At 71.0% G+C, this 54462-nt stretch carries 54 protein-coding genes (2 of these 54 cut by a window edge); 17 read left to right on the forward strand and 37 right to left on the reverse strand.

Annotation, left to right across the window (positions count from 1 at the left end; genetic code table 11):
* The 6 genes in view from IEX89_RS16975 to IEX89_RS17000 are tightly spaced (at most 37 nt apart) and all read right to left on the reverse strand, a layout consistent with a single transcriptional unit that may run on beyond the window.
* Window positions 1-1556 carry the 5' end (the start) of an indolepyruvate ferredoxin oxidoreductase family protein gene (locus IEX89_RS16975; protein WP_188914437.1) on the reverse strand. The gene continues 1927 nt to the left of window position 1, outside the view, so 1556 of the gene's 3483 nt are visible here — the first part of the coding sequence; it begins with the start codon at window positions 1554-1556; its stop codon lies off the left edge, out of view.
* The gene (locus tag IEX89_RS16980; protein WP_210317657.1) at window positions 1553-2875 is read right to left on the reverse strand and encodes a TRAP transporter large permease; all 1323 of its coding nucleotides are present in this window, start codon (window positions 2873-2875) and stop codon (window positions 1553-1555) included. Before IEX89_RS16980 ends, IEX89_RS16975 begins: the two co-directional genes overlap by 4 nt.
* Window positions 2872-3402, reverse strand: coding sequence for a TRAP transporter small permease (locus IEX89_RS16985; protein WP_188914438.1), 531 nt, complete (start codon window positions 3400-3402; stop codon window positions 2872-2874). The genes IEX89_RS16980 and IEX89_RS16985 overlap by 4 nt, the downstream gene beginning before the upstream one ends.
* A gap of 37 nt (window positions 3403-3439) precedes the next feature.
* Window positions 3440-4405: a TRAP transporter substrate-binding protein DctP gene (dctP, locus tag IEX89_RS16990; RefSeq protein ID WP_188914439.1), complete on the reverse strand. Its 966-nt coding sequence runs from the start codon at window positions 4403-4405 to the stop codon at window positions 3440-3442.
* A gap of 35 nt (window positions 4406-4440) precedes the next feature.
* Window positions 4441-5961, reverse strand: coding sequence for an AMP-binding protein (locus tag IEX89_RS16995; RefSeq protein WP_188914440.1), 1521 nt, complete (start codon window positions 5959-5961; stop codon window positions 4441-4443).
* A complete protein-coding gene (locus IEX89_RS17000; RefSeq protein WP_188914441.1) occupies window positions 5958-7172 on the reverse strand; it encodes a thiolase family protein in 1215 nt (404 codons plus the stop codon). Before IEX89_RS17000 ends, IEX89_RS16995 begins: the two co-directional genes overlap by 4 nt.
* Window positions 7173-7357: 185 nt before the next feature.
* Between IEX89_RS17000 and IEX89_RS17005 the strand changes: the two genes are divergently transcribed.
* Window positions 7358-8140 carry a crotonase/enoyl-CoA hydratase family protein gene (locus IEX89_RS17005; RefSeq protein WP_188914442.1) on the forward strand — a complete coding sequence of 261 codons (783 nt, stop codon included), beginning with the start codon at window positions 7358-7360 and terminating at the stop codon, window positions 8138-8140.
* Window positions 8141-8144: 4 nt separating this feature from the next.
* On the opposite strand, the gene IEX89_RS17010 is transcribed toward IEX89_RS17005, so the two are convergent.
* The 5 genes from IEX89_RS17010 to ppc form a co-directional block, all read right to left on the reverse strand.
* Complete coding sequence (locus IEX89_RS17010; RefSeq protein WP_188914443.1) at window positions 8145-9473, reverse strand: TRAP transporter large permease; 1329 nt, start codon at window positions 9471-9473, stop codon at window positions 8145-8147.
* 9 nt (window positions 9474-9482) lie between these two features.
* A complete protein-coding gene (locus IEX89_RS17015; protein ID WP_188914444.1) occupies window positions 9483-10073 on the reverse strand; it encodes a TRAP transporter small permease in 591 nt (196 codons plus the stop codon).
* Window positions 10074-10081: 8 nt separating this feature from the next.
* The gene (locus IEX89_RS17020) at window positions 10082-11143 is read right to left on the reverse strand and encodes a TRAP transporter substrate-binding protein (protein ID WP_188914445.1); all 1062 of its coding nucleotides are present in this window, start codon (window positions 11141-11143) and stop codon (window positions 10082-10084) included.
* Between the two features lie 126 nt (window positions 11144-11269).
* A complete protein-coding gene (locus IEX89_RS17025; RefSeq protein WP_188914446.1) occupies window positions 11270-11671 on the reverse strand; it encodes a carboxymuconolactone decarboxylase family protein in 402 nt (133 codons plus the stop codon).
* 64 nt (window positions 11672-11735) lie between these two features.
* Window positions 11736-14519, reverse strand: coding sequence for a phosphoenolpyruvate carboxylase (gene ppc, locus IEX89_RS17030; RefSeq protein ID WP_188914447.1), 2784 nt, complete (start codon window positions 14517-14519; stop codon window positions 11736-11738).
* 287 nt (window positions 14520-14806) lie between these two features.
* Here ppc and IEX89_RS17035 point away from each other — a divergent pair, with 287 nt between their 5' ends.
* A complete protein-coding gene (locus tag IEX89_RS17035; protein WP_188914448.1) occupies window positions 14807-16027 on the forward strand; it encodes a hydroxymethylglutaryl-CoA lyase-like TIM-barrel protein in 1221 nt (406 codons plus the stop codon).
* Window positions 16028-16124: 97 nt separating this feature from the next.
* Window positions 16125-17087 carry an AEC family transporter gene (locus IEX89_RS17040; protein ID WP_188914449.1) on the forward strand — a complete coding sequence of 321 codons (963 nt, stop codon included), beginning with the start codon at window positions 16125-16127 and terminating at the stop codon, window positions 17085-17087.
* Between the two features lie 58 nt (window positions 17088-17145).
* Here IEX89_RS17040 and IEX89_RS17045 read toward each other — a convergent pair whose 3' ends face one another.
* From IEX89_RS17045 to IEX89_RS17060, 4 genes are all read right to left on the reverse strand, one after another.
* On the reverse strand, window positions 17146-17742 hold the full coding sequence (locus tag IEX89_RS17045) for a superoxide dismutase (protein ID WP_188914450.1): 597 nt from the start codon (window positions 17740-17742) through the stop codon (window positions 17146-17148).
* 121 nt (window positions 17743-17863) lie between these two features.
* Window positions 17864-18670 (reverse strand): phosphonate ABC transporter, permease protein PhnE, encoded by an 807-nt coding sequence (gene phnE, locus IEX89_RS17050; RefSeq protein WP_188914451.1) that lies wholly within the window; start codon window positions 18668-18670, stop codon window positions 17864-17866.
* Window positions 18667-19494, reverse strand: coding sequence for a phosphonate ABC transporter ATP-binding protein (locus IEX89_RS17055; protein ID WP_188914452.1), 828 nt, complete (start codon window positions 19492-19494; stop codon window positions 18667-18669). Before IEX89_RS17055 ends, phnE begins: the two co-directional genes overlap by 4 nt.
* Window positions 19494-20375, reverse strand: a complete 882-nt coding sequence (locus IEX89_RS17060) for a PhnD/SsuA/transferrin family substrate-binding protein (RefSeq protein WP_188914453.1) — start codon at window positions 20373-20375, stop codon at window positions 19494-19496. Before IEX89_RS17060 ends, IEX89_RS17055 begins: the two co-directional genes overlap by 1 nt.
* Before the next feature lie 188 nt (window positions 20376-20563).
* On the opposite strand from IEX89_RS17060, the gene IEX89_RS17065 reads away from it, so the two are divergent.
* From IEX89_RS17065 to IEX89_RS17075, 3 genes are all read left to right on the forward strand, one after another.
* Window positions 20564-21715: an alpha-D-ribose 1-methylphosphonate 5-triphosphate diphosphatase gene (locus IEX89_RS17065; protein WP_188914454.1), complete on the forward strand. Its 1152-nt coding sequence runs from the start codon at window positions 20564-20566 to the stop codon at window positions 21713-21715.
* Window positions 21716-22444 carry a phosphonate metabolism transcriptional regulator PhnF gene (phnF, locus tag IEX89_RS17070; RefSeq protein ID WP_188914455.1) on the forward strand — a complete coding sequence of 243 codons (729 nt, stop codon included), beginning with the start codon at window positions 21716-21718 and terminating at the stop codon, window positions 22442-22444. It abuts the gene before it with no gap.
* A gap of 105 nt (window positions 22445-22549) precedes the next feature.
* Window positions 22550-23677 carry a hypothetical protein gene (locus IEX89_RS17075; protein ID WP_188914456.1) on the forward strand — a complete coding sequence of 376 codons (1128 nt, stop codon included), beginning with the start codon at window positions 22550-22552 and terminating at the stop codon, window positions 23675-23677.
* A gap of 262 nt (window positions 23678-23939) precedes the next feature.
* On the opposite strand, the gene IEX89_RS17080 is transcribed toward IEX89_RS17075, so the two are convergent.
* From IEX89_RS17080 to aptA, 3 genes are read right to left on the reverse strand one after another with little or no spacing between them, the layout of a single operon-like run.
* Window positions 23940-24164, reverse strand: coding sequence for a hypothetical protein (locus tag IEX89_RS17080; protein ID WP_188914457.1), 225 nt, complete (start codon window positions 24162-24164; stop codon window positions 23940-23942).
* 57 nt (window positions 24165-24221) lie between these two features.
* Entirely contained in the window at window positions 24222-24776 is a 555-nt protein-coding gene (locus tag IEX89_RS17085; RefSeq protein WP_188914458.1) for an isochorismatase family protein, read from the reverse strand.
* A 13-nt stretch (window positions 24777-24789) separates the two neighbouring features.
* Window positions 24790-26142, reverse strand: a complete 1353-nt coding sequence (gene aptA / locus IEX89_RS17090) for an omega-aminotransferase AptA (protein ID WP_188914459.1) — start codon at window positions 26140-26142, stop codon at window positions 24790-24792.
* Between the two features lie 430 nt (window positions 26143-26572).
* Here aptA and IEX89_RS17095 point away from each other — a divergent pair, with 430 nt between their 5' ends.
* From IEX89_RS17095 to IEX89_RS17105, 3 genes are all read left to right on the forward strand, one after another.
* Window positions 26573-26785, forward strand: a complete 213-nt coding sequence (locus tag IEX89_RS17095; protein ID WP_188914501.1) for a hypothetical protein — start codon at window positions 26573-26575, stop codon at window positions 26783-26785.
* A 137-nt stretch (window positions 26786-26922) separates the two neighbouring features.
* Window positions 26923-27210: a DUF4164 family protein gene (locus IEX89_RS17100; protein WP_188914460.1), complete on the forward strand. Its 288-nt coding sequence runs from the start codon at window positions 26923-26925 to the stop codon at window positions 27208-27210.
* A 14-nt stretch (window positions 27211-27224) separates the two neighbouring features.
* Window positions 27225-27638: a cell division protein ZapA gene (locus tag IEX89_RS17105; RefSeq protein ID WP_188914461.1), complete on the forward strand. Its 414-nt coding sequence runs from the start codon at window positions 27225-27227 to the stop codon at window positions 27636-27638.
* Window positions 27639-27640: 2 nt separating this feature from the next.
* On the opposite strand, the gene IEX89_RS17110 is transcribed toward IEX89_RS17105, so the two are convergent.
* Both IEX89_RS17110 and IEX89_RS17115 read right to left on the reverse strand, forming a co-directional pair.
* A complete protein-coding gene (locus IEX89_RS17110; protein ID WP_188914462.1) occupies window positions 27641-27913 on the reverse strand; it encodes a hypothetical protein in 273 nt (90 codons plus the stop codon).
* Window positions 27910-28143 (reverse strand): hypothetical protein, encoded by a 234-nt coding sequence (locus tag IEX89_RS17115; RefSeq protein WP_188914463.1) that lies wholly within the window; start codon window positions 28141-28143, stop codon window positions 27910-27912. The genes IEX89_RS17110 and IEX89_RS17115 overlap by 4 nt, the downstream gene beginning before the upstream one ends.
* 78 nt (window positions 28144-28221) lie before the next feature.
* On the opposite strand from IEX89_RS17115, the gene IEX89_RS17120 reads away from it, so the two are divergent.
* Window positions 28222-29448 carry a lytic murein transglycosylase gene (locus tag IEX89_RS17120; RefSeq protein WP_210317658.1) on the forward strand — a complete coding sequence of 409 codons (1227 nt, stop codon included), beginning with the start codon at window positions 28222-28224 and terminating at the stop codon, window positions 29446-29448.
* 6 nt (window positions 29449-29454) lie between these two features.
* On the opposite strand, the gene IEX89_RS17125 is transcribed toward IEX89_RS17120, so the two are convergent.
* From IEX89_RS17125 to IEX89_RS17135, 3 genes are all read right to left on the reverse strand, one after another.
* Window positions 29455-30447, reverse strand: a complete 993-nt coding sequence (locus IEX89_RS17125) for an alpha/beta hydrolase (protein WP_188914465.1) — start codon at window positions 30445-30447, stop codon at window positions 29455-29457.
* A 100-nt stretch (window positions 30448-30547) separates the two neighbouring features.
* Window positions 30548-30796: a hypothetical protein gene (locus IEX89_RS17130; protein WP_188914466.1), complete on the reverse strand. Its 249-nt coding sequence runs from the start codon at window positions 30794-30796 to the stop codon at window positions 30548-30550.
* Between the two features lie 3 nt (window positions 30797-30799).
* On the reverse strand, window positions 30800-31123 hold the full coding sequence (locus IEX89_RS17135; protein WP_188914467.1) for a hypothetical protein: 324 nt from the start codon (window positions 31121-31123) through the stop codon (window positions 30800-30802).
* Window positions 31124-31400: 277 nt separating this feature from the next.
* On the opposite strand from IEX89_RS17135, the gene meaB reads away from it, so the two are divergent.
* The 3 genes from meaB (at window position 31401) to IEX89_RS17150 (ending at window position 34312) form a co-directional block, all read left to right on the forward strand.
* A complete protein-coding gene (gene meaB, locus IEX89_RS17140; protein WP_188914468.1) occupies window positions 31401-32381 on the forward strand; it encodes a methylmalonyl Co-A mutase-associated GTPase MeaB in 981 nt (326 codons plus the stop codon).
* 85 nt (window positions 32382-32466) lie between these two features.
* On the forward strand, window positions 32467-33507 hold the full coding sequence (locus IEX89_RS17145; protein ID WP_188914469.1) for a DUF2336 domain-containing protein: 1041 nt from the start codon (window positions 32467-32469) through the stop codon (window positions 33505-33507).
* A 166-nt stretch (window positions 33508-33673) separates the two neighbouring features.
* Window positions 33674-34312, forward strand: coding sequence for a LysE family translocator (locus IEX89_RS17150; protein WP_188914470.1), 639 nt, complete (start codon window positions 33674-33676; stop codon window positions 34310-34312).
* Window positions 34313-34372: 60 nt separating this feature from the next.
* Here IEX89_RS17150 and IEX89_RS17155 read toward each other — a convergent pair whose 3' ends face one another.
* Window positions 34373-35395: a YcjF family protein gene (locus IEX89_RS17155; protein ID WP_188914471.1), complete on the reverse strand. Its 1023-nt coding sequence runs from the start codon at window positions 35393-35395 to the stop codon at window positions 34373-34375.
* Window positions 35396-35422: 27 nt separating this feature from the next.
* On the reverse strand, window positions 35423-36880 hold the full coding sequence (locus tag IEX89_RS17160) for a YcjX family GTP-binding protein (protein ID WP_373290600.1): 1458 nt from the start codon (window positions 36878-36880) through the stop codon (window positions 35423-35425).
* Window positions 36881-37045: 165 nt separating this feature from the next.
* Here IEX89_RS17160 and IEX89_RS17165 point away from each other — a divergent pair, with 165 nt between their 5' ends.
* Window positions 37046-37432 (forward strand): DUF4112 domain-containing protein, encoded by a 387-nt coding sequence (locus tag IEX89_RS17165; protein ID WP_188914473.1) that lies wholly within the window; start codon window positions 37046-37048, stop codon window positions 37430-37432.
* 13 nt (window positions 37433-37445) lie between these two features.
* Here IEX89_RS17165 and IEX89_RS17170 read toward each other — a convergent pair whose 3' ends face one another.
* Complete coding sequence (locus IEX89_RS17170; protein WP_188914474.1) at window positions 37446-37820, reverse strand: response regulator; 375 nt, start codon at window positions 37818-37820, stop codon at window positions 37446-37448.
* Between the two features lie 275 nt (window positions 37821-38095).
* Here IEX89_RS17170 and IEX89_RS17175 point away from each other — a divergent pair, with 275 nt between their 5' ends.
* A complete protein-coding gene (locus IEX89_RS17175; RefSeq protein ID WP_188914475.1) occupies window positions 38096-39031 on the forward strand; it encodes a nucleoside hydrolase in 936 nt (311 codons plus the stop codon).
* 22 nt (window positions 39032-39053) lie between these two features.
* On the opposite strand, the gene IEX89_RS17180 is transcribed toward IEX89_RS17175, so the two are convergent.
* From IEX89_RS17180 to gatB, 6 genes are all read right to left on the reverse strand, one after another.
* The gene (locus IEX89_RS17180) at window positions 39054-39497 is read right to left on the reverse strand and encodes a GNAT family N-acetyltransferase (protein ID WP_188914499.1); all 444 of its coding nucleotides are present in this window, start codon (window positions 39495-39497) and stop codon (window positions 39054-39056) included.
* A gap of 11 nt (window positions 39498-39508) precedes the next feature.
* Window positions 39509-39760, reverse strand: coding sequence for a glutathione binding-like protein (locus IEX89_RS17185; protein ID WP_188914476.1), 252 nt, complete (start codon window positions 39758-39760; stop codon window positions 39509-39511).
* Entirely contained in the window at window positions 39761-40177 is a 417-nt protein-coding gene (locus tag IEX89_RS17190) for a glutathione S-transferase N-terminal domain-containing protein (protein ID WP_188914477.1), read from the reverse strand. It abuts the gene before it with no gap.
* A gap of 78 nt (window positions 40178-40255) precedes the next feature.
* Window positions 40256-40558 carry an XRE family transcriptional regulator gene (locus IEX89_RS17195; protein WP_244645537.1) on the reverse strand — a complete coding sequence of 101 codons (303 nt, stop codon included), beginning with the start codon at window positions 40556-40558 and terminating at the stop codon, window positions 40256-40258.
* A gap of 108 nt (window positions 40559-40666) precedes the next feature.
* The gene (locus IEX89_RS17200; protein WP_188914479.1) at window positions 40667-41635 is read right to left on the reverse strand and encodes a GNAT family N-acetyltransferase; all 969 of its coding nucleotides are present in this window, start codon (window positions 41633-41635) and stop codon (window positions 40667-40669) included.
* Window positions 41632-43104 (reverse strand): Asp-tRNA(Asn)/Glu-tRNA(Gln) amidotransferase subunit GatB, encoded by a 1473-nt coding sequence (gene gatB / locus IEX89_RS17205; protein WP_188914480.1) that lies wholly within the window; start codon window positions 43102-43104, stop codon window positions 41632-41634. The genes IEX89_RS17200 and gatB overlap by 4 nt, the downstream gene beginning before the upstream one ends.
* Before the next feature lie 161 nt (window positions 43105-43265).
* Between gatB and IEX89_RS17210 the strand changes: the two genes are divergently transcribed.
* Window positions 43266-43736, forward strand: coding sequence for a hypothetical protein (locus IEX89_RS17210; RefSeq protein ID WP_188914481.1), 471 nt, complete (start codon window positions 43266-43268; stop codon window positions 43734-43736).
* A 51-nt stretch (window positions 43737-43787) separates the two neighbouring features.
* Here the strand turns inward: IEX89_RS17210 and IEX89_RS17215 are convergent, their stop codons facing one another.
* From IEX89_RS17215 to IEX89_RS17235, 5 genes are all read right to left on the reverse strand, one after another.
* Window positions 43788-45263: a pyruvate kinase gene (locus IEX89_RS17215; protein WP_188914482.1), complete on the reverse strand. Its 1476-nt coding sequence runs from the start codon at window positions 45261-45263 to the stop codon at window positions 43788-43790.
* Window positions 45264-45327: 64 nt separating this feature from the next.
* Window positions 45328-47502 carry a TRAP transporter permease gene (locus IEX89_RS17220; RefSeq protein ID WP_188914483.1) on the reverse strand — a complete coding sequence of 725 codons (2175 nt, stop codon included), beginning with the start codon at window positions 47500-47502 and terminating at the stop codon, window positions 45328-45330.
* Window positions 47503-47657: 155 nt separating this feature from the next.
* A complete protein-coding gene (locus IEX89_RS17225; protein ID WP_210317659.1) occupies window positions 47658-48680 on the reverse strand; it encodes a TAXI family TRAP transporter solute-binding subunit in 1023 nt (340 codons plus the stop codon).
* Between the two features lie 147 nt (window positions 48681-48827).
* Window positions 48828-51749: an AsmA family protein gene (locus IEX89_RS17230; RefSeq protein WP_188914484.1), complete on the reverse strand. Its 2922-nt coding sequence runs from the start codon at window positions 51747-51749 to the stop codon at window positions 48828-48830.
* A gap of 84 nt (window positions 51750-51833) precedes the next feature.
* Window positions 51834-54194: a xanthine dehydrogenase family protein molybdopterin-binding subunit gene (locus tag IEX89_RS17235; RefSeq protein WP_188914485.1), complete on the reverse strand. Its 2361-nt coding sequence runs from the start codon at window positions 54192-54194 to the stop codon at window positions 51834-51836.
* Between the two features lie 249 nt (window positions 54195-54443).
* Between IEX89_RS17235 and IEX89_RS17240 the strand changes: the two genes are divergently transcribed.
* On the forward strand, window positions 54444-54462 hold the 5' portion of the coding sequence (locus IEX89_RS17240) for a hypothetical protein (RefSeq protein ID WP_188914486.1). The gene runs 404 nt beyond the window's last position; 19 of the gene's 423 nt are visible here — the first part of the coding sequence; its start codon is at window positions 54444-54446; its stop codon lies beyond the right edge, outside the window.

Consider the following 54462-nt stretch of genomic DNA (forward strand, 5'->3'; position numbering starts at 1 on the left):
AAGGTGAGCGTCACCCCCGCCGCCACCGCGGCGCGGACGTTCAGCGAGCCGGAATGCGCGTAGGTGCCGTCGCCCATGTTCTGGAAGCGGTGCGCTTCCGTGACGAAGGGCGCCTGGCCGACCCAGTGCATCCCCTCCCCGCCCATATGCGTCATGGAGACGATCGCGCGGTCCGGCACCCAGGTCGCCATGCCGTGGCAGCCGATGCCGGCCATGGCGTTGGACCCCTCCGGCACGCGGGTCGAGACGTTGTGCGGGCAGCCCGCGCAGAAATAGGGCGCGCGCCCCGGCGGCGCGGGCGCGGGCCGGCTCGCCTCGCGGGCGCGCAGCGCGTCGCGGGCCTGCGCGACGGCCGTGTCGCTCGGATCGATGGCGAGGAGCCGCTCGGCGAGGATCGCCGCGAGATGTGCCGGGTCGAGGAGGCCGACGCTCGGCACGAGGGGGCGCCCCGCCTCGTCCGTCTTGCCGAGGAGGCGCGGCGGCGCGTCCGTGCCGATGAGGATGCGCGCGAGCTGGTCCTCGACGACGGGGCGCTTCTCCTCGACGACGAGGAGCGTCTCGAGACCCCGCGAAAAGTTGCGCATGCGCCCCGCGGCGAGCGGCCAGATCAGGCCGGGCTTGAGCAGCGAGAGCCCGCGTGCCGCCGCCTCCGTCTCGTCGAGGCCCAGCAGCGCGAGCGCCGCGCGCACGTCGTGCGCGGCCTTCCCCGAGGCGACGATGCCGAGGCGCGGGCGGGGGCTCTCGATCAGCACCCTGTCGAGCCCTCGATTGGCGTCGGCGAAGGCACGCAGCGCCTCCATCCGCGCGGCGAGGCGTCGCTCCGCCGCGGGGGGATTGTCGGGCCAACGCACGTGCAGGCCGCCGGGCGGCGCCTCGAAACCCTCCGGCAGGTGGATCGCGGGGCGCTCGGGCGCGATCTCGAAGGCGCTCGCGCCCTCCACCACCTCAGTGGTCGCCTTCATGCCGACCCATAGGCCCGTGAAGCGCGACATGGAAAAGCCGAGGAGGCCGTATTCGAGGATCTCGCGCACGCTGCCCGGTGCGAGGATCGGGATCTGCGCGGCGATGAAGGCGTGATCGGACTGGTGCGCTACCGTCGAGGACGAGGCGCCGTGATCGTCGCCCGCCACCGCCACGACACCGCCGAGCGCGCTCGTGCCGGCCATGTTGGCGTGCTTGAGCGCGTCGCCCGAGCGATCGACGCCGGGCCCCTTGCCGTACCAGAGGCCGAAGACGCCATCGACCCGCCGCGTCTGGTTCAACGCCGCGAGCTGCGTGCCCCAGACCGCCGTCGCCGCGAGGTCCTCGTTGAGCCCGGGCTGGGCGAGGACGTCGTGCGCGGCGAGGTGGGCGTGTGCCTCCGCCAGATGCTTGTCGAAGGTGCCGAGCGGCGAGCCGCGATAGCCGGAGACGTATCCCGCCGTGGTGAGCCCGGCCGCACGGTCGCGCCGCGCCTGGTCGATCGGCAGCCGTGCGAGCGCCTGCACGCCGGTGAGGTAGACCCGGCCGTGCGTTCCCCCGTAGCGCGCCTCGTTCAGATCCTCGGGTGTCGTCATCGCAGCAATCCGGGCAGCCAAAGCGCGATCGCGGGGAAGGCGAACAGGAGCACGAGCCCGACGAGCTCGAGCCCGAGATACGGCGCCATGCCCACCACGATGTCGCGCATCCCCACGCCTTTGGGCGCCACCGACTGCATGATGTAGAGGAGGAGCCCGAAGGGCGGCGTGATCAGGCCGATCTCGAGGGCGACGAGCATCATCACGCCGAACCAGATCGGGTCGATGCCCGCCTGGTTCACGAGCGGCATGAAGAAGGGCAGCGTGATCAGCATGATGCTGACCTGGTCCATCAGCGTGCCCAGAAGGAGCGCAAGCAGCAGCATCGCGGCCACCAGCACCAGCGGCTCGAGGCCGATCTCGGTGACGATGCCGATGAGCTGCCGGCTCGCGCCGGAGAACGACAGGATCTGCGAGAAGGTGATCGAGCCCGAGATGATGATCAGGATCAGCGCCGAGGTCTTCGCCGTGCCCAGAAGCGCCGCGCGCAGCGCCGCCCAGTCGAGCGAGCGATAGGCGGCCGCGGCGACGAGCGTCGCGATCGAGCCGAGCGCGGCGCTCTCGGTGGGCGTCGCGATGCCGGCGAGGATCGAGCCGACGACGACGACGACGATTCCCATCAGCGGCAGGACATAGATCAGGAACGGCTTCACCCGGGTGCGGAACGGCAGGCGCTCCACGGGGTCCGGCGGCGCGAGCCCCGGGCGCAGGCGCGAAGCGACGATGATGAAGGCGAAATACAGCGCCGCCAGCATCAGGCCCGGCAGGATGCCGCCCATGAGCAGGCCCGAGATCGAGATCCCCGCGAGCGAGCCGAACAGCACCGCGAGCGCGGAGGGCGGGATCAGCATGGCGATGCCGCCCACGGCCAGCACCGGGCCGATGGAGAGGACCGGGTGATAGCCCATCCGGAGCATGTCCGGCAGGAGCACGCGCCCGAGCACCGCGGTGTTGGCGATGGTCGAGCCCGACAGGGAGGCGAAGACCGCACCGCTCGTCACCGCCACGAGCGAAAGGCGCCCCGGCACGCCGACGATCAGCTTCTCGATCGCCGCGATGGCGCGGGTGGCGAGGCCCGTGTGCAGCAGGAGCTCGCCCATCAGGATGAAGAGCGGGATCGGCACGAGGGCGAACGAGCCCACGGCCTCCGTCGCGTTGAGCGCGAGCAGCTTGAGCCCCGCCTCGCCGCCCAGGATGAACCAGGCGCCGGCGAGGTTGATGGCGAGGAAGGCGAAGGCGACGGGGACGCCGAGCCCCATCAGGAGCACGAGGCCGCCGCCCATGAGCCCGAGCACGATCTCCCAGGACAGACCGCTCACAGCACGGCCTCCCCGAACTCTTCCTCCTGCGCCACCGGCCGCCCGGCGAGGCGGCGGGCGAGTCGCGCGACGAATTCGAGACCGAGCAGGGTCGTCCCCACCGGGAGGATCGCCAGGATCCACCATTGCGGGATGACGAGATACTTGAACAGCAGCGACCCGCGCGCGAACGCCTCGAAGGCCGCGCTCGCGGCGTACCAGGCGAGGACGAAGCACACGAGCGCCGAGAGCGCGTTGGCGAAGAGCAGCATCCAGTGGCGTGCGCGCGGGGAGACCGAGCGCAGCACCACGTCGACGCGGATGTGGTCCGAATGGCGCAGCACCCACGGCGCACCGAGGAAGCCCACGACGAGGAGGCCGTACTCGCTGACCTCGAGCGTCCAGCCGAAGGCCGGCAGCCCGAGCGCGCGCACGACCACCTCGGCGCTGATGGCGAGCGCCATGAAGGCGATGACGATTCCGGACAGGAGCCCGAACGCCTCGATCAGGAGCCCGACCGCGCGGTCGAGCAGGCGCACAGCCGCCATCGTCCCCGTTCCTCGTTACGCTTCGCGCGGGCCGACCTCAGCGATAGGTCAGCTCCTTGATGCGCTCGCCGTATTGCGGCGAGTTCTGGATCACCACGGCCCAGCCGGCGTCGTCCGCGGTCTGCACCATCTTGGCGTTCTCCTCCTCGGAGAAGGTGATCACCTCGATGCCGGCCTCGTCCTGGAGCGCGCGCTGGGCGGCGTCGACCTCGTTGCGGTAGTCGATGAACCAGGCCTCGGTCTCGATCATCGCCTCGGTGAGCGCCGCCTGCTGCTCGGGGGTGAGCCCGTTCCAGCTGTTCTCGTTCATGATCACGCTGATCTCGGCGTTGTAGAAGCCGGGCTCGACGCGATGCTCCGTCACCTCGAGGAGGCCCAGATCGCCGATGCCCCAGAGCGGCCAGGCGTAGCCCTCGATGACGCCGCCCTCCATGGCCGGATAGACCTCGGAGCCCTGCATCTGCACGACGTTGGCGCCCAGAGCCTCGAGGAAGGGCCGGTAGAGCGGCGTGCCGCGCATGTTCCAGCCGGAGAGATCGGTCGATTCGAGGGGCTTGGACGAATAGAGGTGGTACTGGATGCCGTCGCCGAGCTTGCCCAGGAAGACCGCGCCCATGCGCTCGCGATGGATCTCGTCGAGGAGCTCCATGGCGCCGTTCTCGCGCAGCTCCTGGACGGGGATGTTGAAGAGCTTGTTGGCGTCCGATTCCGGCACGAGCGCCGTGTAGAACGCCCCCGAGATGTAGGCCATGTCGACGACGCCGCCCTGCACGGCGTTGCCGAGCTGGAAGGGGCTCACCGAGGACGGGTCGGCCACGAGCTCGAGGGTGAGGCCCACGTCCTTGGCGTTGACCGTCTCGATGAGGTGAGCGAGCGGCCCGTGCCAGACGCCCTGCGGCGCCAGGAAGGTGCCGACCCGCAGGGTCTTGTCCTGCGCGGCGGCGGGGGCGGCTGCGGTCAGCGCCGCCAGCGCGGCCGCGACGAGGAGCGAGCGAGCGTGCATTCTCTGGTCCCTTTCTTCTTTCCACACCCTGGAGATCACGAGGCGCGGCGCGAGGCGGCCGCGGCCTTGAGGGCCGCCTTGTCGATCTTGCCGATGGCGGTCTTCGGAATGGCCGGCACGAGCATCAGCTCGGCCGGGAGCTTGTAGCGCACGAGGCGCTCGGCGAGATGCGCCTCGAGCGAGGCCACGTCCGTCCCCTGCGCGACCACGCAGGCGTGGATCACCTCGCCCTTGCGCGCGTCGGGCACCGCGTAGGCCGCAGCCTCCGCCACCGCGGGATGGGTGAGGAGCGCCTCCTCGATCTCGCGAGGATAGACGTTGAAGCCCGAGACGATCGCCATGTCCTTCTTGCGATCGCGGATCTCGAGCGTGCCGTCGGGCCGAAAGGCGCCGATGTCGCCGGTGTGGAGCCAGCCGTCGCGCAGCGCCTCGGCGGTCTCCTCGGGGCGGTTGCGATAGCCGCGCATGACCTGCGGGCCGCGTGCACGGATCTCGCCCGCCTCGCCCCGGGGCAGAGGCCCCTCCCCCGTCGCGGGATCGACGATCTCGATCTCGGTGAGCGGCAGCGGCACGCCGACCGAGCCCGCGACGTGCGGCCCCGCGCGCGGATTCGCGGCGAGGACCGGACCGGCCTCCGTCTGCCCGTAGCCCTCGCAGAGCGAGGCGCCGGTGAGCTCCATCCAGCGCCGCAACGTCGCCTCCGGCAGCGCGGAGGCGCCGGAGAAGCACAGAGCCAGCGTCGAGAAGTCGGTGCGCGTCACCCGCGGGCAGGCGAGAAGCCCGTGGTAGATCGTCGGACTGCCACCGAAGAACGTGACGCGCTCCGCCTCGATCATGGCGAGCGCGGCCTCCGGCGAATAGCGCGGCAGGAGCACCATGGTGCCGCGCGAATAGAGCGCGAGCATGAGGCCCATCGCCATGGCGTAGGCGTGGTAGAGCGGCGTGATGACGAGCGCGCGCTCCTCGTCCGGCGTCGTCGACACGATCGCCTCGCGCTGCGAAACGTTGATGGCGAGCGCGCGGTGCGTGAGGTCGACGCCCTTGGGTACGCCCGTGGTCCCGCCGGTATATTGCAGGAGGCCGAGCGCGTCGGGATCGGGCATGACGAGCGCCGCAGGGTCGCCCGCGATCTCGACGAGCCGGCGTGCGCCGGGGCCGACGGCGAGCGGCGCGGGCAGGCCGAGCTCGGCGCAGAGCGGCGCGATCCGCTCCGCGACGTCGGGTGCGGCGAGGACGAGGCGCGGCGCGGCGTCGGCGAGCACGGGGCGCAGCTCGTGGACGGTGTAGGCGGGGTTGAGCGGCGCCACCTGCGCCCCCGCCGCGAAGGCGGCGAGGAGGGCGACGGGGAAGTCCACCGAGTTCGGCATCAGGATCGCCACGCGCTCGCCCGCGACGCCCTGCTCGCTCAGCTCGCGGGCGAAGCCCTCCACCGCCGCCGCGTAGCGCGCGTAGGGCACGCGCTCGGAGCCGCAGACCATCGCCTCCCGCTCGGGCGCGGCCGCGAAGGCGGCGGCCAGCATGTGGACGACGGTGTCGTGGACCTGCGGGAGGGTCATGCCCGGCCGTCCTCCACACGCAGCACGAGCGCCATCGCGCTGTCGCCGGCGGCGCACCCCTGGAACAGGCCCATGCCCCCTCCCCGCGCGACGAGCTCCTCGATCAGCTCGATCACGCCGCGCAGCGCCGTGGGCGCCTGGGGATGACCGTAGATCAGGGAGCAGCCGAAATTGTTCATCCGCCGCCAGTCTATGCCGAAAGCCCGCGCGAAGGCGAGATCGTTTATCGCGAACGGGTTGTGCGACTTGACGGCGTCGATCGCCTCGATGCCGATCCCCGCCGCGGCGAGCGCCCGGCGCGTCGCCTCGATGGGCGCGGCGGGCATGTAGCCCTTCTCCTCGCGGGACTGGCCGAAGGCGACGGGCGTGATGGAGATCTCCGGGCGGGCGGACAGGTCGCGCGCCCGCTCGACGCTCGTGACGATCATGCCGGCGTTGCCGTCGGCGGGATGGGTCTGCGCGGCGAGGGTCACCGTGCCGCCCTCGCGCACCGGCGCGAGGCGCGCGAGCTTCTCGGGGCTCGTCGGGTAGATGCCGACATCGCCCTCGATCGTCTCGGCGACGCCGGCGAATCGGCGGTCGGGGACGGGGAAGGGCAGCAGCATGTAGCGGCGCTGAAAGGCGCGGTCCTCGGCGAGGGCAGCCTCGTACTGCGCGGCGCGGGCGAGGACGACCTCGTGCTGCTCCTCGAGCGTCGCGCCGATGCGCCGGGCGACGTTCTCCGCCGTATCGACCATGGCGCAGCCGGCGAAGGGATCGCGCTCGAAATTGTCGAGCACCCAATGCTCGTGGCGCCCGGCGCCGCCGGGCGCGCGCGCATCCGGATAGATCAGGTGCGGGCCGTTCGACACGCGGTCCGCCGCGACCGCGAGGACGCAGCCGGCGCGGCCGCTCGAGACCTCGTCGGCGGCGGAGGCGACGATACGCACGCCCGTGGCGCAGGCCTGGGCGATGGTCGGGCCGGCGACGCGCTCGGCGCCCATCATGCCCGCGAGCCAGGGCATGCCGTAGAAGGCGCCCTGCTGAGGCACGCTGGTGCCCAGCACGCCGTGGTCGATGGCGTCGAGCGGGATGCCGCGCGCGGCGAGCGCCTCGCGGGCGGTGAACGCGGCGAGCCGGATCGCGTGCCTGTCGGCGAGCGCGCCCTGCCATTTCACGAACGGGCTCGACCAATAGCCGCCATACGGGATCGCGACGGGGGATGCTGCCATGCGCGCCTCCGGAACGCCGGAAGGATGGAGGCGGCTCACCACATGCGTCAAGAACCCCTCGCGCCGCACCTCCCGAGAAGGTCCGCCAATCACGCCTGTGCGCTTTGCACAGCCGGCTTTCATTGACATGGCGGCGTGGGTGGCGATTATTTCACAGTGTGTAAAGTTGACGGAGAGTGACCATCATGCCCGTGCGTGCCGCCGCCATCGAGGTGCGAACCGAGGGCGTCGTCGGCATCGTGTCGCTCGCGCGTTCCGCGAAGCGAAACGCGATCGACGGGGCCATGATCAGGCGCATCGGCGCCCTCTTCGAGGATCCGCCCGCGGAATGGCGCGCGGCCGTGCTGCAGGCGCAGGGCGAGCATTTCAGCGCGGGGCTCGACCTCGCGGAGCACCGCGCTCGCAGCCCCGAGGCGGTCATGGCGGTCTCGCGCCTGTGGCATCGCGCGACGCAGGCCGTCCGCGCGGGGCGCATCCCCGTCGTCGCGGCTCTGCAGGGGCACGTCATCGGCGCGGGGCTCGAGCTCGCAGCCGCCGCGCATCTGCGCATCGCCGATCCCGGCGCGCGCTTCAGCCTGCCGGAGGCGCGCCGGGGCATCTTCGTGGGCGGCGGCGCGTCCGTGCGCGTCGGCCGGCTGATCGGCGCGAGCCGCCTCACCGAGATGATGCTCACGGGCCGCGAGGTGGAAGCCGAGGAGGCTTTGCGCATCGGCCTCGTACACCGCCTGAGCGCGCCGGGCGCGAGCCTCGCCGACGCGCGGGCGCTGGCGGAGGACGTCGCCGGCAACGCGCCGCTGTCGAACCAGATGATCATCGGCGCGCTCGAGGAGATCGCCGACATGCCCCAGGCGGCGGGCCTCTTCACGGAGGCGCTGGCGGCCTCCTACGTCCAGACCGACGGCGAGGCGCAGGCGCGCATGGACGCGTTCCTCACCCGCAAGGACAGGAAGCCGCGCGACGCCGGCTGACGGCTCAGCGCACGAGCCAGAGCGTCACGACGGGGAAGGCGATGAGCAGCCCCACGCGCACGATCTCGGCGGCGAGGAAGACGGAAGCGCCCTTGAACGTGTCCCACATGGGAACGTCCTTGGCCAAGCCGTTGATGATGTAGACGTTCAGCCCCACGGGTGGCGTTATCAACCCCAGCTCCACGACGATGAGCACGACGATCCCGAACCAGATCGCCGTCTCCTCGGGCGTGAGCCCGAAATCGAGCGCCATCACGATCGGAAAGAAGATCGGGATCGTCAAAAGGATCATGGAGAGCGAATCCATCATCGCGCCCATGACGAGGTAGAGCCCGACGAGGACGAGGAGCACGACGATGGGCGCGAGCCCAAGCCCGGCGATCCACTCGCCGGCGACGATGGGCATCTGCGTTCGTGCGAGAAAGGCGTTGTAGAAGTCCGCGCCGAGCAGGATGAGGAAGATCATCGCCGTCTGGACCGCCGTGTCCTTCAGGACGACGACGACCTCCGAGACGCGCAGGTGCCCGTAGGTGATCGCGGCGAGGAAGGTGCCGAAGGCGCCCACCGCCGCGCCTTCCGTGGGCGTGAACAGCGCGCGCCCGAAGAGCGCCTCCCCGTTCATGCCCACGAAGACCGCGAGGAAGATGACGACGACCGGCCACACCCGCCCGAGCCGCGCCATGCGCTCGCCCCACGGGATCGGCTCCGAGGCCGGGCCGCTGCCGGGCGAGATCGCGAGGTAGACACGCACCGCGATCATGAAGCCGATGACGGCGAGGAGCGCCGGGATGGCGGCGGCGAGGAACATCTTGGCGATGTTCTGCTGGGTGAGGATCGCGTAGATGACGAGGACGACGGAGGGCGGGATGAGGATGCCGAGCGTGCCGCCGGCCGCGATCGAGCCCGTGGCGAGCGCCCCGGAATAGCCGTAGCGGCGCATCTCGGGCAGCGCGACGCGGCCCATCGTGGCGGCGGTCGCGAGCGAGGAGCCGCAGATCGTGCCGAAGGCGGCGCAGGCGCCCACCGACGACATCGCGAGCCCGCCCTTGTAATGGCCGAGGAAGCCGTTGGCCGCCTTGTAGAGGTTCGCCGAGAGCCCCGAGCGCGCCGCGAAGTTCCCCATCAAGAGGAAGAGCGGGATCACCGACAGCGAGTAGTTGGCGAACACCTCCCAGGGCGTCTGCTTCAAATAGGCGAGGAAGGGCGTGAGGCCCGAGAGATACACGAAGCCCGCCGCCCCCACCGCCGCCATGGCGACGCCGATGGGGATGCGGATCACGAGCAGCCCGAGCAGGACCCCGAAGGAGACGACGCCCAGCGCCACGTTGGACATGTCGGCCCCTCAGTGCTCTGCGACGTCTTGCGGCCCGATCGGCCGGTCGGTGCGGATCTCCTCGGCGGAGCGCCAGACGGTATAGGCGCACACGATCGCGAGGAGCCAGGCGCAGGCGACGCCGAAGGCGAAGGGATAGGCCTCCGGCAGGCGCAGCACCATGGTCGTGTCGTTGTAGGCGATCTTGTCCTGGAGCCCCGCGACGAGGCGCCAGGCGATGAGCCCCGCGAGCGCCGTGAAGATCAGGTTGCCCACGAGATCGAGCCCGGCGCGCACGCGAAGCGGCGCGCCGGACGTGAAGAAGTCGACGAGGACGTTCCCGCGCCTGAGCTGGCAGAACGGCAGGAACGCGAAGACCGCGACGCCCGTGCCGATCTGCACGAGCTCGACGTCGCCGGGAATCGAGGCCGCGCGGAACTCGAGCCCGACGAAGCCCGCGAGCCCCGGCAGAATGGAGCGCCCGAAGATCGAGATCACCGAGACGACGATCATGCCGAGCAGCGCGACGCCGCCGATGACGGCCACGGCGCCGCACACACGCTCGAGCACGGTGCCGATGGCGGCGAGCGCCGCGCTCGGCCGCTTCGCGGTCGCGTCCACGGCCGACCTCAGTTCGCGGCGGATTCGTGCTTGGCGACGAGGTCGCGGGCGGACTGGACCAGCGCCGTTCCGTCGCGACCGGCGGCGTTCTGCTCCTCGATCCAGGCCTGGATCACGGGCTCGCCGGCGGCCTTCCAGGCTTCGAGCGCCTCGCCCTCGATGAGGGTGATCTCGTTGCCGGTCTCCTCGATCGCCGCCTTGCCCACGAGGTCCCACTCGTCCCACTTGGCGCCGGTCTCGCGGGCGAGCTCGAGGCCGGAATTGGCGTCGATCACCGCCTTGTTCTCGTCCGACATGCCCTCGTAGACGCCCTTGTTCATGACGAACAGGAACACCGCCGTGTACAGCGAGCGGTCGCCGGTGAAGGCGCCGACCTTGTCGGTGAGCTCGTTGACCTTGAGCGCGGGCACGACCTCGTAGGGGAAGACCACGCCCTGGACGACGCCGCGCGAGAGCGCCTCCGGCACGCCCGGGGCGGGGATGCCCTGCGGGTTGGCGCCGAGATTGGCGAGCGTCTGGTTGATGACGCGGTTGGGCACACGGATCGTCATGCCCTCGACGTCCTCGGGCCGCTCGATGGTCTTCTCGCGGGTGTAGAAGTTGCCGTGGCCGTGGCCGAAGACGGCGAGGACGTGCACGTCCGACAGCTCGTCGCGCGCGTTCGTCTCGTAGAACTCGTGCGCGGCGGCGCTGGTCACCTCGCCCGTGGCGTGCGGCACGAAGGGCAGCTCCATCGCCTCGAGCGAGGGGAAGCGGCCCGGCGTGTTGCCGGCGAGGGTCCAGACCACGTCGACGATGCCGTCGCGGGCCTGATCGTAGAGCTGCGGCGGGCGCCCGCCGAGCTGCATCGCCGGGAAGATCTCCACCGCGATGCGACCCTCGGAATCGGCCTCGACCTTCTCGGCCCAGGGCTCGAGCCAGTTCTGGTGGGCCTGCGAGGCGGCGGGCAGGAAGTGGTGGACGCGCAGCGTCACCTCCTGCGCGGCGGCGGGCGCGACGAGCATCGTCGACGCGGTGAGCGCCGTCGCGAAGGCGGCGAGCGCGAGATGCGGAGATACGCTCCTGGGCATGTTCAAGACCTCTCCCTCTGGACGGCCCGTTACTCGGGCTTCGGCTTCGGTCGCGCAGGCGATCCCCCCGGATCGTTCGTGCGCATACGACCTCGGCAGCGAGTCAGCATGATATTAGTTGCGCCGTCAACCGTCTCCCGGCCGGCCGAGCGCGTCGGCCTCGTCGCCGAGCACCTCGCGCACCCAGCGGAAGGCGGCGTTGGCGGCGGGCACGCCGGCATAGACGGCGCACTGCATGAGGAGCGCGCGAAGCTCCTCGAGCGTGACGCCGTTCTTCAGCGCGGGCGGTAGGTGGAGCTTGAACTCCTCCTCCCGGTGCATGGCGGTCGTGATCGTGAGCACGATCATCGAGCGCGTCTTCCACGGCAGCGTCTCGTCGTTCCACACGTCGTGCCAGGCGGTGCGGGTCACGAAGTCCTGCCAGGGCGTGGCGAAGGTGCCCGCCTTGGCGAAGGAGCGTTCCACATGCGCCTCGCCGAGCACCGCCTTGCGGTTGGCGAGCCCCTTCTCGAGTCTCTCGTCGCTCACGTCTCGTCTCCTCCTGGCCGCGGCGTCTCTCTCTCGTCGGCCGCGCTGGCGGCAGGAGACGACGTCAGCCGGAATTCCTCAAGCCCGCGGCGACCCCGTTGATGGTCATATGGATTCCCTGTGTCACGCGTGCGTCGGCGTCGCCCGCGCGGTGGCGACGCAGAAGCTCTACCTGCAAATGGTTGAGCGGGTCCAAATACGGGAAGCGATTTCGGATGGAGCGGGCGAGCAGCGGGTTGCGCTCGAGCAACGCCGCCTGACCGGATATGGCCAGCAGCTTGTCGATGGAGCGGCTCCATTCCTCGCGTACCCGCGGGAAGATGCGCTCCGCCAGCTCCCGGTCGGAGACGAGCCCGGCGTAGCGCGAGGCGATGGCGATGTTCGACTTCGCCAGCACCATGTCCATGTTGGACAGCAGCGTCTGGAAGAACGGCCATTCCCGGTGCATCTCGCGCAAAGTCTCGAGCCGCGTGGGATCCTCGGCGAGGAAGCCCTCCACCGCCGTCCCGAAGCCGTACCAGCCCGGCAGCATCAGCCGCGATTGCGACCAGCCGAACACCCAGGGGATGGCGCGCAGATCCTCGATCTTGCGCGAGTTCGTGCGCGAGGCGGGACGCGAGCCGATGTTGAGGTTCGCGATCTCGCCGATGACGGTCGTCTCCCAGAAATAATCCTCGAAGCCGGGCGTCTCGTAGACGAGGGCGCGATAGGCCTGGAAGGCGCGCGCGGAGAGATCCTCCATCACCTTGAGATAGGCGTCGCGCGGGGCGGGATCGTCCCCGTGCAGGAGGCTCGCCTCCATGGTGGCCGACGCGATGATCTCGAGGTTGCGGCGCCCGAGCTCGGGGGTGGCGTATTTCGCGGCGATCACCTCGCCCTGCTCGGTGATGCGGATCGAGCCCTGCACGGCGCCGCCGGGCTGGGCGAGGATCGCCTGGTAGGACGGCCCGCCGCCGCGACCGACCGTGCCGCCGCGGCCGTGGAAGAGCCGCAGCCGCACCCCGGTCTCGCGGAAGACGCGCACGAGGGCGATCTCGGCCTTGTAGAGCTCCCAGTTCGAGGTGAGGAAGCCGCCGTCCTTGTTCGAATCCGAGTAGCCGAGCATGACCTCCTGGGTCTTGCCGCGGGTTTCCAGCAGCGCGCGATACTCGAACACCGAGAACAGCTCCGCCATGATCCGGGCGGACGCCTGCAGGTCGCCGATCGTCTCGAAGAGCGGCACGATGTCCATGTCGAGCACGCCCTCGAGCGGGCGCAGGAGCCCCGCTTCCTTGAGGAGGATCGCGACCTCGAGCACGTCGGAGACGGAATCGGCCTTGGAGATGACGTAGTGGCGCAGAGCCGCCGGGCCGTAGCGCTCCCGCGCGGCCGCGGCCTCGCGCACGATGGCGAGCTCGGAGGCGGTCTTCTCGGAATAGGCGACGTGCGGCGAGAAGAGCGGACGCGGGCTCTTCATCTCCGCCGTGAGCACGGCGATGCGATGCTCCTCGGACATCGCCAGATAGTCGAGCCCGGGCTGGGCGACGGCGAGCAGCTCCGCGATGGTGCGCTCGTGCACGTCCGAGTTCTGCCGCAGGTCGATCGTCGCGAGGTGGAAGCCGAAGACCGACACCGCGCGGCGCAGCCGCCGCAGCCGCCCGCGGGCGAGCGCCCCCGAGCCGTTGGCGACGAGGGAGCGGTGCACCCGGTCGAGATCCTCGCCCAGCGCCTGCGCGGTCGCGTAGGCCTCGATCCCCTCCCCCACCGGTGTGCGGCAGAGATCGGCGTGGCCGAGGTTTAGCGCCGTGGCGCACAGCCGCGCGTGGACGTGCGCCAGCGCCCGGCGATAGGGCTCGTTCTGGCGAAAGACCGAGGTCTCGGGCGAACCCTCCGCCAGCGCCCGCACCTCGTCGGAGACGCCGACGAGCCGCTCGTCGAGGGGCAGCTCGGTGGAGAGCGTCTCGATCTCGGCGAGATGGTGCGCCAGCGCCTTGCGGCTCTGCAGATGCAGCGCCTCGCGCAGCACGGCGGCCGTGACGAAGGGGTTGCCGTCGCGATCCCCGCCGATCCATGAGCCCATGCGCAGGAAGGGCGGCAGCTCCGCTCCCGCCCCGAGCCCCTCGGCCCCGAGCGCGTCCTCGAGCGCGCCGTATAGACGCGGAATCTCCACGAGGAAGGTGTCGTCGTAGTAGGAGAGCGCGTTGACCACCTCGTCGATGACGCGAAGCCGCACGCCGCGCAGGACGGAGGTCTGCCACAGCGCCAGCACGGCGCGGCGCATCTCCTCCTCGTTCTCCGAGACCTCCTCGGGGGTGAGCAGGCCCGTGTCGCGCTCCTTGAGGAGCCGCGCCACCTCCATCTCGCGATCGATGGTGGACTTGCGGCGCACCTCGGTGGGATGCGCCGTCAGGACCGGGGAGATCTCCGAGCCCTCGAAGAAGCGCTCGACATCGGCGCGCGAGAGGCCCGCCTCCTTGCACAGCGCGATGGTGCGCGCGAGCGTCCCGTCCCGCGGCGCCGAGCGCGCCTGCGCGTGCGCCCGCGAGCGCCGATGACGGTGCTGGTCCTCGGCGATGTTGGCGAGGTGCGAGAAATACGAGAAGGCCCGGATGATCTGCAGGCTCGAATCGCGCGAGAGCGCATCCAGGATCGTCTGCAGCTCACTACGAGCGCCGACGTCGTCGTCGCGATGGAAACGCAGGCTCGTCTGGCGGATGCGCTCGACGAGATCGAACGTGGCCTCGCCCTCCTGCGAACGCACCGTGTCCCCGAGGATGCGCCCGAGCAGGCGGATGTCCTCCCACAGCGCCTGATCCTTCTCCTCGGCGCGGTCCGCCGCACCGATCGCGATGCCGTGCTCGACAGCCATGGAGCCCCTCCTCGCGGTTTCGACGGCGCTAGGGTGACGATTTTTGCGCTGCATTCAAGCGGCGGATGGACGGCCGACGCGATTTCCCGGCGCGCAGCGCGCCGGCTTCGCGGGTGAACGGCAGAGACTTGACGTTAGGCAACTCTTAGCACTATGATTGACTCCAGTGCAATTGATGCACGAATGCGCATTTAGCGCCTAAACAACGAGCGAGTGCATTTGTTGACTATCGGTTGCAAGCGTGGCCCTTATTGCGGTGCAGCATCACCCCTCAACGAGGTCGCGCCATGAACCTGTCCTATCCGTCCGGCCACATTCCCCGTTACGACAATTTCGAGCTCGTCGGCCTTCTCGACGAGACGATGCGCGAGGGCGCCGAGCGCTGCCCGTTCTCGATTCCCGCCTCGCGTAAGGCCGCCCTCACCCGCCGCATCGTCGAGACCGGCGTGCGAAACGTCGTCTTCGGCTCCGCGCCGACCGATCCCGATCTGATGGCGGACATCCTCGCGGAGCTCGACCGCGACGGCGCCGCCGAGGGCGTCGAGCTCGCGTTCATCCTGCTCCTGAATTGCTGGGAGCCGCTGCTCGAGCGCTTCAGCCGCTTCCCGGACGCTTACAAGCATCAGGTCTGCATCAGCTTCGGCATGGTGGACCACAAGTCGGAGGAGAAGCTGTTCGAGCGCGCCTGCGAGAAGTTCCGCGCCATCGGCTTCACCAAGTTCCGCGTCAGCCTGCTCAACAACTTCTCCTCCGGCGTCGACGAGAAGGCCTACGCGCACATCACTCGCCAGATCGACCGCTCGCTCGCGCTCGGCATCGACACCGTGCGCATCAACGATTCGCTCGGCGTCTGCTACCCGGAGACCATGGCGGTGCTGGCGGCCAACCTGCGGCACGACTATCAGAACGTGCATTTCTGCGTGCACGCCCACGACGACAAGGGGCTCGGCCTGCAGAACGCGCTCGCCTCGATCTATCACGGCTTCGACCTGATCGAGGGCGGCTTCTCCGGCTTCGGCAACCGCTCGGGCCTGCCGGCGATCGAGGTCCTCATGAAGATCTTCGCGGAGAAGAACATCACCATCCGCGGCCTCGCCCTCGACGACGACGCGGTGCGCGAGACCGGCTACGCGGCCGAGGACACGTTCCTCGTCGTACCCAACGTCTATCGGCCGATCACCGGCAAGATCGTGAACTGGGAGAATCTCGGTGTGGCGAACATCCCGGACTATCTCGGCTCGGAGCGGCGCGCGCGCAAGTTCCTGACGGACGTCGGCACGCACGACCAGACCCTGCGCGACGTGCTGCGCCGGGCCGACCGCCCCGCCCCCGACGAGACCAACGCCCTCGCACCCTTCCGCGACGCGCTGCACGCGGAGATGGACGAGGTCTATCGGGCCAAGCGCAGCGCCTACGAGAGCCTGATCGGCAGTCTCGAGGCGCTCTACGGCGACGGTATCCTGTTCGAGGACGTCGCCGTGGAGCGGGCGAAAGCGCTCGCGATGTGACGTCCACCATTCCATCCAGAACCCGGAACGGCGGGCCCTCGCGTCCGCCGTTCGCACGCACGGGGCGGAGGTTCGTCCCGCACCGGAGACACGCTGCATGCTCGAGATCGTCGCGCCCATCTTCGCCGTCATCCTCGCAGGCTACTTGTTCGCCCTGTGGCGGGGCGTCGACAAGGCGGGCACGCGCCTCCTGAACGAATACGTCCTGTACGGCGCGCTGCCGGCGCTGCTCTTCATCGCCGTGGCGCGGGCCGATCCGGCGGAACTGCAGCAATGGAGCTTCATGGGCGCGACGCTGGCGGGAATCGCCGTCGCCTTCGTGCTCGGCGCGCTCGCGGCGCGCGCCGGCGGCACGCGGATGCCGAACGCGGCGATCCCCGCGATGGCGGCCTCCTACGGCACCACCGGCTACATGGGCGTGCCGATCCTCATCACCGCGCTCGGCGTCGGCGCGGCGGTGCCCGCGGCCATCGCGACGATTCTGCACAACGTCCCCGTCATCATGACGGTGATCCTCATCAACGACCTCCTCGCCCGGCGCGACGGCGCCAAGAGCACGGGCACGGGCACGGGCGCCGCCGTCGCGGGCGCGCTCAAGGCGACGCTGACGAACCCTCTCACGGTGGCCGTCGTCGCCGGCGTGCTGGTGAGCGTCGCGGGCGTCCCGATCCCGCGCTCGGTGTCGCTCTTCGCGGATTTCCTCGGCGCCGCGGCGGGCCCCACCGCCCTCTTCGCGCTCGGGCTCGGCCTCGCCCAGCTCGACGCGTCCGCGCTCCTCGACGCGAAGCGCATCGGGCGCATCCTGCCGCTCATCGGCATCAAGGTCGTGATCCAGCCCCTCGTCACCTTCGTCGTGGCGATCTACGGGCTCGGCATGGACACGAGCGACCCGTGGTTCGTCGCGGCGCTCATCATGGCGGCCCAGCCGATCGGGGCGGGCGTGTTCGTCTTCGCCTCGAAGTACCAGCATCTCGAGGACGAGACCTCGGTGGCGATCATCGCCTCGCTCTTCGTGGCGCTGGTGACGCTGCCCCTCCTGCTCGCGCTCTACGCCACCTGAAACGAGAACGGGGCCCGCGAAGGGCCCCGTCCGGTCGTCGTCGCTGGCGCGGAGGCGCTCAGGCGGCCTCGTTGTAGAGCTTCTCGACGTATTCCCAGTTCACCAGGTGGTCGAGGAAGGCCTTGATGTAGTCCGGGCGACGGTTGCGGTAGTCGATGTAGTAGGAGTGCTCCCACACGTCGCAGCCGAGGATCGGCGTCGCGCCGTGGACGAGCGGGCTCTCGCCGTTGGGGGTCTTCATGATGGCGAGCTTGCCGTCCTTGACGGCGACCCAGCACCAGCCGGAGCCGAACTGGCCCACGCCCGCCGCGACGAAGTCCTCCTTCATCTTCTCGACGCCGCCGAGATCCTCGACGATCTTCTTCTCGAGCGCGCCAGGAATGGAGCCGCCGCCATTGGGCTTCATCCAGTTCCAGAAATGGAGGTGGTTGTAGTGCTGGCCGGCATTGTTGAAGAGCGCCTGGTTCGTGCCGTACGAGCCCTTGACGATCTCCTCCAGCGACTTGCCCGAAAGCTCCGAGCCCTCGAGCAGCTTGTTGCCCGTCGTCACGTAGGCATTGTGATGCTTGTCGTGATGGAATTCGAGCGTCTCGGCCGACATGTACGGCGAGAGCGCGTCGTAGGCGTAAGGCAGGGGGGGAAGCTCGAAGGACATGATACCTCTCCTGGGCCGTTATTCTCGGTGCGCGCGGATGCGCGCGGTGTCCCGCACATAAGGCTCCCGCCGCGTGACGGCAACCGCGGGCGGGATGGGTCGGCGCGCACGGCTCCCCCGTTCAGATGATCCGGCGCCTGAGCACAGCGCCCGCCTGCTCGACGAGAACGACGAGGGCGAAGACGACGAGGATGATCGTCGCCGCCGTGTCGTAGTCGAAGAGGTCGAAGGCGACCTTCAGCTCGACGCCGATGCCGCCGGCGCCGACGAGTCCCAGCACCACGGAGGAGCGCGTCGCCTTCTCCAGGCAGAAGAGCGAGGTGGCGACGAAGCTCGGCATCGCGTCCGGCACGACGGCGGAGAAGATCACTCCCATCCGCCGCGCGCCCATGGCCGAGAGCGCCTCGCGGGGGCCCTTGTCGGTCTCCTCCATCGCCTCCGCGAAGAAGCGCCCGGCGAAGCCGATCGTGTCGACCATGATGGCGAGCACACCCGCCGCCGGGCCGAGCCCCACCGCGATGACGAAGACGAGGGCCCAGACGAGATCGGGCACCGTGCGGAAGAAGGCGATGAGCCCGCGCGCGAGACCGCGCACGACGGGATGCGGCGAGAGCCCGTCGGTAGCGAGGATCGCCAGCGGCAGCGACAGGACGAGGCCGAGCGCGCAGCCGGCGATCGCCATCTGGAAGGTGACGAGCAGGCTCTCGAGGATGCGGTCGATGCGATCGAGCGAGGGCCGGAACATCCGCTCCAGCATCGACCCGAGCGAGGGCAGCCCGCGCACGAGCTTCTCCGCGGAGAGGCCCGAGCCCGAGAAGCCCCACACCACGAAGGCGACGAGCCCGGCATAGAGGAGGAAACGCAGCGCGCCGGGGCGCTCGAAGCGCTCGGGCGGGCGCCGCGTCGTGGGGGAGGTCGCGAGGCTCACGATGCGGCTCCGATGCGCTGAAGGGGAAGCGACGCCGACACCGCGTCGCCCGGGGCAGGCGGAGGCTCGTCGAAGAAGGCGGCGAGGCGATCCGGGTCCGAGGTCGCGGCACGTTCGTCGAGGGCGACGCGCCCTCCGGCGAGCCCCACCACGCGATCGGCGAAGGCGACGGCGTGCGCCATATGGTGCGAGACGAAGACGAGGGTGAGCCCCTTCTCCCGCGACAGACGTGCGAGGAGCCCCATCACCTCCGCGCCGGCGCGCGGATCGAGACTGGCGTCCGGCTCGTCGGCCAGCACGAGCTCGGGGCGCTGCATCAGCATGCGGGCGACGGCGACGCGCTGCGACTGGCCGCCCGAGAGCGAATCGACCCGCTGGCGGGCGAGATCGGCGAGGCCGACCGCGTCGAGGCAGGCCATCGCCTCCTCCCGGTCCTCCCGTCGCGCCAGCGCCTGGTGCCAGGTCCGCGGCCCGGCTCGGCGCGCCTGCACGCCGTGGAGCACGTTCGAGAGCGCCGAGAGCCGCGAGACGAGATTGTGCTTCTGGAACACGAACCCCACACGGGCCCGCGAGGCGGCGAGCGCCCTCCCCTTCAGCCGCGTCACCGGCGCGCCGAGGAGATGGACCTCGCCGTCGTCCGGCGGCACGAGGCCGACGAGCAGGCGCAGCAGCGTCGACTTGCCGGCGCCGTTGGCGCCGATGATCGAGACCGCCTCGCCCCGCGCGACGGCGAGGTCGAGGCCGTCGGCGATGCGCCGGTCGGGCCCGAAGCTCTTGACGAGCTTCGTGACCCGGATGGCGCTCGCGTCGGGCGCGACGATCATCACTCGCCGACGAACTCGAGGAACTCGCGGATGCCGATCGTCTCGTACATCTCGCGCACGTAATCGTAGTCGGTGTCGACGATCTGCGGCAGGAACACGCCGCCGGCGTACTTGCGATTGTCGTCGGTGGTCTCCACGACGGCGCGCATCAGCTCGGCGCCGTGCTCCAAGAAGGTGGCGCGCACCTGCTCGACGACCGCGTCGTCGACCTCCGGGCTCGCCAGCAGGATGTCGTTGGGCAGGTCGCGCCCGCGGGCGACGACGGTGAAGCCCACCTCCGGGAAAGCCTCGCGGATGCGGGTGAGATGGGTGAAGTTCATGCCGATGCCGCCGATGTCGCCGCGCTTGAGCGCCTCGACGGCGACGTTGCGGTTGACGAAGATCGGCTCGTAATCCTCACCATAGGCGAGGCCGAGATCGGCGAGCGCCTGAGCCGGCCCGAGATGCTGGGAGGTGGAGCCGATCTCGCCGAAGGAGACGGTGGTGCCCTTCAGGTCCTCGGGCGTCTTGATCGGGCCGTCGGCGAGGACGACGATCTGCGCGAAATAGTCGGGACGCTGCCAGCCGACCACGGGCTCGGCACCCAGGCGCGCGTTGAAGACGACGTATTCGGCAGGGCCCGTGAGCACGAAGTCGACCTGATCGGCCGCCATGGCCTCCACCGCCGCCGTGCGGCCGGAGACAGGGAAGAACGCGACCGAGAGGCCGGACTTCTCCTCGAAGGCCTCGACGAAGGGGCCGAACTCGCGCTGCAGGTTCTCCAGGCCGTCGACGTCGGTGACGGCGAAGCGGATGGTCTCCTGCGCGCCGGCCGGCGCGAGGGTGGCGAGGCCGGCGATTGCCGCGGCGGCGAGAAGACGGAGGGGCGCTCTCGTATGCATGGTGGCTCTCCCTGATGATGCGTCGGCGGGGCGCGACGCCGGCATCAAGGCAGAGCCGTGCGACAGCGGGATTGCGGCGAGATGAATGTTTGGTGACATAGACGTCTAGTCATCTGGATGTCGTACCATCGTCATCGTCGCCGCCTAACGAGTGGGTCGGCCGGAACGCAATCGAGGAGAGAGAGGGCATGTTGATCACAGGTGGGCGCGCGCTCGTCGCGGATGCGCTGGAGGCGGTCGCTCTGTCGATCGACGGCGTGCGGATCGCACGCATCGGCGATGCCGGCGCGGCCGTGGGACCGGCGCTCGACGCGACCGGGCTCCTCGTCCTGCCGGGCCTCGTCGACATTCACGGCGATGCCTTCGAGCGGCAGGTCATGCCGCGGCCGGGGGTCGGCTTCCCCTTCGACCTCGCCTTCCTGGAGACGGACCGGCAGCTCGCCGCCAACGGCATCACCACCGCCTGCCACGGCGTGACCTGGAGCTGGGAGCCGGGCCTGCGGGACGCGCACAATGCCCGCGCGGCCCTCGCCGCGATCGAGGCGCTCGGCCGGTCGGGCGCGCGGGTCGACCACCGCCTGCACCTGCGCCACGAGACCTTCAACCTCGACGCCGAGGCCGAGATCCTGGACTGGATCGCCACGCGGCGCATCACCTGCCTCGCCTTCAACGATCACATGGAGGGCACGCTCAAGGCACGCCATCGGCCCGACAAGATCGGGCGCATGGTGGAGCGCTCGGGGCTGAGCGAGGCCGACTTCCTCGCGCTCGCCGATCGCGTCCACGCCCGCAAGGCGGAGGTGCCCGCATCCATCGCCCGCCTCGCGAGAGCCGCGCAGGCGGCGGGCGTGCCGACGCTCTCCCACGACGACCGCTCGCCCGAGGAGCGCGCGGGCTTCCGGGCCATGGGAGTCGCCATCGCGGAGTTTCCGATCAATGTCGAGACCGCGGCCGCGGCGCGCGAGGCGGACGACCCCATCGTCTTCGGCGCGCCCAACGTCGTGCGCGGCGGGAGCCACACGGGGTGCCCCTCGGCGAGCGAGATGGTGCGCGACGGGATGTGCGACATCCTCGCCTCGGACTATTATTATCCGGCTATGCTCCAGGCCATCGCCACCCTCGTCCATGCCGGGGACGCTCCCCTCGCTCGCGCGGTCTCGCTCGCGACGTCCGGCCCCGCCGCGGCGCTCGGCTTCGCCGATCGCGGGCGCCTCGCCGAGGGCCTGCGGGCGGACGTGATCCTCGTCGATCTCGGCTCCGGCACCCGCCCGGCCGACGTCGTCGCGACGATCTCGCGTGGGCGCCTCGTGCACCTCTCCGACGGGACCCGGTTGCGCTGAATGGACGAGCTGGTCAATCGCGGCGCGGGCGTCGCCGCCTGGAAGCAGATCGCGGACGCGATCGAGGCCGACATCCGCGACGGGCACGTCCCGCCCGGCGAGCGCCTGGCGCCGGAGCCCGCGCTCGCCGAGCGCTTCGGCGTGAACCGCCACACGGTCCGCCGCGCGGTCGCGGCCTTGGCGGCGCGGGGGCTGGTGCGCGTGGCGCACGGTCGGGGCACATTCGTCGAGGCAGGGCCGATCCCCTACACGATCGGCGCGCGCACGCGCTTCTCCGAGATCGTCTCGCGTACCGGCCACGAGGCCGGCGGCGAGATCGTCTCGTCGGGGATCACGCAGGCGGATGCGACGACGGCCGAGCGCCTGCGCATCCCCGTCGGCGCGCCGGTCCTGGCGGCCCGCTTCCGGCGCTTCGTCGACGGCCTGCCCTTCTCCCACGGACGCACGGCGCTGCCGCTGCCGCGCTTCTCGCGCTTCCTCGACGCGTTTAGCGAGAGCCGCACGATCTCCGCCGCCTTCGCCGCCTGCGGCGTGCCGGAATACCGGCGCGCCTGGACGGAGGTGTCCGCGCGGATCTCCACGGCGGCCGACGAGCCGCAGCTCGAGATCGCGCCCGGGCGCATCCTGTTCGTGGTCGAGAGCGTCAACGTCGACCCCGACGGCGTGCCGATCCAGGCCTCATCGACGCTGTTCCCGGCGGATCGGGCCACGTTGCGGCTCGAAAGCTGAGGATTTGCGCTTGCGGCATGCCGTCGCGTATTTGGCAGGCGCGATCTTTCGTCCTACCGTGAAACACGCGCGTCCGCATCCGCCCGCGAGGTTCGAAGCTTGTCCATGTTCGCAGTCCTGTACGCTCTCGCCTTCGTGATGGTCGCGGGAGGGTTCTATGCGGCCTTCACCGGGTGGGAGCTCCTGCTGCTCGAGCGCGGCTGGTCGATGGTGATCTCCGGCGTCACCTTCGCCACCGGCGGCTTCGTCGTCGCGGGCATCGCCGCTGCCGGGCAGGCGCTGGCGAAGCGGCTCGACGCGGTCGCCGACGCCGTGCGCACGAGCCGGCCCGCCGCGCAGCCGGTCTTCCCGCGGCGACCGGGCGCGACCGAGCCGGATGCCACGGCGCCCGAGATTCACCCTCCTGCACCGTCGGCACCTCCGGTGCCGCGCGAGATCGCGCCGAAGCTGCCGCCCCAGGAGCCCGCCTCCCCCGCCGGCCCCGCGCCGCTGGCGGCGCTCGGCCTGGGCGGCGTCGCCGCGGAGGCGATCGCGCCGGCGATGGAGCCGCGCGGCCACGAGCCGGAGGGCGGGCTGCCGCCTCTCGATCTCGGACCCGTGGAGGAGGAGCGCGCGACGCGAGAGGAGCCGCTCGCCGAGGCGGAGGAGGAGGCGCCTGTCCCGGAGCCTGCGTCTGCGCAAGAGGCGTTGCCAGCTGTCGCCGATCACGAGCCGGCGGTGGCGCACGACGAGCCGGACACGCAGCCGATCGATGGGCCGAGCGCCGGCATCGAGGCGCCGGTCCTGCGCCCACGCGAACCGGACACCGCCGAGGCGGACGTCGAAGCGCTCGATCGCCGGTATACGGAAGAGCCGGGGGTCGCACAGGGTCCGGAGGTGGAGCCTACGCCTGAGGCCGATATCGCCGCCGTCGACGCGGAGAGCGCGCCTTTCGTCGAGCCGGCGGACGCCGAGGCGCAGCCGGCCGACGCGCCGCTCGCGGACGAAGCCCCCGTCGACGAGAGCCCCGCGAGCGAGGAAGCCGAGACGGCGGACCAGACGCCCGGCGAGCCGCCGCGTATCGTCGGCACCCACGTCTCCGGCGCGAACCGCTACGTGATGTATTCCGACGGCTCCATCGAGGCGGAAACCCCCGACGGCCGCCTCCTCTTCGGCTCCATCGAGGAGCTCAAGGGCTACGTCGCCTCCGCCGGCGAGGATCCGAGCGGGACCACGCAGACGGGACCGCGGTGAGCGGAACCGACCCTGGTCGCGTCTTGCCGAGTGCCGTAGCCGAGTGCATCTTGTCGGTCGTGAACAGATCTTTCGGATCGGCAGAGATGGCGGAACGCGAGACACGAAACCTGCCGGACGTGCAGCCCGCCGGTGCATGGGAGGGCAGCGATCGGTTGCCGCGATCGTGGCACCCCGATAGCGTAACCGTCACCTTCTCGCCGGGCTTTGGAGCGACGGCGCAAACGGCAGCGAGCAAGCCGCGGAAGCGTGTCTTCGGCGCCTATCGTGGACGTTTCAGCGTGCCCGACGACTTCTTTCGCCCGATGTCGGACGACGAGATCCGATAGGCGCGTCGCCGAGCCTCGATCATCGCGTTCAAACGCTCGTCCATCTCATCGCCTGAGATGAACTCCCCATCCATACGCTCGCGCATGACGCGTCGTAGATCCTCGCGCGAGCCGATGTCGTGCAGAGGAAAGCGGTCCGGGGTCCTGAACTTCGGCATGGCGTGCTCCCCTTCTCAGCGTAGCACGCGAGCGATCGGCTTCAATGCCGTCGCCCCTCACTTCACCAGCCGCAGCGCCTCCTTGAACGCCGGGTCGTCGCCCCGTTCCGCCCATTCGAACGCCGCCATCTCGCTCGTGACCCGATGGGCGCCCGCGTGGAGGAGGCGGGCGGTGGCGGCGTGGAGGTTCGCCGGCGCGCGGCTCGCCACCGCGTCGGCGACGACGAAGACCGCGTATCCGTGCGCGAGGAGATCGAGCGCCGTCTGCAGGACGCAGACATGCGCTTCCGCCCCGACGAGCACCACCTGATCGCGCCCGCGCGCCCGGTTCGCCGCGCACCAGGCCGCGACGCCCGCGTCGGCGAAGGCCGAGAAGCCGATCTTCTCGAAGACCGGCGCGCCCGGCCCCAGTGCCTCGCGCATCGAGGCCGCGAGCGGGCCGAGCCCTCTGGGATAATGCGCGCAGGCCCCGACGGGAACGCCGAAGGCGCGCGCCGCCCGCACCACGATCTCGGCGCGCGCGAGCGCCGCCTCGCCGCCGTCGAGGGCGGGGAGGAGGCGTTCCTGCAGGTCCACGACGAGGACCTGCGCGCGCTCGCGCCGCATCAGCATGCGCGGCGCTGCCTCACGCGACGGCGCGGATGACGCGCCCGACCTTGTCGACGATCTCGCCGATCTGGTCCTCGGAGATGATCAGCGGCGGGGTCAGCGCGATCGTGTCCGCGGTGATGCGGATGACGACGTCGTGCTCGCGGAAGGCGCGGTCCATCGCCTCGAAGGCGCGCTTGCCGACGCCGTCCTCGCGCGAGGCGAGATCGATGGCGCCGACGAGGCCCACGGTCCGGATGTCGAGCACGTTCGGCAGCTCGCGCAAGGACATCATCGCGTCCGCCCAGATCGGCTCGAGCGTGCGCACGCGCTCGAACAGGTTCTCGTCGCGATAGACGTCGAGGGTCGCGAGCGCGGCGGCGCAGGCGAGCGGATGGCCGGAATAGGTGTAGCCGTGGAAGAGCTCGATGACGTGCTCGGGGCCCTTCATGAAGGCGTCGTGCACGTGGCTGCGCACGATCACGCCGCCCATGGGCACGGTGCCCGAGTTCACCGCCTTGGCGAAGGTGATCATGTCGGGCACCACGCCGTAGCGCTCGGCCGCGAAGGCGAAGCCCAGGCGGCCGAAGCCGGAGATCACCTCGTCGAAGACGAGCAGGATGCCGTGCTTGTCGCAGATCTCGCGCAGGCGCTTCAGATAGCCCTTGGGCGGCGGCAGCACGCCCGTGGAGCCGGCCATCGGCTCCACCACCACTGCGGCGATGGTCGAGGCGTCGTGGAGCGCGACGATGCGCTCGAGGTCGTCCGCGAGATGCGCGCCCCAGTCGGGCTCGCCCTTGGTGAAGGCCTGGTGCTCGCGCGAATAGGTGTGCGGCATGTGGTCGACGCCGGCCAGCAGCGTGCCGAAGAACTTGCGGTTCGAGACGATGCCGCCCACCGAGATGCCGCCGAAGCCCACGCCGTGATAGCCGCGCTCGCGGCCGATGAGGCGCGTCTTCTGGCCCTGGCCGGAGACGTTCCAGTAGGCGAGCGCGATCTTGAGCGCAGTGTCGATGGCTTCCGAGCCGGAATTCGTGAAGAAGACGTGGTCGAGATCGCCCGGCGCCATCTGCGCGATGCGCGCGGCCGCCGCGAAGCCGTGCGGATGCCCGAACTGGAAGGCGGGCGAATAGTCGAGCTCCGCCGCCTGGCGCTGGATCGCCGCGACGATCGGGTCGCGCGCATGGCCCGCGTTGCAGGACCAGAGGCCGGCGATGCCGTCGATCACCTGGCGCCCGTCCGGCGTCGTGTAGTGCATGTCCTTCGCGCCCACGATCATGCGCGGGTTCTGCTTGAAGGCGCGATTGGCGGTGAAGGGCATCCACCAGGATGAGAGGTCGTTGGGCGCCATCACGTCGTTGGCCGCCCGCATCGTCGTCCCGGTATCCATGCCGCCGTCCTTCCCATGTTCTCCGCGCGCCGCATCGGGCCGCGCGCCGCCCACGAGGGCGTCCGTGCGGGCGATGCTAGCAGGCCCCGCGCCGGAAGGGAAAGCGCCCGCGAATTCGGATCCGGAGATCCGTAGGAGTGCGCACCCGACAGACAGGCCTTGCAATTCCCGGCCGGCGCGCCCATCTTCCTCACAGCGCGACGTCGCCAGCGACGCGCGCTCCGTGGCCGGCGTCGGGAGGCGCCGCGCGCCGCCCGGTGTCCCGCAAGGGCAGGAACCGGACCGCGCTCCACGGCGTTCCAGCACCCCAAACTCGGCATCGAGCGGCGCCCCGTCATGCGCCTGTCGTCGGATTCCGGCACGTTAGCGCCACGGATGCGATCGCCGCTCGAGGGACCGAGGCCAACCAACAAGAATGTAGTCGATAATCATGCAGTTCGAAATTCAGCCCAACGTCGATCGTCGTCCCGATGGCGACACCTTCACCGTGGCCCGCCTCTTCGCCGCCGACGGCGCGCGCAGGCGCGACCTCAGCCACCTCATCGATCGCTCCTACCCCTATCAGTCGCTGCGCGAGCTGCGCTGGCACCTCGCCGAGCGCTTCGCCGTGCCGGTGAAGGGCGTCGAGATCCGCGCGGCCTGACATCGCGCCTGAGCGAGCCGGCCTAAGGGTCGGTAATGTCGTAGCGAATTCCAGTGGAAAGCGGCGAGCCTCGGCTTGCCGCTTTTCGATTCCGGCCATAGCCTCGTCTTCCCGGCCGAAGCCAAGGGAGCGTGGGCATGGCCCTTCCCCTCGACGAAGCGCTGTCGAAGCTCGACGCGGCGGTCGCCGCGCTCGAAGCCGCCGTCACGCGTCGGCTCGAAGCCGAACGCAGCCGCTCGGATCTCGAGACCGAGCTGCAGATCATGCAGGACGATCGCGCCCGTCTCGCCGTCGACCTCGAGAGCACCAGCCTGCGGCTGGAGACCCTCGAGGCCACGACGCGCGACGTCGAGGGTCGCGTCGGCCGTGCGCTCGTCGCCGTGCGCGCCGTGCTCGAGGAAGCCGGCGTCGCGCCGCACCTGTGAGGGAGGTCACGGACGTGCCGCAGATCAGCGTGCTCATCGCCGGCAAGACCTACCGCATGGCCTGCGGAGAGGGCGAGGAGGCGCGGCTGGAAGGGCTCGCCGCCATGCTCGACGGCAAGATCACCGAGATGCGCGCCGCCTTCGGCGAGATCGGCGACATGCGCCTGCAGGTGATGGCGGCGATCACCTTCGCCGACCTGCTCGTGGACGCGCAGACCCGGATCTCCGCGCTCGAGGCGGAGAAGGCCGAGCTCGCGACGTTGCTGGCCAATGCCGACGAGCGCCGCCAGACGAGCGAGGACAAGATCGCCGTGGGCGTCGTTCGCGCAGCCGAGCGCGTCGAGCGCCTGGCCAAGAGCCTCGCCATCGGCCAGCAGGGCGCCGCCTCGCCGGGCACGGAGACCGGAGGCGAGCCGGGGACAGGCTGATCTCAGCCCTCGTCCGTACCTCGCGACATCGCGTCCGGGTCCGCACCCGTGCCCGTCTCACGCTTGGATCGCGCGTCCTCGTCGCGTCCGGACCAGCCGGCGGCTGCGCGCTTGACGGCGTCGTCCGCGGAGCCGTCGGGCGCCTCTTCCTCCGGCTTGGCGCCGAAATGCATGCTCCCCTCCTCCGTGGCGGGCCGCTCCAGCGCGCGCGCGACGTCACGGGGATCCTCGGTCTTGCGACCGACGGGATCGTCGCGATCGGGAGAGCGGTTCATCGCTCGCCCTCCGCCGCGTCGGCCTGGCCGAGCTTCGCGCGGCCCTGGAGGCCGGCGCTCCCCGGCGCCGTCGCGTCGTGCGCGCCGGGATCGGCGCGGTTCTGCGGGGTGAGGATCGGGCGGCCCGCGGCGTTGCGGGCGGCCTCGCGTGCCGCCTGGCGGCGGGCTTCGTCGTTCGTCGTCTCGGGCATGTGCGCCTCCATCTCGAGGGAGGAGGCGAACGCGCGCACGCGCTTCGGGTTCGTCCAGCACGTTCTCGACCGCGCGTTTTCCATCTCTTTACCATGAATGGCGACGATGCTCGGGCCATGACCAGACGAATCGCTCCCCAGCGCGCCCGGCGCGCCCTCATCGCCTTCGCCCTCGCCGCCGCGGCGGGTGCGACCGCCCTCCCCGGCCCCGCCGCCGCGCAGGCGCAATACCGCTCCTGCCTGTCGGAGCTGCGCGACCAGGCGTCGCGCAACAACGTCTCCGCCGCGACCTTCGATCGCGCGCTCGCCGGCGTCGAGCCGGACATGAGCCTGCTCGAGCTCCTCGACCGACAGCCGGAATTCCGCACCGCCATCTGGGACTACATCGGCGGGCTCGTCGACGAGGAGCGCGTGGAGGACGGGCGCCGCGCCATGGCGCAATACCCCAACGCCTTGGCCGTCGCCGAGGAGCGGTGGGGCGTCGACCGGCACGTGATCGCCGCCATCTGGGGCGTCGAGTCGAATTACGGGCGCAACATGGGCAAGCGCCCGCTGCTGCAATCGCTCTCGACGCTGGCCTGCTTCGGCCGGCGCCAGAGCTTCTTCCGCGGCGAGCTCTTCGCCACGCTGCAGATCCTGGAGCGCGGCGAGATTCCCGTCGAGCAGCTCACCGGCTCGTGGGCCGGCGCCTTCGGGCAGACGCAGTTCATCCCCTCGACCTACCAGCGCATCGCGGTGGATTTCGACGGCGACGGGCGTCGCGACATCGTTGGCTCGACGGTGGACGCGCTCGGCTCGACGGCGAACTATCTCGCCCGCTCGAACTGGCAGGCCGGCGAGCCCTGGGGTTACGAGGTGCGGCTTCCCGCCGGCTTCTCCGAGAGCCGGACCGGGCGGCGCAACAAGCGCGCGCTCTCCGACTTCGCCTCCATGGGCGTGACGCGCATCGACGGATCGCGGCTGACCGGGCCGAGCCAGGCGGCGATCCTCGCACCCTCGGGCACGAACGGCCCGGCCTGGATCGTCTTCCGGAACTTCGACGCGATCTATTCCTACAATCAGGCGGAATCCTACGCCCTCGCGATCGCGTTGCTCTCGGACCGGCTCGCCGGGCGCCCCGGCATCCAGACGCCCTGGCCCACCAACGATCCTCCGCTCTCGCGGGAGGAGCGCCGCGAGGTGCAGGTGCAGCTCCTGCGCCGGGGCTACGCCATCGGCGAGGTCGACGGCATCATCGGCTCGAAGACCCGCGAGGCGATCCAGGACATGCAGCGGCGCATGGGCCAGGAGCCGACGGGGCGCGCGGGCAAGCTCTTCCTCGACGCGCTGCGCGCCGGCGGCTGAGGCCGATCAGGGCGCGCGCTCGACGGCGCGTGCCACGACGGAGCGGACGTCCGGGTCGCGCAGGAAGAGGTCGTGGTTGAGGACGCCCGATCCGAACTCGGATGCGTCCGCCACCGTGACGCCGAGCCCCGTCAGCCGTTCGCGATCCGCGGCGCCCGCGCGCACCACGCCGCCGGCGAGGCGGCGCGAGAGGGCGAGCGCTCGGTCGTTCTGCGCGGTGATCACGGTGATCTTGCGCGCGTCGACGCCGAGCCGCTCCACACCCTGCGCGAACAGGTCGATGTCGACGTCGGGCGACGCCAGCACCACGGCGCCGATGCGCGCCATGGCCGCGTCGCCGCCGCTGGCGCGCACGAAGCGCAGCGTCTCCAGCGTGAGGAGCGAGCCCATGGAATGGGCGACGACGTGCACGCGCCCGCCGCTCTCGCTCTGGGCGAGCGTGAGAATCAGCTCCTCCAGCGCGTCGCGGGACCACAGCGCGCTCTCGCGATCGTAGCCGTAATCGAAGGTCGCGCCGCCGGACGGCCAGGTGAAGAGGCCCGTCGCCCCACGAAAGCCGATGCCGTCGGCGAGCTCGGCCGCACCGGACGCCGCCGTCTCGAAGGTCTCGCGATAGCCGTGGACGTAGACGAGCACGTCGCGCCCCACCGCCGCGCGGGCGAAGGCCTGCGCCGGCTCGGCCGTGACGACCGGACCGACGCCGACGACCGTCCAGTCGACGTCGAAGGGCGAGAGCGACGTGAAGAGCCCGTCGCCGGGCGGCGCCAGCGTCGCCTGCGCGAAGGCGAGGCCCGCCCCGCGTTCCGTGCCGAAGAAGGGCGAGGCGCCGGGATCGGCGGCGGGCGCGCGGGTCGTCGCGACGAGGAGCGGCCGGGTGACGTCCGCCGACGGCGCGGGGCTGGTGCCGGCGATGTTGCAGGCGCCGAGGGACGTCGCGAGCGCCAGCGAGAGGCCGAGTGCGACGGCGCGCGGGGCGCGGGCGAAGGTCTGGGGAATCATGGAGCACATGCGGCGGGACGGGGGCACGGGGGCGAGACGTGCCCTGCGTGCGCCGCGATCGTGGCGAGGTTGCGACCGTTCGCCGGCGCGCAGCCCGGGATCAGACGAGAGACTGCGCGCGTTGCGGCACGGTCACGGGCTCCGTCGAGACCTCGTGCCACCAGGTCCAGCACTCCGTCTCGATCGCCGGCATGACCGGACGCGCGGACGGGAAGCGGCGATCGGCGTTGAAGGCGTCGCGCAGGAGCGCGAGCCGCGCGTTGGCGGCGTTGCGCTGGTCCTCGTTGCCGACCTCGCGCACGTAGAGGAGGCGGGCGAAGATCTCGCGATTGGGCGGACGGGCGGCCATGGATCACGCCTCCGAAGCGAAGCTGCTGTCGTATTCGAGCTTGATCTGGTCCGCGTTGCGCGCGGCGTAGCCAGCGAAGCCCGCGGCGATGGTCTGCGGGGGCTGCTGCATGCCCATGGGCGTGGTCCCCATCAGCCCGCCGCCGGCGACGAGGGGCTGCTGGCGCTGCGGCTGCTGGCGAGGAGCCTCGCTCCCGCCCGCCTGGGGCTGCTCGAGCGCCTGCTTGAAGTCGGCATCGCCCGACGGCTCGCCGGGGATGCGCGGACCGCCGCCGACGAGACCAGGAACGATGACGCCGAGAGGATTGAACAGCTTATCGTTGCTCATAATTGACCGATGCTCTTCCTGCATCAAGATGCGTTACAAACATAATCCGAGCCGCGGCGATATGCAAGCCGCGACGTAGGCAAAGCCGGCACGTCTCAGATTTTTACCCTTCAGGGTAAGCGAAGCGTATGCCATGACCTGCATTCGATAGCAACGCCCATCGGCCCGCCCGGTTCGATCATGCGCCAGCTGCCCGCAGGCCACGCGCCGCTCGCGCCGCGGCGCGCGACGCGCTAGGTCGGAGCGCACGATCCGCTCCCCAAGGAGGCGCCACGCCATGCCCGCCGTCGACCTGGCCACGCTCGAGGAGAAGCTCGTCGCCGGCGACCGCGCCGCGCTCGCGCGGGCGATCACGCTCGTCGAATCGAAGCGCGCGGACCGCCGCGCGCAGGCGGCGACGCTGCTGGACCGCCTCCTCCCGCGCACGGGGGGCGCCGTGCGCATCGGAATCACCGGCGTGCCCGGCGTGGGCAAGTCGACGCTCATCGATGCGCTGGGCACGCTCCTGACGGCGCGCGGCCACCGCCTCGCTGTGCTCGCCGTCGACCCCAGCTCCTCGCGCACCGGCGGCTCGATCCTCGGCGACAAGACGCGCATGGCGCGCCTCGCGGTCGACGAGAACGCCTATGTCCGCCCCTCCCCCTCGTCCGGCACGCTCGGCGGCGTCGCGGCGCGTACCCGCGAGACGATGCTCTTGTGCGAGGCGGCGGGCTTCGACGTGATCCTGGTGGAGACGGTGGGCGTCGGGCAGTCGGAGACGGCGGTGGCGGACCTCACCGACTTCTTCCTCGTGCTGATGCTGCCCGGCGCCGGCGACGAGCTGCAGGGCATCAAGAAGGGCGTGCTCGAGATCGCGGACATGATCGCGGTCAACAAGGCCGAGGGCGAGAACGCGGCCCGCGCCCGCGCCGCCGCGGCGGAATACAGGACGGCGCTGTCCATCCTCACGCCGGCGTCCAGCCTGTGGACGCCCCCCGTGGTCACGGTCTCGGGCCTGAACGGCGAGGGCCTCGACGCTCTGTGGGAGAAGATCCTCGACCATCGCGCCCGCCACGAGGCCAAGGGGCTGATCGCCGCGCGCCGACGCCGTCAGGACGTGAAGTGGCTCTGGGCGCTCGTCGACGAGCGCATGCGCCTGCGGCTCACCGCCGACCGCGAGACGAAGGACCTCGTGCGTCGCCTGGAGACCGCGGTGGGCGCGGGCGAGACCTCGGCGACGGCGGCGGCGGAAGAGATCGCCCGCCATTTGCGCCTGTAGGCTTCATTTCGGTCGCCGGATTAACCGGAGAACAAAGAAGATCGTCTAGGCAGAGGAACGCGAGGAGAGTGGGGAGTACACGCAAATGCTGGACGAGCTGGCGCGCCTATCAACGGATGCGTCGTCCGAGGGGCGTCGCCGCCTCCTCAATGCCGTCACCGATCTCTTCCTGCACGACGACGAGCCGAGCGAGGAGGCGCAAGAGCACTTCTCCGACATCGCCACGCATTCGCTGGGCAAGATGGAGGCGCCGGACCGCAAGGACTACGCCGACCGCGTCGCCGCCGAGCCGCAGCTTCCGCGCAAGGTCGCCAACACCCTCGCCAACGATCCCGACGCCGAGGTCGCCAAGCTCGTCCTCAAGCTCTCCCCCGTGCTGACGGACGCCGACCTCGCCGCCATCGCCGTCAACCATTCGCAGGCCCACCTCCTCGCCATCGCCGAGCGCGCGACGCTCTCGGAGAACGTGACCGACATCCTCGTCGACCGCGGCGACAAGCAGGTCCTGCGCACCGTCTCCGGCAACGAGGGCGCCGCCTTTTCGGATCGCGGCTTCGAGCGGCTGGTGGAGCGCGGCGCCAACGATGCCGGCGTGCGCAAGAACCTCGAGACGCGGCGCGAGAACCTGCCCGTTTCCCAGGCGCGCCGCGTCCTGCAGATCGCCGCCCACGCGGCGAACAAGGCCGAGCCGGGTCACCAGGTCGAGCTGATCTCGGGCGAGGCGCCCAAGCGCGTCGTGCGCGAGGCGCGCGAGCGCCGGCTCGAACTGAAGCTCCTCATAGCAGACCTGAAGGACGGGCGTCGCACCATCGACGACGTCGTGACGATCCTCGCCCGCGACGACCGCGCCTTCGATCTCGCCCAGGTGATCTCCACCTTCTCCGAGATCCAGAACGCGCAGGCCCTGCGCGCGCTGCTCCAGCCCGAGAGCTCCGGAATCGCCGTCGCGTGCAAGGCGCTCGGCCTCGGCGCGGAGGCCTTCCGCAAGGTGCTGGAGCTGCGCACCAAGCGCCTCGGCCTCCTCGAGGCGAGCATCGACGTGGACGTCACCCACTACCAGGCGCTCCCCGCCGAAACGTCCGAGCGCGCCATGCGCTTCCTGAAGGTGCGCTCGAAGGTGTCGTGAGGCGGCGCCGGGACGCGAGCCGTACGGCACGACGCGTGCGGACCTCTGACCATCGTGGCAGTATGGTGCGGGGCGGATCGCCGAACCCTCCGCGCGAGCGGGCCGAGGCGGCTGGCCGCCCCGGGCGCGTGCATGACGTGCTCCACGCATCAGCCGGAGGTCGTCCATGCAGGAAGCTCTCGTTCTCGTCGCCATCACCGGCGCGCTCTTGATCGGCGCCGTCAGTCCCGGTCCCAGCTTCGTCCTGGTATCGCGTATCGCGGTCACGGGATCCCGCATGGACGGTCTCGCTGCGGCGATCGGTATGGGCCTGGGCGGCGCGATCTTCGCGGTGATCGCGCTGCTGGGGCTGATCACGGTTCTCGAGCAGGTCGGATGGTTGTATGCGGGCCTTCGCCTCGCAGGTGGCATCTACCTCGTCTATCTCGGCATCCGGATCTGGCGCGGGGCCTCGCAGCCGCTGGAGACGCTCGACGCGGCCGCCGCGCGGCCGGCCTCGACGACACGTTCGATGATGCTCGGCTTCGTGACGCAGATCTGCAATCCGAAGACCGCCATCGTCTATGCCGGCATCTTCGCGGCCTTCCTGCCCGCGTCGGCTCCGACATGGCTCTTCGTATCCATTCCGCCCCTCGTCTTTTTGCTGGAGACGGCTTGGTACGCCTTCGTGGCGCTGGCATTTTTGGCGCGCAAGCCGCGATCGATCTACCTTCGCTGGAAGGGCTGGTTCGATCGGGCCGCCGGTGCGGTGATGGGCGGGCTCGGCACGCGGCTCGCCTCCGAGACGCTGCTTTCCCGGTCGTGAACGTCGATCGCACCCCGACGGCCGATCACCCGGAGGGGGCCGGCCCTCCCTCGTGCGCCCTCAATCCTTCACGTCCTCCACCACCTTCCGCGAGATCAGCTCGCCCGCGACATCGCCGATCTTCGGGCGGTCGAGGGCGACGAAGGGGAGCGGGCGGCACACCGCGATGGCGGCGAGGCCGAAACGCGCCGTCATGATGCCGTTGAGCACGCCCTCCCCCAGCCGCGCCGAGACCCGCGCGGCGATGCCGAGCCCCAGGGCCTGCTGCAGCAGCCCGTCGCCGACGGCGACGCCGCCGGTCACCGTGAGGTGCGTGAGCGCCGCGCGCATGAGGCGAAGGAAGCCGAGCGTCCCCGGCCGCGCGCCGTAGATCGCCGAGACGCGACGCAGCACCCGCGCGGCGTTGAACACGACGAAGCCCACGTCGATGGCGGCGCGGGGCGAAAGCGCGGTGACGAGCGAGACCTGCTTCGCCGCGTCCGCCACGGCCCGCGCGGCCCGCGCGTCGAGATCGGCCAGGAGCTCGCGCTCGGCGATGGCCAGGCGGTCCTCGGCCTCCAGGATCTCGTCCTCCAGCTCGGCGATGCGCCCGCGGGCGCGGGCGGTCTCCGGCCGGGCGGCGTAGAGCGCCACGACCTCGCCGACCACCCGCGAGGCCGCCTTGCCGTCGCGCTCGTCGATCGCCGCGAGGGCGCGCTCGCGCAGCGCCTCGATCTTCTTCTCGCGCCACAGGCCCGAGATCTCGCGCGCCACGAGGGCGACGAGCGCCAGGAGGGCGAGGACGAGCGCCGCGAGCCCGACCCAGCCGAGCCAGGGCGCCGCCTCGAACAGGCCGCGAACCAGGCTCTCCGCGGCGAGGCCGAGCGCAAGGAAGACGAGCGCGGACAGCGACGAGAGCAGGATGCCGCCCCAGGGAAAGCGCGTCTTGCGCCCCATGGGGACGGGCGTGCCGTCGGCGGCGTCGACGATCTCCTCGGGCTGGATCTCGACGCGCACGCGCGCGAACCGCTCCGCCTCCTCGCCGGTGCGGGTCTCGGCGATGTCGGGGGCGTCCAGGCGATAGGCGCGGGGCTTGCGGGACATGGTCGTGCGCTCTCGATGTTTGGCTGCTCAGGCCAGCCGATCGCCGATCAGGAACTCGATGGCGCGGTCGAGCCGGATATGCGGCAGGCGCGGCGCGCGCCCGCCGGGATCGAGCTTCTGCTCGGGCGGGCGAAAGCGCGGGAAGCGCAAGGATCCCGGCGTCACGGCGCCGTCCAGGATCGCGGCGGCGCGTTCCGGCAGCTCGCCCGGGAAGATCGCGGCCCGCGCGATGCCGTCGAAGACCTCGCCGTCGACGATCTCCCCCGCCTCCGGCACGCCGGCGACGGCCGCGAGCCGCTGGCCGTCCTCGTGGACGAGCGTCTCCTGCGTCGCGCGCACGGAGGCGAGGGCGACGGTGCCGACCTTCGCGCCCGCCGCTTCGCCGCGCTTCAAGGCGCGATCGACGAGGAGGCGCAGCACGGCTTCGAGCCGCGCATGGCTCGTCTGGTGGACGTGGTCTGCCTTCGTCGCCGCGAAGAGCACGCGCTCCGTGCGCGGCGCGAAGAGCCGCGAGATCAACGTGTTGCGCCCCGAGCGGAAGGCGAGCAGCACCCGGTCGAGCGCGCGCTCCAGCTCCGCCAGCGCGGCCGGGCCGCCGTCGATGGCAGCGAGCACGTCGACGAGGACGATCTGCCGGTCGATGCGCTGGAAATGCTCGCGGAAGAAGGGGCGCACCACGTGGTGGCGATAGGCCTCGAAGCGTCGCTCCATGAGCGCGCCGAGGCTGCCCGGGCGCGGGCTCTTGCCGGGCGCGAGGCGCAACGGCGCGAAGGTGAGCGCGGGCGAGCCCTCGAGGTCGCCGGGCATTAGGAAGCGCCCGGGCGGCGTCGTCGCCACCGCCTCGGGCCCCGCGCGCAAGGCGACGAGGTAATCCTTGAACGCCGCGGAGAGCCCCGCGATCGCGGGCTCGTCCGGCTCCCCCTCCGGGTCGATGGCGGCGAGCGCCGCGAGGAAACGCTCGGCGAGCGGGGCGCGGTCGGCACGTGCCGCGCCGTCCAGCACCTCGCGCGACCAGTCGCGGAAATCCTGATCGAGGAGCGCGAGGTCGAGGAGCCATTCGCCGGGATAGTCGACGATGTCGAGATGCAGGCTCGCCGGCCCCGAGCGCCACGCATCGCGGCCGCGCTCGTAGTCGATGTCGATGCGCAGCTCGCTCACCCGCGAGGTGGAGGCCGGCCACAGCCGATCCTCGGCGAGCATGCGCAGGTTGTCCTCGTAGGCGAAGCGCGGCACCGCGTCGTCTGGCTGCGCGGCGAGGCGCCCGCGGCGGATGCGGCCCTCGTGCGAGGCGCGGAAGGCCGGCAGGGCAGCGTTCTGCACGAGATTGTGCACGAGCGCCGTCGTGAACACGGTCTTTCCCGAGCGTGCGAGCCCCGTCACCCCGATGCGCAGGCCGGGGTCCACGTAGCTCTGGGCGTAGTGACCGAGGCTCGTCAGCGCGTCGAAGGCGCTGGTGGCGAAAGAGGGTGCGGGCACGCGTGGCAAACCGGGGCAGGAGAGGACGTCGCACCCTCACTTAAGAGCGCCGCCGCGATTTCCCAAGCGTTCGGGGCGCAACACGGCGTGCCGCGCCGACTGGACCCCGAGCGCGCCGTCGTGCGTTCGCTCTGCGAGACACTTGATCAGAGACGCGCTCCCAGGAGATGCGACATGAACGATACCGGCTTTCGTACGGGCACCGACCGCAGGGAGAGCACGCGCCGCGCCGCCACGCGGCTCGAGAACCTCGCGCGGCTGCTCGATTCCTCCATCGGCGTGCCGGGCACCCGCTTCAGCTTCGGCCTCGATTCGATCCTCAGCATCGTGCCGGTGGTCGGCTCCTTCATGGGCGCGGGCATCTCGGCCTACGTGATCCTCGAAGCCTACCGGCTCGGCGCGCCGCGGGCGACGCTCGCCAAGATGCTGGCGAATATCGGGCTCGACACCGCGCTCGGCGCGATTCCCGTCGTGGGCTTCGTGTTCGACGCCTTCTACAAGGCCAACAACCGCAATGTCGCGCTCCTGCGCCGCTATCTCGCCGCCGCGAATCGTATCTGAGCCGGCGAAGAATTCAGGCGGCGACGCCTGTGGCGAGCCAGCGCGCGAGGCTGATGGCGTCGAAGGGCTTCTCCCAGCGCGGCACGTGGGAGAGCCCGCTCGGCACGACGTTGGCGGCGTAGCCCGTGGCGAACACGAAGGGGATGTCCCGCGCCTGAAGGGCGCGGGCGACGTCGAAGACGAGCTCGCCGTGCAGGTTGATGTCGAGCACCGCACGATCGATCCGCTCGTTGGCGACGAGATCGAGCGCCTCCCTCGGGTCGCCCACGGGGCCGATGACCTCCGCCCCCTCGGCCGCGAGAGCCTGCGCGAGGTCGTCGGCGATGAAGTACTCGTCCTCGACCACGAGAACGCGCGGCCGCTCGTCTCCGGATTTAACGAATGTCATGTCGTACTCTCCAAGAGATCGAACTGAGAGCTCGAAAGTCGAAAGCGGCACTTGACCTTAGGTTCGTTTCAGCAGGAACGGTATCAAGCACGAATTCTGCTGCCAACTCCGTGTGGCTCCCGATCCCGAGCGGCGACGCTTCGCCGGGCACAGTTTCTGATTGAGGCAAACGGGGCGGCCGCCCACGGCTTCCGTCGGCGGCGCGCACGGTGGTATAGCGGTGAACGGCCGGATGAGAAAGCATTCCCGACCCCGATCCGTTCCCGGAGGCACGCGTGACCCGATCCATCATCATCGACACGGACCCCGGCCAGGACGACGCCATCGCCATCCTCCTCGCGCTGGCCTCCCCCGAGCTCGAAGTGCTCGGCGTCTGCGCCGTCGCGGGGAACGTGCCCCTCCCGCTCACCTCGGTCAACATCCGCAAGGTCCTCGAGCTCGCCGGGCGCACCGACGTGCCCGCCTTCGCGGGCGCCGACCGGCCGCTCCTGCGTCCACTCGTGACCGCCGAATATGTCCATGGGAAGACGGGGCTCGACGGTGCCGATCTCCCCGAGCCGACGATGCCGCTCGATCCTCGGCACGCCGCAGACTTCGTCGTCGAGACGGTGATGAGCCGCCCGCCCAAGAGCGTCACCCTCTGCCCGCTCGCGCCGCTCACCAACATCGCGCTGGCGCTCGCCAAGGAGCCGCGTCTGGCCGAGCGGCTCGCCGGCATCGTGCTCATGGGAGGCGGCGTGTTCGAGGGCGGCAACCGCACGCCGGCGGCGGAGTTCAACATCTACGTCGATCCGGAGGCGGCCGCACGCGTCTTCGCCTCCGGCGCCGACGTCACCTTCATCCCGCTCGACTGCACGCACCAGGCCCTGACGACGGCGGCACGCACCGCCGCCATCCGCGGCCTCGGCACGCCGCTCTCGCGCGCCGTCGCCGGCTGGCTCGACTTCTTCGAGCGCTTCGACGAGGCGAAGTACGGCACCGACGGCGGGCCGCTGCACGATCCCCTCGTGATCGCCTACCTGCTGCGGCCGGACCTGTTCTCGGGCAAGCGCGTGCACGTGGCGGTCGAGACCGCCTCCGAGCTCACGCGCGGCATGACCGTCGTCGACTGGTGGGGCGTCGTCGACGCCGCGCCGAACGCCACCATGCTCCGCCACGTGGACGCGGACGGGTTCTTCGCCTTGCTCACCGAGCGCCTGGCGCGGCTGTGACGGCGCGCCTTTCGGCGGGTCGTCAGAGGCTCTTCTTGAAGCCGAGATGGCTCTGCGCATAGCCCAGGCGCGCGTAGAAGCGGTGCGCGTCCGTGCGGGCGACGTTGGAGGTCAGTTCCACGAAGGCCGCGCCGCGCTCGCGCGCCCAGGCTTCGGCGAACAGGACCATGGCGGCGCCGACACCGCCCGAGCGCCGATCGGCGCGCACCTGAACCGCCTCGAGCCGGGCGCGCGTGGCGCCGCGCGCCGTCAGGCAGGGGACGAGCGAGACCTGGAAGGTACCGATCACGTCCCCGCCTGCTTCGGCGACGAAGAGCATGTGGTCCTCGCTCGTGACGATGCGGGCGAAGGCGGCGGCGTAGGCGGAGGCGGTCTCCTCGTTCCAGCCGTCTCCGTGGCCGCCGAGCGTGTCGGCGGCGTGGAGGCGCACGATGGCTTCGAGATCGCCCGAACGCGCCTCGCGCATATGGACGTCGTTCACGCGGTGAGCCTCGTCTCCCGGGGCACCACGGTCTCCGGCGGACCGAAGCCGGGCAGCGCCTCGACGCGATCCATCCAGGCGCGCAGCGAGGGGTGGTCGGCGAGCTCGAAACCGCCCGCCTCGGCGTAGCAGGCGACGCCGTAGAGATCGACGTCGGCCATGGTCGGCGCCTCTCCGACAACGAAGTCGCGACCCTTCAGGTGCCCGTCCAGGACGGCGAGCGCCTGGCGTCCCTCGGACGCCCACATCTAGAAGACGGGCTCCGGCGCCTGCCGAAAGCCGAGCTTCACCCCGCGGCAGCGATAGATCGGCACGGCGAAGCGGTCGTAGTCCCAGAACATCCACTCGCGGGCGCGGATGCGCTCGTCGAGGGAGGCGCCGCCCATCTTCCCGGTGACGTCGGCGAGGTATTCGAGGATCGACGCGGCCTGGCAGAGCGCGCGCCCGTTGGAGCGATCCTCCAGCAGCGGCACCTGGCCGTAGCGCTGCCGGGCGACATAGGCGGGCGCCTTGTGGGCGCCTTCGCGCAGGTTGACCAGCTCGAAATCGAAGGCCTCGCCGGCGAGCGAGAGGAACAGCGCGACCTTGTAGGTCGGCCCCGACAGCCAGATGCCGTGGAGCAGGAAGCGCGGGGCGGAGAGGGCATCTGCGGCGACGGCGGTCATGGCGCGGGCGAATCCTCGCTGGAGGGGGCGCGAGACGCTAGCGTAAGGGAAGCACGTGTGGAAGCGGCGAACCCGCCGTTATTCCGAAGATGCCGTCTCTTTCGTTGCGAGATCCTCGAAGTTCGTGATCGCGACCTCGGTGTCGTCGAAACGCGCGGTTATCTCCAAGCGTCCTCCCAAGGCTTCGACGTAGCGCCGGAGGTTGCTGACATACATGTCGGCCCGCCGCTCCATCTTCGCGACGGCGGGCTGGCCGACACCGAGGACGGAAGCGAGCTCCGCCTGCGAGCGCTTGCGCGCCTCGCGCAGCTCGTCGAGCGTCATTTCCCGCAGCATGTCGCGCGTGGCGGCCTCGTTGCGTCGGCGCCGCTCGGCGCTCATGCCGTTCCGCAGCTTGTCGATGGCGTTTCGTCCCGTCATGGCAGCAAGCCTTCGCGCCTGAGCTCTTCGAGATGCTCGTGCCCAACCGAGTAGCAGGATCGGCGTACATCACCGCAACTTTTTAGCGTACCCGTACTCCACAGACCCCGACACGTCGTGCAGCGGTCGCTCCTCGCCGAAGCGCGTGAAGCCCAAGCGCTCGTAGAGGCGGTGGGCCTTGGTGAAGCGGGTGTCGGTGAAGAGCTGCAGCCGATGCGCGCCGCGGGCGCGAGCGGTCTCCTCCACGAGCGAGACGAGACCGGCGGCGAGGCCGCGGCGGCGCTGATCGCCGCGGACGTAGAGCTTCGTCAGCTCGGCGACGCCGTCCGCATCAGGCCCCTTGATGCCGCAGAACGCACGCACGCGCCCATTGCGATCCTCCACGACCCACATCGTCGTCCCGGCCGCCGAAAGCAGGCTGCGCGGCCGCACGAGCTCCGGGTAGTCGCCGTGCGGGTCGACGTAGCAGCCGGGATATTCGGCGAAGGCGAGCGTGAGGAGGCCGAGCATGTCCTGCGCGTCCGCGTCCGTGACGAGGCGCGGCACGGGGCGCTCGGGGCGGCGCATGACGACGGCCTCGAGGTCGTCGCGCCCGCCGCAGCCCTTCGCCGGGCGATCCAGGACGAACCCCTCGCGCTCGTAGAAGCGGATCGCGTCCACATTGCGCGGCTCGACCTCGAGCCACACGTCCCGCTCGGCGAGGCGGGCGAGCGTCTCCTCGAGGAGGCGCTTGCCGATGCCCCGGCCTTCCGTGCCGGGAGCGACGTAGAGCCGCCGCAGGCAGGCCTCGCCGGCATCGTCCACCTGGCCGAGGGAGGAGCCGAGCACCGCGCCCCCCTCACCTTCCGCCAGCAGGAAAACGGAGCCCGGCCGGTCGACCTGGCGCGCGAGCGCATCCAGCGCGTGCCAGCGATCGGTGATCTCCGCGACCTTCGCGGCACCATGGAAGCGATCGTAGGTCGCGTGCCAGCTCGCCACCAGCGCCGCCCGCACGGCGGCGAGGTCCTCGCGGGCGACGGGCCGGATCGCGGGCGTCATTCGATACCGAGCTTCTGCTTGACGATGGCGTTGACCGCCTGCGGGTTGGCCTTGCCGCCGGTGGACTTCATCACCTGGCCGACGAACCAGCCGGCGAGCGTCGGCTTGGCCTTGGCCTGCTCGACCTTGTCGGGGTTGGCCGCGATCACCTCGTCCACAGCCGCCTCGATGGCGCCGGTGTCGGTGACCTGCTTCATGCCGCGCTCCTCGACGATCGCCTTGGGCGAGCCACCCTGCGCCCAGACGATCTCGAAAACGTCCTTGGCGATCTTGCCGGAGATCGTCTCGTCGGCGATGAGGTCCACGATCTCGCCCAGCTGCGCGGCGGAGACGGGCGACGCCGTGATCTCCAGGCCCTCCTTGTTGAGGCGACCGAACAGCTCGTTGATCACCCAGTTCGCCGCGGCCTTGCCGTCGCGGCCCTTCGCCACCGCCTCGAAATAGTCCGCCTGCTCGCGATCGGCGACGAGGACGCCGGCATCGTAGGTCGAGAGGCCGTAATCGGAGACGAAGCGCGCCTTCTTCTCGTCGGGCAGCTCCGGCAGGTGGCGGGCGAGCTCGTCGACGAAATCCTGGTCGAGCTCGAGCGGCAGGAGGTCGGGATCGGGGAAATAGCGGTAGTCGTGCGCCTCCTCCTTGGAGCGCATGGAGCGCGTCTCGCCCTTGCCCGGGTCGAACAGCCGCGTCTCCTGGTCGATCTTGCCACCGTCCTCGAGGATGCCGATCTGGCGGCGCGCCTCGTACTCGATGGACTGGCCGATGAAGCGGATCGAGTTGACGTTCTTGATCTCGCAGCGCGTGCCGAGCCCCTCGCCGGGGCGGCGCACGGAGACGTTCACGTCCGCGCGCAGGTTGCCCTTCTCCATGTCGCCGTCGCAGGTGCCGAGATAGCGCAGAATGGTGCGCAGCTTCGACACGTAGGCCTTCGCCTCCTCGGAGGAGCGCATGTCGGGCTTGGAGACGATCTCCATGAGCGCGACGCCCGAGCGGTTGAGGTCGACATAGGACATCGTGGGGTGCAGGTCGTGGATCGACTTGCCGGCGTCCTGCTCGAGGTGCAGGCGCTCGATGCCCACCGTGAAGGACGGCCCGTCGAGCATGTCCACCACGACCTCGCCTTCGCCCACGATGGGGTGCTTGTACTGCGAGATCTGGTAGCCCTGCGGCAGGTCGGGGTAGAAATAGTTCTTGCGGTCGAAGATCGAGCGCAGGTTGATCTGCGCCTTGAGCCCCAGCCCCGTGCGCACCGCCTGGCGGACGCATTCGAGATTGATCACCGGCAGCATTCCGGGCATCGCCGCGTCGACGAGGGACACGTGCGAGTTCGGCGCCGCGCCGAAGCCGGTGGACGCGCCGGAGAACAGCTTGGCCTGGGAGTTCACCTGGGCATGGATCTCCATGCCGATGACGACTTCCCAGTCGCCGGTGGCGCCTTTGATGAGCTTCTTGGGATCGACGGGGGCGTTCATCGGCTCTCGGTCCTCGTGTGCGTCGCATCACGGGTTAGCGCTCTCTCGCGCGCGCTTCAAGTCGGGAGCGACGCCCGGGCGGGCGCGAGCGCGCGAAACCCCAGCGTCCGCGGCGGCGTTGTGGAGCCACAGCCCGCCGCAAGAGCCGAAAGGAGGCCGAGATGGCGACGAACGACGGCCGCAATCCCGCCGATCCCCGCACCCCGCATGCCGGGCGCGACCCCATGGTCGATCCCGCACCCGGTCCCTCCACCGATCCGTTCGGGACGCGTCCCGGCGAGATCCGCCCCGGCGAGACGACCCGCGGGGCCGGGCCCGATCCCGCGCCCGCCGATCCCGTTCACGCCCGCACCGACCCGACCTACCCCGGCGCCCCGGCACAGGAGAGCCGCGCGACGCGCGACGACCGCATGGCTCGGCCCGCCCGCTCGTCGTCCGGCGCGGCCTGGGGCTGGGCGATCGGCGCCGTCGTGGTGATCGCGGCCGTGCTCGCCTTCTTCCTGATGGACGGCTACGAGGCGAGCGACGTTCCGGTCACCGGCGCCATCGAGCAGCCGGCTCCCGCGCCGGTCCCGATCGATCCGCAGGCCGACACGCCGGTCGCACCGGCCGAGCCGATCGAGGCGCAGTGATGCAGCCGTCCTCGCGAGCCTTTCGCGCGGCTCGCGAGGATGGGCATCCGCTCACCAGGTCCGCAGGGCTCTTAGCGTGGGCGTCTTCTTCGATTGATGCTCACCCATGCGGCGGAACAAGCCGTCCAGCGCCTCGATCGCCGCCGTGACGTTCGGGCCCTTGTTGAGCATCACGCATTCGGCCCGCGCCGCCATCGCGGCGTCCGTCATCTCCCCGCGCGACGGGAGGCCGGACTTGACCAGCCGCTCCAGTACCTGCGTCGCCCAGATCACCGGCACATGCGCGGCCTCCGCGAGCCAGAGCAGTTCCTCCTGCATCTCAGCCAGCCGCGCGAAGCCGATCTCGACCGCGAGGTCGCCGCGCGCGATCATGACCGCGAAGGGCTGGTGGCCGGCGGCCGCGACGATGATCTCCGGCAGGTTGCGCACGGCGACGGGCGTCTCGATCTTCGCCACGAGCCCGATCTCTCTCCAGCGTGGCGTGCGCGCGGCGAGTTCGCGCTGCAGGCGCGCGATGTCGTCGGCGGTCTGCACGAAGGAATAGCCGATCATGTCCGCATGGGCGCAGACGAAGTCGAGATCGGCCCGGTCCTTGGCGGTCAGCGGATCGAGGGCGAGGACCGTCTCCGGGAAATTCAGGCCCTTCTCGGGCTTCAGCCGCGCGCCGCCGAGCTTGGCCTGATCGATCGCCACCACGAGGCCGTCATGCGCGCGCCCCGTCACCCGCCCGGAGAAGCGCCCGTCGTCGACGGCGACGCGGGCGCCCTCCCCGATCGCGTCGAAGATGTCGGGCGCGGTGCACGTCGCCTGGAAGGGAAAGGTCGTCGCGAAGCCCGGTGCGAGGGTCCGGCCCAGCAGCAATCGGTCGCCCACGCCGATGCGGGCACGGTCGTCGGCGACGAGCACCTCCCCGGTCCGGATCTTCGGCCCCGCAATGTCCATGAGGATGCGAAGCCGCCGGCCCATGCGCTCCTCGCTCGCGCGGACATGGTCGATCATCGCCGCCCAGGCGTCCGGGCCGTCATGGGCGCAATTGATGCGCACGGCGTCCGCTCCGGCGTCCGCGATCCCCTGCACGAGCGAGGGGTCGCTCGCGGCCTCGCTCGGGAGGGTGACGAGGATGCGGCCCTGGCGCTCGGCCCGCGGGGGGCCGAACAGCCGATCGGTCGCCGCGTGCAGGCGCGTCTCGCCGCGGAAGAACTGCCGCGGGCTCGGCGCCGGCCTCGGCGGGGTCTCTCCCGCGAGCGCGGCGAGGGCGACGATGGTGGCGTCGAGCGTCGCGAGCACGCGCCCCTCCAGGCGTCCGAGCGAGGAGAGCCCGCGCAGCATGAGCGCACGCTGGAGCGCGCGGTGATCGCGTTTGCGCAGAGCGAGGTAGTGGGCGAGGTTCAGCGCACCGACGGCGAAGGGCGTGCGGGCGAGATCGGCGTGCCAACCCGCCCAGCGTGCACGCCCCTCGCGCGCGACCTCGTCGCGCAGCGCCACGAGTTCACCCAGGACCGCCCGCGTCTCTCCACCGTCCGTCATCCGCCCCTCCCGTCACGACGCAGAGCGGGCTAACGGAGGACGACGACAGGACGATGTCGGCGCCTCACCCCGAGGCTGGGACCCGCTGGCGCTTGCGGTCGGCGCGCACGTTCCAGACGAAGATCGCGATGACGCCGACGGCGCCGACCGTCTCGATGATCGTGTTGTTGGGCCAGATCAGCGCCACGCCCGCGGCGAAGAGCAGGATGCGCAGGGGCCAGTTCAGCGGCGCCTCCATGTGCCCCTCGATGGCCGCGCCGAGCGCGTAGACGCCCACCACGGCGATGACGAAGATGTGCGCCACCTCGAGCGGCGGGCCGCCGAGGAACTGCGTGTAAGCGAACAGGATCGGCATCAGGTAGAGGCCCTTGGCCACCTTCCACGAGACGAGGCCCGTCGCCATCGGCGGCGTCTTGGCGATGGCCGCGGCGGCGAAGGCCGTGAGGCAGACGGGTGGCGTCACGTTCGAATCCTGGCTGAGCCAGAAGATGATCATGTGCGCGGAGAGGAGCGCGAGCTTCACCGTGACGGGGTCGAGAACCTGCGGATAGACCAGGGTGAGCACCTCCGGCGGCATCGCCGCGATGAAGGCGGTGGCGGCATCGCGCGTCATCGGCGCGGCGAGCGCGGTCATCGCGTTGGGGTCGGCGAGCATGAGCGTCATGCGCGCGGCCTCCGGGACGCCGCCGGCGACGAGGACGTCGATGAGCGCGTTGTTCTGGATGAGCGCGTGCAGCGCCGGCGCCGAGAGCGTGGCGAGCACGATGTAGGACGCTGTCACCGGCAGGCCCATGCCGAGCACGAGCGAGGCGAGCGCGATGAGGGTGAGCGCGATGAGCAGGTTGTTGCCGGCCCATTCATTGATCATGAGCGAGAAGGTGTTGCCCACGCCCGTCATGGCGATGACGTTGATGACGAGGCCCACCGCCACGAGCAGCACCGCGGTCATGATCATGTTCTGCGCGCCGAGCGCCAGCGCGTCGAGGATCGCCTTCGGCCCCATGCGGTTCGGCGTCAGCCAGGAGGCGGCGATGCACGCGAGGATGGCGAATCCGGCGGCGTAGACCGGCGTATAGCCGGCGATCAGGAGGCCGATGAGCACGGCGACGGGGATGAGGAAGGACGGCCCACCCTTCTTGAGCACCTCCCACGCCGTCGGCGCGTCGGGGTCGTTGGCGACGAGGTTGCGCTTCTTCGCCTCGATGCGCACGAAGAAGGCCACCGACAGGAAGTAGACGATCGCCGGCAGCAGGCTCACCGCGGCGATCTCGAGGTAGGAGATCTGCGTGTAGGTCGCCATCACGAAGGCGCCGGCGCCCATGATCGGCGGCATCAGGCCGCCACCCGTCGAGGCGGCCGCCTCGACGCCCGCCGCGAATTTCGGCGGGAAGCCCGCGCGCTTCATCAGGGGAATGGTGATGACGCCGGTGGAGACGGTGTTCGCCACCGCCGAGCCGGAAATCGTGCCGGTGAGGCCCGACGACATCACCGCCACGAAGCCAGGACCGCCGACGAACCGCCCGGCGACGGCGCGGGCGAGGTCGATGATGAACTCGCCCGCCCCCGAGCGCACCAGGAAGGCGCCGAAGAGGATGAACAGGAAGACGAAGGTCGCCGAGATCAGCGCGATCGAGCCGAACATGCCCTCGTCGGAGAAGACCGAGCGGAACAGCAGCGTCTCCGTCGACAGGCCCGCGAATCGAAACACGCCGGGTGCCGACGGGCCCCACCAGACGACGTAGGTGAGCGCGATCAGGATCAGGCAGGGAATGATCAGGCCGGTGGCGCGGCGCGTCAGCTCGATGGCACCGCCGATGACGATGAAGGCGAGAACGTAGTCGACGTTGGAGAGCCGGACGCCGCGGTCGTAGATCGCGTTCTGGTTCGAGATCAGCCACAGCGTCGCCACGGCGACGACGATGCCGAAGGCGATGTCGAAGGCGAGGACGGCGCGGGTGGCGCCGGGGCTGCGCGTGCGAATCAGCGGATAGCGCATCGAGCAGAGGAAGGCGAAGCCGGCGAAATGGATCGCGGTGAGCCAGACCTGGTCGAAGGTGCCCAGCGTGTTGACCCAGATGTGGTAGAGCGCGAGCGCGATGCCGACGACCCAGGCGACACGCCCGATGAGGGTGCCTTCGAAGGAGCGCACATGCGCTTCGACCTCGCCCTGGGCGTCCTTCTCGGTGTGGTGCTTCTCGTCGGCGGCGGGATCGAGGCGAGGCTGGGGCGCGTCGGTCATGGGAGGCTGTGTCCTATCGCAGCGTCAGGCACTGCGCGATGCCGCATGAACCGGTCCGACGCAACATGCATTTCGGTGTCCGGCGCACGCCTGCCGCTCGTCGCGCCGAAAGGTGGAGGGCGGCACGGATGCCGCCCTCCCGGAGATGTCGGCGATCAGGGGCGCAGACGATCCGGGACCGTCAGGCCCGCCTCCTCGTAATAGCGCAGCGCGCCCGGATGCAGCGGCAGCGGCAGGCCGGAGAGCGCGTTGTCGAGGCTCATCTCGTTGGTGGCGGGGTGGATCGCCTGCAGGAACGGCAGGTTCTCGTAGATCGCCTTCGTGATGAGGTAGACCGTCTCCTCGGGCACGTCCGCGTTGACGGCGAGGAAGTTCGGCTGCGCGATCGTGGTCACGTCCGCGTCCTGCGAGGGATAGGTGCCCGCCGGGATCGGGTAGGCGGTCCACAGGTCCTCGAAGGAGCCGTTCGCCTCGGCGATCTGCGCGTCGTCGAAGCCGAGCAGCTCGATGCCGTCGCCCATGGCGGCGAAGGCGCGCGTCACGGCGGAGACGGGCACGCCGGCGGGGGTCGACATGGCCACGATCTGGCCGTTCTGGAGGGCATCCGCGGAGGGGTTGTAGCCCATGTAGGCGAGCTCGAACTCCTCCAGCGGCATGCCCAGATTGGCCATGATCACCTCGTTCGAGCCGATCGTGCCGGAATTCTGCAGGCCCATCGAGACCGCCTGACCGGTCACGTTCCCCATGTCGGAGATCGTGCCCGTCTCGGCGTGCTCGCTGAGAATGACGAAGTGCTCCACGTTGGGCCACAGCTGCGCGATGGAGCGCAGGTTCTCCTGCGGGCCGGATTCCTCGATCGGGCCGGATCCCTGGCGGGCGTAGGCGCCGAAGAGGCCCTGGAGAATGGCGAACTGGGCCTCGCCGTCGCGCAGGAGGCGGATGTTCTCGCCCGAGCCGGCCGAGTTGATGGCCGACATGTTGATGCCCTCCTGATTCTGGAGGCGCACCTTCACGAGCGTCGCGATGGCGACGCCGACGGGGTAGTAGGTGCCGCCGGTCGAGGCGGTGGCGAGCAGGTAGTCCTGGCTCTCCTGGGCGCTGGCCGCATGGGGCACGAGCGAGAGCATCGTGCCGGCCATCACGGCGGCGAGGAACGTACGCTTCGTCGAATTGGCCATCGAGTCCTCCCAATTGCGCGGCCTTGCCGCGTTTCGTCGTATTTAGAATGGGCGCTCGCCCCCGGGTCAACCGCGCGAGGCGGCGAAAAGGGCCGAGCTCGGCCGTTTTCGTGTGCGGCATGGTTGCCGCACCGTTCCTCCCCTACGTCACCGATTGTTCATGAACAGATCGATGAGGCCGCGCGCCGCATCGAGCGTCGGGTCGAGCGGAGGGTCGAGCGGAGGGTCTTGCGACGGCGCCGCGGCGGCGGGTGGCAGCGAATCCGTCGGCGCGGGCTGCGAGGGGGCCGGCGCGGCCGTGACGGCGGGCGGCTGCGGCTGCGGCAGGCCGAGCAGGCGCTCGATGCCGCGGGCTGCTTCTTCGCCGACGGCGCGTTCCAGCGCCTCGCCGGCGCTCGGCGCATCGATGCCGAAGATGCCCGAGCCCATGGCGCGCAGCCGTTCGTAGGCGCCGACGGGGTCCTGTAGCACGCCCGCGATGTCGGGGTAGATCCGCGGACGCGCCCACGGCCCCTCGATGCGCACGGGCGCACCGAAGCCGACGAGCTCGATCCCCTCCCCGCTCCCGCGCTGGAAGGCGACGCGCGGCTCCACGGTGAAGGCGAGGCGCTGCTGCGGCAGGTCGACGGCGCCCGTGCCGCTCATGTCGACGAGGGGACCGACGAGGCGCAGGTCGTTCGTGCGCGCGATGCCATTCTCGATGGCGAGGCTGGCCTCCACCGCGTAGAGCTCGGTGCGCGCGCCCTCCGCGAGCGCCCAGCCGTCGACGATCCCCGTCGACAGGAGCCGCGCGAGGGAGGTCACGTCGACGCCGCGGATCGCCCCGTCGCGGAAGGCGAAGCCGGCGCTGCCGAAGAGCGTCTCCATCAGCCGTCTCTGGGTGACGAGGCTGCCCGACACGTCGAGGCGCAGGCTGCCGCGCCCCTCGAGCCGCTCGAAGCCCGTCGCCGCGGCGAGGAAGGAGCGCGCGTCGAGATCGGCGAAGGCGAAGCGGGCGGCGAGGCTCGGCGCGGCGGGGTCGGCGACGACGTCGACGCGCCCGTTGCCGCCGCCGCCGTAGAGCGCGATCTCCTGCAGCTCCGCCGCGAGCCGGCCGTTCTCCAGCCGGGCCGTGGCGGAGACGCGCCCGGTCTCGATGTCGCGGAAGACGAGGGCGCCGAGGGAGAGGTCGAGGGCGACGTCGACGGCGCGCAGCGCCGAGAGGTCGACGGGCGTCTCGCTCCAGCCGGCAAGCGCGCCGCCCGATGCGCCGCCGTCGCTGGAGAGGCCGAAATACGGGTTGAGGTCCAGACGATCGAGGGCGAGCCGCCCCTCGATGCGCGGGCGTGGGCCCTGGACGATGCGGGCCTCGCCCGTTCCGCTCGCTCCGTCGAGGGCGATGCGCGCCTCGGCGAGGCCGATCGCGCCCGGCGCGACGTCGAGCCGTCCCGAGACGGCGAAGGGTCCGAGCCCGCCGGGCGTCGAGGGCGCACGCCCGAGCCAGGCGAGGAGATCGCGCAGCGAGCCCGTCCTCAGCGACGCCTCGCCCGCGAGCGCGCCGCCGGGGGCGAGCGTGCCGCGATAGCCCGCCTCGAAGCGCGGCGCGGCGAGGCCGAGATCGAGAGCGCCCGCGCGGCCCTCGACCAGCGCGCGGGCGTCGAGCGTGCCGTCGAGCCCGATCCGCTCGCCGCGCCACACCGCGTCCCCCGACACCGCGACGGGGCGGGTGAGATCGGTGATCTCGACGGCGAGCGTCAGGGCGGAGAGCCGCTCGGCGTCCCCGCCTTGCGCCAAGGCCGCGAGCGCGGGAATGCGTGCCTCGCCCTCCGAGAGCGCGATCCGGCCCGCCGCGTTGAGGCTCGCGCGCAGCGCCGGCATCGTCTCGCCGGCGAGCGCGAAACGCAGGTCCGCCGCGAGCCGCCCGGAGACCGGAGGCGCGCCCGGCGGCACGAGCGAGGCGACGTCGAGCGCACGCGCGGCGAGCGAGCCGGAGACGCGGGCCCGCGCCCCGTCGCGCCCGATCCGCGCCTCGCCGGAAACCCGCCCTCCCCCGATGCCCGCCTCGTCGACGGCGAGCGTCGCCGCATCGTCCTCCAGCTGCGCGCGCAGGAGAGCGGGCGCGATCTCGCGGCCGGCGACGCGCAGGCGCTCGAGGCCGAGCTCGACGTCGCCGACGACCGTGCCGAGCGCAGAGAGGTCGATCGTCTCGCCTCCCCCAGCGCCGCCGCCGCCCGCCGGCGCGAGCGCGTCGAGATCGAGGAGCGGCCCGGCGAGCCGCACGTCGATGGCGGGCGCGCCGCCGCCGAGCACGACGTCCGCCGCGCCCGAGAGCCGGCTCTCGCCGCTCGCGAGGTCGACGTCCCGCAGCGCGAGGCGCGGCGCCGACCAGGTCGCTTCGGCGCCAAGCGCGAGGGGTGCGGGCAGCCGGCCCGGAGCCTCGAGGTCGAGGGAGACGTCCACCGCCTCCCCGCTCACCAACGCCAGCGGCGAGGCGATGCGGGCCTCGAGCGAGACCGGACGGCCGTCGAGCGCACCGCTCGCATCGATCATCGTCTCGCCCGCGGGGTCGGGCATGGCGAGGGTGAGGGCGAGGTCGTCGAGCCGCGTCTCGCCGCCCGGCCCGCGCAGCACGAGGAGGCCGTCCTCGACGCTCAAGCGATCGATGGAAACGGAGGCGAGCCGGCCCGCGAGCGAGGCGTCGTCGTCAGCGCTCCCGTCCGGCGCGGCGGCGACGCCGCGGACGATCCGCACCACCGGCCGCTCCAGCACGATGTCGGTGAGGCGGATGGAACCCGAGAGAAGCGGCGCGAGCGCGAGGCCGAAGGCGGCGCGCTCCACGTCGGCGGCCAGCGCGTCGGCGGCGTTCGGCGCGCTCTCGATGCGCAGCCGCTCGGCCGAAAGCGCGATTTCCGGGACGACACCGAGCGAGACCGGCCCGTCGAAGGCGACGCGCCAGCCGGTGCGCGCCTCGATCTCGGCGGCGAGGCGGGCGCGCACGGTCTCGGCCGGGATCAGGACCGGCACGAGCGCGAGCGCGCCGGCGGCCAGGGCCGCGAGCACCGCCAGTCCGATCACCACCCGCCGCAGCATGCCGGCTCCTCACGAACGTTCCCGCTTCGTGCGCGAGGATAGCCGATTCGCGAACCCGTCGCCCGGGTCGATCGACGCGGCGTGCTACGCCCGCGCGGGCGTAGCACGCAGCGCCCGCCAGACGCGCTGCGGCGTCGCCGGCATGTCCATGTGCGTGACGCCCCGCGGGCGCAGCGCGTCGACGACGGCGTTCATCACCGACGGCAGGGCCCCCGCGCAGCCGGCCTCGCCGCAGCCCTTGACGCCCAGCGGATTCGTGGTCGCGGGGAATTCGAGGTTCTCCACCGCGAAGAACGGCGCGTCGTCGGCGCGCGGGAGGCCGTAATCCATGAACGAGCCCGACAGGAGCTGCCCGTCCTCGTCGTAGACGACGCGCTCGAGCAGCGCCTGGCCGATGCCCTGGACGACGCCGCCATGGAGCTGCCCCTCGACGAGGAGCGGGTTGACCACGACGCCGAAATCGTTGGCCGCGACGTAGCGCACCAGCTTGGTGACGCCCGTCTCCGGGTCGATCTCCACCTCGGCCACGTGGCAGCCGTTCGGGTAGGCGGAGGGCGAGGTGTCGTGGACGTGCGTCACGTCGAGCGAGCGCGCGAGGCCGTCGGGCAGGCTGGCCGCGAAGCCCTCCTCGCGCAGCCGCGCGGCGAGCTCGAGCACGGCGATCGAGCGATCCGTGCCGGCGATGGCGAAGCGGCCGTTCTCGAAGACGATGTCCACCGGCGCCGCCTCGAGCGCGTGGGCCGCCAGCGGCTTACCGGCCTCGATCACCTCGTCCACCGCGCCCACGATGGCCGCGCCCGACGCCATCAGCGACTTCGAGCCGCCGGTGCCGCCGCCGGCCACGAGCCGGTCGCTGTCGCCCTGGACGAGGCGCACCGCCTCGAAGGGCACGCCAAGCTTCTCGGAGAGCACCTGCGCGAAGGCGGTGGCGTGGCCCTGCCCGTAGTCGAGCGTGCCGGTGAGAAGCGTCACGCTGCCGTCGGGCTCGAAGCGCAGCCCGCCCATCTCCGCGGTGACGAGGGCCGTCACCTCGCAATAATGCCCGATGCCGATGCCGCGCAGCAGGCCGCGCGCCTCGCTCTCCTCGCGGCGCGTCGAGAAGCCGTCGACGTCGGCAGCCGCGAGCGCGGCCTCGAAGATCGCCGGGAAGTCGCCGCTGTCGTAGGTCGTGCCGGCGGGCGTGGCGTAGGGCAGCGCCTCGGGGCGCACGTGGTTGCGCCGGCGCAGCTCGAGCGGATCGATCCCCATCTCGGCGGCCGCCGTCTCGACGAGGCGCTCCATGAGGTAGTTGCCGTCCGGCCGTCCGGCCCCGCGATAGGGGCCAACGGGCGTCGTGTTGGTGTAGGCGCAGGTGATGCGCGCATGCACGGCCGGCGTGCGGTAGACGCCCATGGCGTTCTTGGGGATGTTGATGGTCGAGAAGAGCGGCGCCACCGGGTTCAAGTAGGCGCCGAGATCGGCGACGCCCTCGATCTTCAGAGCGAGGAAGTTCCCTTCGGCGTCGAGGGCGAGCGCGCCGTCGAGGGTGACGGCGCGGCCGTGATGGTCGGAGACGAAGCTCTCCGAGCGCGTGTCCGTCCAGCGCACCGGCTTGCCCAACGCCTTGGCCGCATGGAGCAGCGCCACGTATTCCGGGTAGATCGCCGACTTCATGCCGAAGGAGCCGCCCACCTGCCCCGTCAGCACCCGCACCTTCTCGGGCGCGACGCCGAGCGCCTTGGCCAGCAGGTTGCGCATGGGAAACGTGCCCTGGCTGCCCAGGCGCAAGGTGAAGCGCTCGTCGGCGGGATCGTAGGTCGCGATGGCGGCGCGCGGCTCGAGCGGCGCGACGACGACCCGGTTCGACACGACCCGCAGCCGCGTGACGTGCGCGGCCGTCGCGAAGGCCGCCTCGCAGGCTGCGGCATCGCCGGACGCCCAGGTGACGGCGCGGTTCCCGGGCACCTCGTCCCAGATCGCCGGCGCGCCCTCGGCGAGGGCGGCCTCGGGGTCCGCGACGACGGGAAGCACGTCGATGTCGGGCATCACCGCCTCGGCGCCTTCGCGGGCGGCCGCCGCAGTCTCGGCGACGACGAGAGCGATGGGATCGCCCACATGGCGCACCCTGTCCTCCGCGAGCGCCTTGCGCTGGGGGATCGCCATGGCGCTGCCGTCGGCGTTCTTCATCGAGGCGGCGATGTTCGCCGGCATCGGCGCGGTCCAGGCGAGGTCCTTCGCCGTGTAGACCGCGACCACGCCCGGCACCTCGAGCGCGCCCGCGACGTCGACCCCGCGCAGGACGCCGTGGGCCATGGTCGAGCGCACGATCGCGGCGTGGAGCTGCCCGTCGAGCGCGAGATCGTCGGTGTAGCGCCCCTCGCCCCGCAGCAGCGTCGGGTCCTCCGTCCGCGGCACGGGCTGGCCCATGCCGAACTTCGCGGTCATCAGGGGGGTGCTCTCGTCCATGCCGGGCTCTTCGCTCTGGTTTCTCTCGCGGAATGCACGCCGCGCCTCGGGGCGGAGGCTAGGGCGCGGACGCCCGCGAGAGAAGGGGCGCGCGCCGATCCGCGAGGAACGGGCCGATGGGTATTCGCGCACGGAGCCGCGAAAGGTCGTCAGGCGACGGTTTGCGCTTGCCCGAGGACGATCCGCACATTAGGTTGCATTCCAGGATGCGCAAGAGAACGACCGACGACCGATGAGCGTGGGATCCACATGAGCCTGAGCTGGGAGA

Origin of the sequence: Salinarimonas ramus (assembly GCF_014645695.1) — a bacterium.
In the GTDB taxonomy this organism is placed as follows: domain Bacteria; phylum Pseudomonadota; class Alphaproteobacteria; order Rhizobiales; family Beijerinckiaceae; genus Salinarimonas; species Salinarimonas ramus.

What these genes read in the sequence shown, in the direction of transcription:
- IEX89_RS17040 (WP_188914449.1), top strand. Translation starts at nt 16,125, where the DNA reads ATGCTCGAGATCGTCGCGCCCATCTTCGCCGTCATCCTCGCAGGCTAC.
- IEX89_RS17060 (WP_188914453.1), bottom strand. Translation starts at nt 20,375, where the DNA reads ATGCATACGAGAGCGCCCCTCCGTCTTCTCGCCGCCGCGGCAATCGCC.
- IEX89_RS17220 (WP_188914483.1), bottom strand. Translation starts at nt 47,502, where the DNA reads ATGACCGACGCGCCCCAGCCTCGCCTCGATCCCGCCGCCGACGAGAAG.
- IEX89_RS17010 (WP_188914443.1), bottom strand. Translation starts at nt 9,473, where the DNA reads ATGTCCAACGTGGCGCTGGGCGTCGTCTCCTTCGGGGTCCTGCTCGGG.
- IEX89_RS17005 (WP_188914442.1), top strand. Translation starts at nt 7,358, where the DNA reads ATGCCCGTGCGTGCCGCCGCCATCGAGGTGCGAACCGAGGGCGTCGTC.
- IEX89_RS17120 (WP_210317658.1), top strand. Translation starts at nt 28,222, where the DNA reads ATGACCAGACGAATCGCTCCCCAGCGCGCCCGGCGCGCCCTCATCGCC.
- IEX89_RS17055 (WP_188914452.1), bottom strand. Translation starts at nt 19,494, where the DNA reads ATGATCGTCGCGCCCGACGCGAGCGCCATCCGGGTCACGAAGCTCGTC.
- IEX89_RS17045 (WP_188914450.1), bottom strand. Translation starts at nt 17,742, where the DNA reads ATGTCCTTCGAGCTTCCCCCCCTGCCTTACGCCTACGACGCGCTCTCG.
- IEX89_RS17100 (WP_188914460.1), top strand. Translation starts at nt 26,923, where the DNA reads ATGGCCCTTCCCCTCGACGAAGCGCTGTCGAAGCTCGACGCGGCGGTC.
- IEX89_RS17210 (WP_188914481.1), top strand. Translation starts at nt 43,266, where the DNA reads ATGGCGACGAACGACGGCCGCAATCCCGCCGATCCCCGCACCCCGCAT.
- IEX89_RS17125 (WP_188914465.1), bottom strand. Translation starts at nt 30,447, where the DNA reads ATGATTCCCCAGACCTTCGCCCGCGCCCCGCGCGCCGTCGCACTCGGC.
- IEX89_RS17020 (WP_188914445.1), bottom strand. Translation starts at nt 11,143, where the DNA reads ATGCCCAGGAGCGTATCTCCGCATCTCGCGCTCGCCGCCTTCGCGACG.
- IEX89_RS17085 (WP_188914458.1), bottom strand. Translation starts at nt 24,776, where the DNA reads ATGCTGATGCGGCGCGAGCGCGCGCAGGTCCTCGTCGTGGACCTGCAG.
- IEX89_RS17150 (WP_188914470.1), top strand. Translation starts at nt 33,674, where the DNA reads ATGCAGGAAGCTCTCGTTCTCGTCGCCATCACCGGCGCGCTCTTGATC.
- IEX89_RS17145 (WP_188914469.1), top strand. Translation starts at nt 32,467, where the DNA reads ATGCTGGACGAGCTGGCGCGCCTATCAACGGATGCGTCGTCCGAGGGG.
- aptA (WP_188914459.1), bottom strand. Translation starts at nt 26,142, where the DNA reads ATGGATACCGGGACGACGATGCGGGCGGCCAACGACGTGATGGCGCCC.
- IEX89_RS17200 (WP_188914479.1), bottom strand. Translation starts at nt 41,635, where the DNA reads ATGACGCCCGCGATCCGGCCCGTCGCCCGCGAGGACCTCGCCGCCGTG.
- IEX89_RS17110 (WP_188914462.1), bottom strand. Translation starts at nt 27,913, where the DNA reads ATGAACCGCTCTCCCGATCGCGACGATCCCGTCGGTCGCAAGACCGAG.
- IEX89_RS17215 (WP_188914482.1), bottom strand. Translation starts at nt 45,263, where the DNA reads ATGACGGACGGTGGAGAGACGCGGGCGGTCCTGGGTGAACTCGTGGCG.
- IEX89_RS17195 (WP_244645537.1), bottom strand. Translation starts at nt 40,558, where the DNA reads ATGAGCGCCGAGCGGCGCCGACGCAACGAGGCCGCCACGCGCGACATG.
- meaB (WP_188914468.1), top strand. Translation starts at nt 31,401, where the DNA reads ATGCCCGCCGTCGACCTGGCCACGCTCGAGGAGAAGCTCGTCGCCGGC.
- IEX89_RS16985 (WP_188914438.1), bottom strand. Translation starts at nt 3,402, where the DNA reads ATGGCGGCTGTGCGCCTGCTCGACCGCGCGGTCGGGCTCCTGATCGAG.
- IEX89_RS17135 (WP_188914467.1), bottom strand. Translation starts at nt 31,123, where the DNA reads ATGAGCAACGATAAGCTGTTCAATCCTCTCGGCGTCATCGTTCCTGGT.
- IEX89_RS17180 (WP_188914499.1), bottom strand. Translation starts at nt 39,497, where the DNA reads ATGCGCGAGGCGCGTTCGGGCGATCTCGAAGCCATCGTGCGCCTCCAC.
- IEX89_RS17065 (WP_188914454.1), top strand. Translation starts at nt 20,564, where the DNA reads ATGTTGATCACAGGTGGGCGCGCGCTCGTCGCGGATGCGCTGGAGGCG.
- dctP (WP_188914439.1), bottom strand. Translation starts at nt 4,405, where the DNA reads ATGCACGCTCGCTCGCTCCTCGTCGCGGCCGCGCTGGCGGCGCTGACC.
- IEX89_RS17185 (WP_188914476.1), bottom strand. Translation starts at nt 39,760, where the DNA reads ATGTGGGCGTCCGAGGGACGCCAGGCGCTCGCCGTCCTGGACGGGCAC.
- ppc (WP_188914447.1), bottom strand. Translation starts at nt 14,519, where the DNA reads ATGGCTGTCGAGCACGGCATCGCGATCGGTGCGGCGGACCGCGCCGAG.
- IEX89_RS17075 (WP_188914456.1), top strand. Translation starts at nt 22,550, where the DNA reads ATGTTCGCAGTCCTGTACGCTCTCGCCTTCGTGATGGTCGCGGGAGGG.
- IEX89_RS17130 (WP_188914466.1), bottom strand. Translation starts at nt 30,796, where the DNA reads ATGGCCGCCCGTCCGCCCAATCGCGAGATCTTCGCCCGCCTCCTCTAC.
- IEX89_RS17230 (WP_188914484.1), bottom strand. Translation starts at nt 51,749, where the DNA reads ATGCTGCGGCGGGTGGTGATCGGACTGGCGGTGCTCGCGGCCCTGGCC.
- IEX89_RS17225 (WP_210317659.1), bottom strand. Translation starts at nt 48,680, where the DNA reads ATGGCCAATTCGACGAAGCGTACGTTCCTCGCCGCCGTGATGGCCGGC.
- IEX89_RS17155 (WP_188914471.1), bottom strand. Translation starts at nt 35,395, where the DNA reads ATGTCCCGCAAGCCCCGCGCCTATCGCCTGGACGCCCCCGACATCGCC.
- IEX89_RS17080 (WP_188914457.1), bottom strand. Translation starts at nt 24,164, where the DNA reads ATGCCGAAGTTCAGGACCCCGGACCGCTTTCCTCTGCACGACATCGGC.
- IEX89_RS17170 (WP_188914474.1), bottom strand. Translation starts at nt 37,820, where the DNA reads ATGACATTCGTTAAATCCGGAGACGAGCGGCCGCGCGTTCTCGTGGTC.
- gatB (WP_188914480.1), bottom strand. Translation starts at nt 43,104, where the DNA reads ATGAACGCCCCCGTCGATCCCAAGAAGCTCATCAAAGGCGCCACCGGC.
- IEX89_RS17035 (WP_188914448.1), top strand. Translation starts at nt 14,807, where the DNA reads ATGAACCTGTCCTATCCGTCCGGCCACATTCCCCGTTACGACAATTTC.
- IEX89_RS17235 (WP_188914485.1), bottom strand. Translation starts at nt 54,194, where the DNA reads ATGGACGAGAGCACCCCCCTGATGACCGCGAAGTTCGGCATGGGCCAG.
- IEX89_RS17095 (WP_188914501.1), top strand. Translation starts at nt 26,573, where the DNA reads ATGCAGTTCGAAATTCAGCCCAACGTCGATCGTCGTCCCGATGGCGAC.
- IEX89_RS17165 (WP_188914473.1), top strand. Translation starts at nt 37,046, where the DNA reads ATGAACGATACCGGCTTTCGTACGGGCACCGACCGCAGGGAGAGCACG.
- IEX89_RS17000 (WP_188914441.1), bottom strand. Translation starts at nt 7,172, where the DNA reads ATGGCAGCATCCCCCGTCGCGATCCCGTATGGCGGCTATTGGTCGAGC.
- IEX89_RS17190 (WP_188914477.1), bottom strand. Translation starts at nt 40,177, where the DNA reads ATGACCGCCGTCGCCGCAGATGCCCTCTCCGCCCCGCGCTTCCTGCTC.
- IEX89_RS16995 (WP_188914440.1), bottom strand. Translation starts at nt 5,961, where the DNA reads ATGACCCTCCCGCAGGTCCACGACACCGTCGTCCACATGCTGGCCGCC.
- phnF (WP_188914455.1), top strand. Translation starts at nt 21,716, where the DNA reads ATGGACGAGCTGGTCAATCGCGGCGCGGGCGTCGCCGCCTGGAAGCAG.